This is a genomic window from Mucilaginibacter sp. (genome assembly GCF_028288225.1).
In the GTDB taxonomy this organism is placed as follows: Bacteria; Bacteroidota; Bacteroidia; order Sphingobacteriales; family Sphingobacteriaceae; genus Mucilaginibacter.
The window spans coordinates 57,672-115,342 of record NZ_JAQBOC010000049.1; the positions used below are offsets into that span (position 1 = coordinate 57,672).

Annotated in this window: 49 protein-coding genes (1 of these 49 only partly in view); 36 read left to right on the forward strand and 13 right to left on the reverse strand. The window is 36.8% G+C overall.

The genetic code is table 11. The annotated features are described in order from the left end of the window. The 32 genes from rpoC to JWQ54_RS15135 all read left to right on the forward strand — a co-directional run. Positions 1–2,984 carry the 3' portion of a DNA-directed RNA polymerase subunit beta' gene (gene rpoC / locus JWQ54_RS14980; RefSeq protein WP_299586123.1) on the forward strand. Its footprint begins 1,303 nt before the window's first position, so the window shows 2,984 of its 4,287 coding nt (coding positions 1,304–4,287); its start codon lies beyond the left edge, outside the window; the stop codon is at positions 2,982–2,984. A 113-nt stretch (positions 2,985–3,097) separates the two neighbouring features. Beyond that, positions 3,098–3,409 carry a DUF3467 domain-containing protein gene (locus tag JWQ54_RS14985; RefSeq protein WP_299586126.1) on the forward strand — a complete coding sequence of 104 codons (312 nt, stop codon included), beginning with the start codon at positions 3,098–3,100 and terminating at the stop codon, positions 3,407–3,409. Between the two features lie 128 nt (positions 3,410–3,537). Continuing rightward, entirely contained in the window at positions 3,538–4,470 is a 933-nt protein-coding gene (locus tag JWQ54_RS14990) for a GDP-L-fucose synthase (RefSeq protein ID WP_299586129.1), read from the forward strand. A gap of 232 nt (positions 4,471–4,702) precedes the next feature. After that, entirely contained in the window at positions 4,703–7,201 is a 2,499-nt protein-coding gene (locus JWQ54_RS14995) for an SLBB domain-containing protein (protein WP_299586132.1), read from the forward strand. Between the two features lie 19 nt (positions 7,202–7,220). Continuing rightward, positions 7,221–8,303, forward strand: coding sequence for a lipopolysaccharide biosynthesis protein (locus tag JWQ54_RS15000; protein ID WP_299586134.1), 1,083 nt, complete (start codon positions 7,221–7,223; stop codon positions 8,301–8,303). Between the two features lie 2 nt (positions 8,304–8,305). Next, positions 8,306–9,307 (forward strand): NAD-dependent 4,6-dehydratase LegB, encoded by a 1,002-nt coding sequence (locus JWQ54_RS15005; protein ID WP_299586137.1) that lies wholly within the window; start codon positions 8,306–8,308, stop codon positions 9,305–9,307. 1 nt (position 9,308) lies between these two features. Next, complete coding sequence (locus JWQ54_RS15010) at positions 9,309–10,460, forward strand: LegC family aminotransferase (RefSeq protein ID WP_299586138.1); 1,152 nt, start codon at positions 9,309–9,311, stop codon at positions 10,458–10,460. Next, complete coding sequence (locus tag JWQ54_RS15015) at positions 10,457–11,077, forward strand: acetyltransferase (RefSeq protein ID WP_299586141.1); 621 nt, start codon at positions 10,457–10,459, stop codon at positions 11,075–11,077. Before JWQ54_RS15010 ends, JWQ54_RS15015 begins: the two co-directional genes overlap by 4 nt. A 1-nt stretch (position 11,078) precedes the next feature. Then, positions 11,079–12,095 (forward strand): N-acetylneuraminate synthase, encoded by a 1,017-nt coding sequence (neuB, locus tag JWQ54_RS15020; protein WP_299586144.1) that lies wholly within the window; start codon positions 11,079–11,081, stop codon positions 12,093–12,095. Then, positions 12,092–13,195 (forward strand): UDP-N-acetylglucosamine 2-epimerase, encoded by a 1,104-nt coding sequence (gene neuC / locus JWQ54_RS15025; RefSeq protein WP_299586147.1) that lies wholly within the window; start codon positions 12,092–12,094, stop codon positions 13,193–13,195. The genes neuB and neuC overlap by 4 nt, the downstream gene beginning before the upstream one ends. Before the next feature lie 2 nt (positions 13,196–13,197). Next, on the forward strand, positions 13,198–14,253 hold the full coding sequence (locus JWQ54_RS15030) for a nucleotidyltransferase family protein (protein ID WP_299586150.1): 1,056 nt from the start codon (positions 13,198–13,200) through the stop codon (positions 14,251–14,253). Positions 14,254–14,258: 5 nt separating this feature from the next. Further along, a complete protein-coding gene (locus JWQ54_RS15035; protein ID WP_299586152.1) occupies positions 14,259–14,984 on the forward strand; it encodes an acylneuraminate cytidylyltransferase family protein in 726 nt (241 codons plus the stop codon). Further along, complete coding sequence (locus tag JWQ54_RS15040) at positions 14,972–15,892, forward strand: Gfo/Idh/MocA family oxidoreductase (protein ID WP_299586154.1); 921 nt, start codon at positions 14,972–14,974, stop codon at positions 15,890–15,892. The genes JWQ54_RS15035 and JWQ54_RS15040 overlap by 13 nt, the downstream gene beginning before the upstream one ends. Then, positions 15,885–16,625: an oxidoreductase gene (locus JWQ54_RS15045; protein WP_299586157.1), complete on the forward strand. Its 741-nt coding sequence runs from the start codon at positions 15,885–15,887 to the stop codon at positions 16,623–16,625. The genes JWQ54_RS15040 and JWQ54_RS15045 overlap by 8 nt, the downstream gene beginning before the upstream one ends. Positions 16,626–16,777: 152 nt before the next feature. Next, the gene (locus tag JWQ54_RS15050; protein WP_299586159.1) at positions 16,778–17,332 is read left to right on the forward strand and encodes a DapH/DapD/GlmU-related protein; all 555 of its coding nucleotides are present in this window, start codon (positions 16,778–16,780) and stop codon (positions 17,330–17,332) included. Between the two features lie 112 nt (positions 17,333–17,444). Beyond that, positions 17,445–18,980, forward strand: a complete 1,536-nt coding sequence (locus JWQ54_RS15055) for a hypothetical protein (RefSeq protein WP_299586162.1) — start codon at positions 17,445–17,447, stop codon at positions 18,978–18,980. Positions 18,981–19,053: 73 nt separating this feature from the next. Next, positions 19,054–20,850 (forward strand): hypothetical protein, encoded by a 1,797-nt coding sequence (locus JWQ54_RS15060; RefSeq protein ID WP_299586164.1) that lies wholly within the window; start codon positions 19,054–19,056, stop codon positions 20,848–20,850. 98 nt (positions 20,851–20,948) lie between these two features. After that, complete coding sequence (locus JWQ54_RS15065) at positions 20,949–21,611, forward strand: CatB-related O-acetyltransferase (protein ID WP_299586166.1); 663 nt, start codon at positions 20,949–20,951, stop codon at positions 21,609–21,611. Then, on the forward strand, positions 21,595–22,167 hold the full coding sequence (locus tag JWQ54_RS15070; protein WP_299586169.1) for an acyltransferase: 573 nt from the start codon (positions 21,595–21,597) through the stop codon (positions 22,165–22,167). Before JWQ54_RS15065 ends, JWQ54_RS15070 begins: the two co-directional genes overlap by 17 nt. 10 nt (positions 22,168–22,177) lie before the next feature. Beyond that, positions 22,178–23,311 carry an NAD-dependent epimerase/dehydratase family protein gene (locus tag JWQ54_RS15075; RefSeq protein ID WP_299586171.1) on the forward strand — a complete coding sequence of 378 codons (1,134 nt, stop codon included), beginning with the start codon at positions 22,178–22,180 and terminating at the stop codon, positions 23,309–23,311. Continuing rightward, positions 23,311–24,267 carry a glycosyltransferase gene (locus JWQ54_RS15080; RefSeq protein ID WP_299586174.1) on the forward strand — a complete coding sequence of 319 codons (957 nt, stop codon included), beginning with the start codon at positions 23,311–23,313 and terminating at the stop codon, positions 24,265–24,267. The genes JWQ54_RS15075 and JWQ54_RS15080 overlap by 1 nt, the downstream gene beginning before the upstream one ends. A 10-nt stretch (positions 24,268–24,277) precedes the next feature. Further along, complete coding sequence (locus JWQ54_RS15085; protein WP_299586176.1) at positions 24,278–25,180, forward strand: glycosyltransferase; 903 nt, start codon at positions 24,278–24,280, stop codon at positions 25,178–25,180. Then, a complete protein-coding gene (locus JWQ54_RS15090) occupies positions 25,180–26,364 on the forward strand; it encodes an O-antigen polymerase (protein ID WP_299586179.1) in 1,185 nt (394 codons plus the stop codon). The genes JWQ54_RS15085 and JWQ54_RS15090 overlap by 1 nt, the downstream gene beginning before the upstream one ends. Continuing rightward, the gene (locus JWQ54_RS15095; RefSeq protein ID WP_299586182.1) at positions 26,348–27,193 is read left to right on the forward strand and encodes a glycosyltransferase family 2 protein; all 846 of its coding nucleotides are present in this window, start codon (positions 26,348–26,350) and stop codon (positions 27,191–27,193) included. Before JWQ54_RS15090 ends, JWQ54_RS15095 begins: the two co-directional genes overlap by 17 nt. A gap of 57 nt (positions 27,194–27,250) precedes the next feature. Continuing rightward, positions 27,251–28,024 carry a glycosyltransferase family 2 protein gene (locus JWQ54_RS15100; protein WP_299586185.1) on the forward strand — a complete coding sequence of 258 codons (774 nt, stop codon included), beginning with the start codon at positions 27,251–27,253 and terminating at the stop codon, positions 28,022–28,024. 49 nt (positions 28,025–28,073) lie between these two features. After that, positions 28,074–28,970: an NAD(P)-dependent oxidoreductase gene (locus JWQ54_RS15105; RefSeq protein ID WP_299586188.1), complete on the forward strand. Its 897-nt coding sequence runs from the start codon at positions 28,074–28,076 to the stop codon at positions 28,968–28,970. Between the two features lie 173 nt (positions 28,971–29,143). Beyond that, positions 29,144–30,463, forward strand: a complete 1,320-nt coding sequence (locus JWQ54_RS15110; RefSeq protein WP_299586190.1) for a hypothetical protein — start codon at positions 29,144–29,146, stop codon at positions 30,461–30,463. Between the two features lie 186 nt (positions 30,464–30,649). Then, the gene (locus tag JWQ54_RS15115) at positions 30,650–31,621 is read left to right on the forward strand and encodes a glycosyltransferase family 4 protein (protein WP_299586192.1); all 972 of its coding nucleotides are present in this window, start codon (positions 30,650–30,652) and stop codon (positions 31,619–31,621) included. 161 nt (positions 31,622–31,782) lie between these two features. Then, entirely contained in the window at positions 31,783–33,738 is a 1,956-nt protein-coding gene (locus JWQ54_RS15120; protein ID WP_299586194.1) for a nucleoside-diphosphate sugar epimerase/dehydratase, read from the forward strand. Then, positions 33,735–34,376, forward strand: a complete 642-nt coding sequence (locus JWQ54_RS15125; RefSeq protein ID WP_299586196.1) for a hypothetical protein — start codon at positions 33,735–33,737, stop codon at positions 34,374–34,376. The genes JWQ54_RS15120 and JWQ54_RS15125 overlap by 4 nt, the downstream gene beginning before the upstream one ends. Beyond that, on the forward strand, positions 34,373–36,067 hold the full coding sequence (locus tag JWQ54_RS15130) for a capsule assembly Wzi family protein (RefSeq protein ID WP_299586197.1): 1,695 nt from the start codon (positions 34,373–34,375) through the stop codon (positions 36,065–36,067). The genes JWQ54_RS15125 and JWQ54_RS15130 overlap by 4 nt, the downstream gene beginning before the upstream one ends. Before the next feature lie 13 nt (positions 36,068–36,080). Then, complete coding sequence (locus JWQ54_RS15135; RefSeq protein ID WP_299586199.1) at positions 36,081–37,775, forward strand: capsule assembly Wzi family protein; 1,695 nt, start codon at positions 36,081–36,083, stop codon at positions 37,773–37,775. Here JWQ54_RS15135 and JWQ54_RS15140 read toward each other — a convergent pair. From JWQ54_RS15140 to JWQ54_RS15150, 3 genes are all read right to left on the reverse strand, one after another. Beyond that, a complete protein-coding gene (locus JWQ54_RS15140; protein ID WP_299586200.1) occupies positions 37,765–38,835 on the reverse strand; it encodes a hypothetical protein in 1,071 nt (356 codons plus the stop codon). The genes JWQ54_RS15135 and JWQ54_RS15140 overlap by 11 nt on opposite strands. A 2-nt stretch (positions 38,836–38,837) precedes the next feature. Continuing rightward, entirely contained in the window at positions 38,838–41,177 is a 2,340-nt protein-coding gene (locus JWQ54_RS15145) for an SLBB domain-containing protein (protein ID WP_299586202.1), read from the reverse strand. 213 nt (positions 41,178–41,390) lie between these two features. Next, the gene (locus JWQ54_RS15150) at positions 41,391–42,623 is read right to left on the reverse strand and encodes a glycosyltransferase family 4 protein (protein ID WP_299586204.1); all 1,233 of its coding nucleotides are present in this window, start codon (positions 42,621–42,623) and stop codon (positions 41,391–41,393) included. A gap of 541 nt (positions 42,624–43,164) precedes the next feature. On the opposite strand from JWQ54_RS15150, the gene JWQ54_RS15155 reads away from it, so the two are divergent. Beyond that, complete coding sequence (locus JWQ54_RS15155) at positions 43,165–44,109, forward strand: NAD(P)-dependent oxidoreductase (protein ID WP_299586206.1); 945 nt, start codon at positions 43,165–43,167, stop codon at positions 44,107–44,109. 13 nt (positions 44,110–44,122) lie between these two features. Next, entirely contained in the window at positions 44,123–45,226 is a 1,104-nt protein-coding gene (locus JWQ54_RS15160) for a glycosyltransferase family 4 protein (RefSeq protein ID WP_299586208.1), read from the forward strand. Here the strand turns inward: JWQ54_RS15160 and JWQ54_RS15165 are convergent. From JWQ54_RS15165 to JWQ54_RS15185, 5 genes are read right to left on the reverse strand one after another with little or no spacing between them, the layout of a single operon-like run. Continuing rightward, complete coding sequence (locus JWQ54_RS15165; RefSeq protein WP_299586211.1) at positions 45,223–46,350, reverse strand: glycosyltransferase family 1 protein; 1,128 nt, start codon at positions 46,348–46,350, stop codon at positions 45,223–45,225. The two genes, JWQ54_RS15160 and JWQ54_RS15165, sit on opposite strands and share 4 nt — an antisense overlap. 1 nt (position 46,351) lies before the next feature. Next, on the reverse strand, positions 46,352–47,050 hold the full coding sequence (locus tag JWQ54_RS15170) for a DapH/DapD/GlmU-related protein (RefSeq protein ID WP_299586214.1): 699 nt from the start codon (positions 47,048–47,050) through the stop codon (positions 46,352–46,354). Beyond that, the gene (locus tag JWQ54_RS15175; protein WP_299586217.1) at positions 47,040–48,392 is read right to left on the reverse strand and encodes a hypothetical protein; all 1,353 of its coding nucleotides are present in this window, start codon (positions 48,390–48,392) and stop codon (positions 47,040–47,042) included. The genes JWQ54_RS15170 and JWQ54_RS15175 overlap by 11 nt, the downstream gene beginning before the upstream one ends. 44 nt (positions 48,393–48,436) lie before the next feature. After that, on the reverse strand, positions 48,437–49,384 hold the full coding sequence (locus JWQ54_RS15180) for a glycosyltransferase family 2 protein (protein ID WP_299586219.1): 948 nt from the start codon (positions 49,382–49,384) through the stop codon (positions 48,437–48,439). Beyond that, complete coding sequence (locus JWQ54_RS15185) at positions 49,377–50,639, reverse strand: oligosaccharide flippase family protein (protein WP_299586221.1); 1,263 nt, start codon at positions 50,637–50,639, stop codon at positions 49,377–49,379. Before JWQ54_RS15185 ends, JWQ54_RS15180 begins: the two co-directional genes overlap by 8 nt. A gap of 231 nt (positions 50,640–50,870) precedes the next feature. Between JWQ54_RS15185 and rfbD the strand changes: the two genes are divergently transcribed. Both rfbD and rfbA read left to right on the forward strand, forming a co-directional pair. Beyond that, the gene (gene rfbD / locus JWQ54_RS15190) at positions 50,871–51,725 is read left to right on the forward strand and encodes a dTDP-4-dehydrorhamnose reductase (protein WP_299586224.1); all 855 of its coding nucleotides are present in this window, start codon (positions 50,871–50,873) and stop codon (positions 51,723–51,725) included. A gap of 17 nt (positions 51,726–51,742) precedes the next feature. After that, positions 51,743–52,603: a glucose-1-phosphate thymidylyltransferase RfbA gene (gene rfbA, locus JWQ54_RS15195; protein WP_299586226.1), complete on the forward strand. Its 861-nt coding sequence runs from the start codon at positions 51,743–51,745 to the stop codon at positions 52,601–52,603. A 52-nt stretch (positions 52,604–52,655) separates the two neighbouring features. Here the strand turns inward: rfbA and miaA are convergent, their stop codons facing one another. The 5 genes from miaA to JWQ54_RS15220 all read right to left on the reverse strand — a co-directional run bounded on the left by miaA (position 52,656) and on the right by JWQ54_RS15220 (position 57,594). After that, on the reverse strand, positions 52,656–53,558 hold the full coding sequence (gene miaA, locus JWQ54_RS15200; RefSeq protein WP_299586229.1) for a tRNA (adenosine(37)-N6)-dimethylallyltransferase MiaA: 903 nt from the start codon (positions 53,556–53,558) through the stop codon (positions 52,656–52,658). Between the two features lie 91 nt (positions 53,559–53,649). After that, positions 53,650–54,297 (reverse strand): hypothetical protein, encoded by a 648-nt coding sequence (locus JWQ54_RS15205; protein WP_299586232.1) that lies wholly within the window; start codon positions 54,295–54,297, stop codon positions 53,650–53,652. Between the two features lie 118 nt (positions 54,298–54,415). Further along, a complete protein-coding gene (locus tag JWQ54_RS15210; RefSeq protein ID WP_299586234.1) occupies positions 54,416–55,825 on the reverse strand; it encodes an HD domain-containing protein in 1,410 nt (469 codons plus the stop codon). An 88-nt stretch (positions 55,826–55,913) separates the two neighbouring features. Then, positions 55,914–56,480 carry an L-threonylcarbamoyladenylate synthase gene (locus JWQ54_RS15215; protein ID WP_299586236.1) on the reverse strand — a complete coding sequence of 189 codons (567 nt, stop codon included), beginning with the start codon at positions 56,478–56,480 and terminating at the stop codon, positions 55,914–55,916. 1 nt (position 56,481) lies between these two features. Continuing rightward, positions 56,482–57,594: a glycosyltransferase family 1 protein gene (locus JWQ54_RS15220; protein ID WP_299586238.1), complete on the reverse strand. Its 1,113-nt coding sequence runs from the start codon at positions 57,592–57,594 to the stop codon at positions 56,482–56,484. Between the last annotated feature and the right edge of the window lie 77 nt (positions 57,595–57,671).

Here is a 57,671-nt window from a genome sequence, read left to right on the forward strand (position 1 = left end):
TATTATTAAACCGTGCGCCTACGCTGCACCGTTTAGGGATTCAGGCTTTTCAGCCAAAATTGGTTGAAGGTAAGGCTATCCAATTACACCCGTTAACCTGTACCGCCTTTAACGCGGATTTTGACGGTGACCAGATGGCTGTGCACGTACCGCTTGGTAACGCAGCAATTTTGGAAGCCCAGGTTTTAATGCTTGCATCGCACAACATCCTTAACCCTGCTAACGGAACGCCTATTACAGTTCCATCGCAGGACATGGTGCTTGGTTTGTACTACATAACCAAGGGTCGTAAAACAGATGAAGGACGTGTTGTAAAAGGTGAAGGTTTAACATTTTACTCTTCTGAAGAAGTAATTATTGCTTATAACGAACGTAAAATTGACCTGCATGCATTTATAAAGGTTAAAGGCCTTATTAAAGAGCGTGACGGACAAATAGTAAGCAAAATTATTGACACTACCGTTGGCCGTGTGTTGTTTAATCAGCATGTTCCGGTTGAGGTGGGTTATATAAATGAGCTGCTTACCAAAAAATCATTACGTGATATTATTGGCGAGGTAGTTAAAATTACCGGTATGGCACGCGCCGCCCAGTTCCTTGATGATATTAAGGAATTAGGTTTCAGAATGGCATTCCAGGGTGGTTTATCATTTAATCTGAAGGATATTAATATCCCTGATGAGAAAGTTACACTTATAGCACAGGCTTCAAAACAAGTTGAAGAAGTGATGGGTAACTACAACATGGGCTTTATTACCAACAACGAACGTTACAACCAGATCATCGATATTTGGACCCGTATCAACAACCGCTTAACCGCGAATGTGATGGAAATTCTTTCATCTGATAACCAGGGCTTCAATTCAGTATACATGATGCTTGATTCAGGGGCCCGTGGTTCTAAAGAGCAGATCCGTCAGCTTGCAGGTATGCGTGGTTTGATGGCTAAGCCTCAAAAATCAGGTTCTGGTGGCGAGATCATTGAAAACCCGATCCTTTCAAACTTTAAAGAAGGTCTGTCGGTATTGGAGTACTTTATCTCAACTCACGGTGCACGTAAAGGTTTGGCGGATACAGCGTTAAAAACTGCTGATGCTGGTTACTTAACCCGTAGGTTGCATGATGTGGCACAGGATATGATTGTTGGTACAGTTGATTGTGGTACTTTAAGAGGGATCTATACAACCGCCCTTAAAGATAACGAGGATATTGTTGAACCATTATACGACCGTATTTTAGGCCGTACCTCTTTACATGATGTGCTTGATCCTATTACTAATAATCTATTAGTATCTGCCGGCCAGGATATCACTGAGGAGATTGCTAAAACTATTGAAAACTCTCCGTTGGAAGGTATCGAAATACGTTCGGTATTAACTTGCGAAAGCAAACGCGGTGTGTGTGCATTATGTTACGGACGTAACCTTGCAAGTGGTAAACGCGTGCAAAAAGGTGAAGCTGTGGGTGTAATTGCTGCGCAGTCAATCGGTGAGCCCGGTACACAGTTAACACTGCGTACATTCCACGTGGGTGGTACCGCATCAAACATCGCGGCTGAATCACAGATCAACGCAAGGTTTGAAGGTATCATTGAATTTGAAAACGTTCGTACAGTTGAATACAAAACCGAAGAAGGTTTGGTAGAGGTTGTATTAGGCCGTTCAGGCGAGTTCAGGATAGTTGAGGAGGGAACCAATAAAGTTATTGTTACCAACAACATTCCTTATGGTGCATACTTGTATGTGAAGGATGGCAGCAAGATAGCTAAAGGCGACCGGATCTGTTCATGGGATCCATACAATGCGGTAATTATTTCGGAATTTGCAGGTGTTGCCAAGTTTGAAGCTGTTTTGGAAGGTATAACTTTCCGCGAAGAATCAGATGAGCAAACAGGTCACCGTGAAAAGGTAATTATCGATACAAGGGATAAAACTAAAAACCCGGTTATCCAGGTTGCTGATAATAAAGGAAACATTATTAAAGGATATAACATCCCGGTAGGCGCCCACATTGCAGTTGACGAAAATGAAAAACTGCAAACAGGGCAGGTTATTGCTAAAATACCTCGTTCAACAGGTAAAACCCGTGATATAACAGGTGGTTTACCACGTGTAACCGAGTTGTTTGAAGCACGTAATCCATCAAACCCTGCTGTTGTAACTGAAATTGATGGTGTGGTAACTTTGGGTGGTGTTAAACGCGGTAACCGCGAGATCACCATTGAATCAAAAGACGGCCAGGTTAAAAAATACCTTGTTCCATTGTCAAAACACATCCTTGTACAGGATAACGACTTTGTGAAGGCTGGTATGCCTTTGTCTGATGGTTCGATATCACCTGCTGATATACTTGCAATTAAGGGCCCTGCAGCTGTGCAGGAATACCTGGTAAATGGTATACAGGAAGTTTACCGCTTACAGGGTGTGAAGATCAACGATAAGCACTTTGAAGTGATCGTTCACCAGATGATGCAGAAGGTAGCTATTGAAGATGCCGGCGATACACGTTTCCTTGAAAGAGAAGCAGTTGACAGCTGGGATTTCATGCTGGAAAATGATGACATCTTTGATAAAAAGGTTGTTACTGAACCAGGAGATTCAACTAGCTTAAAATCTGGCCAGATAGTTTCTGTAAGAAGGCTGCGCGACGAAAACTCAATTTTAAAACGTAAAGATTTGAAATTAGTTGAAGTACGTGATGCCATTGCAGCAACTTCAAGCCCTATGCTACAAGGTATAACCAGGGCTTCATTAGGTACCAAATCGTTTATCTCGGCGGCATCGTTCCAGGAAACTACAAAAGTTCTGAACGAAGCGGCAATTGCAGGTAAAAAAGATTTAATGCTTGGTTTGAAGGAGAACGTTATAGTAGGTCACCTAATCCCGTCAGGAACCGGTTTGCGCGAATACGAAAATATCCGCGTAGGTTCACAAGAGGAATTTGATCGCTTAATGGCTTCAAAAGCTGAAGAAGTAGAAGCATAAGCAAATAAATTTATAGTAGCAAAGCCTTCCCTTTAAAGGAAGGCTTTGCTATTTAACAGTATTTAATTAAAATAAAACTTATATTTAAATAAGCGCTTTATTAATTTTACAACATGGAAGAACAAAACGAAAATCAATTAAATATTGAACTTTCTGAGGAAATTGCAGAAGGTACTTACTCTAACCTGGCAATTATAACTCATTCAAGCTCAGAGTTTGTGCTTGATTTTATTCGTGTTATGCCTGGTGTACCTAAAGCCAAAGTAAAATCGCGGATAATTTTAACACCTGAACATGCCAAAAGATTATTAACAGCTTTAGAAGATAATCTTGAAAAATTTGAAACTGCAAATGGCCGTATTAAAATTCAGCAGGACCCATCCGGCTTTCCAATGAATTTTGGCGGTACAATGGGGCAGGCATAATCTGTTCATTAGTTCAATTGTTCATATAAGTTCATTGGTGAATAATGGCTGGTTTGTAAATACAAAGTGCCATTCTTACCATGCTTTTGAACTAATGAACCGGTGAACCCAATGAACTAATAATAAAAATGGAAAAATCATCTAGAATTTATATTGCTGGCCACCGTGGTATGGTTGGATCAGCAATACAACGCAAACTGGAAAAAGAAGGTTTCAGTAAATTTATAACCCGCACCTCGGATACACTCGACTTAAGGAACCAGCAACAGGTTGCTGATTTTTTTGATCAGGAAAAACCTGATTACGTTTTTTTAGCGGCAGCAAAAGTTGGCGGAATTATTGCTAATAACACATACAGGGCCGAATTTTTATATGATAATCTTCAAATCCAAAATAATGTTATCCACAACTCATACCTTAGTGGTGTAAAAAAACTGATGTTTTTAGGGTCAAGCTGCATTTACCCAAAGCTGGCCCCGCAACCGCTAAAAGAAGAGTACTTGCTTACAGGGTTACTGGAGCCTACTAATGAACCTTACGCTATAGCAAAAATTGCGGGCATTAAAATGTGTGATGCTTATCGTGCTCAATATGGTTGTAACTTTATATCCGTAATGCCTACTAACCTGTATGGTTATAATGATAATTATCATCCGCGAAATTCGCATGTGCTGCCTGCTTTGATCCGCCGGTTTCATGAGGCAAAGGTACTGGGTGTGTCCGAAGTAACTATTTGGGGAACCGGATCGCCTAAAAGAGAATTTTTATTTGCTGATGATCTTGCTGAGGCCTGTTATTACTTAATGCAGAACTATGATGAAGAGGGATTGGTTAATATAGGTACCGGCGAAGATCTGTCAATTAAAGACCTGGCCTTGTTAATAAAAGGGATTGTTGGCTACAAAGGTGTAATACAATTTGATACAACTAAACCTGACGGCACTCCAAGGAAACTAATGGACGTTAGTAAACTTCATAGCAAAGGCTGGAAACATACCGTTAATCTGGAAGACGGTATCAAGCTGGCCTACCAGGATTTTTTAACGAAACAAGCATATTGAACACTTTTAGTAGTAAAACAAACAGGTTATTTTTGAGTTTAAGGTTTAAACAAATTCTGACAAAACGTATATTAAAAGCATACTTATTTGGCTGACCTTTTAATATCCTGCTTTGTAATACTGTTCTATTTATGTCACAAAATAATTTTATTTGCTTAATATTGCATCAAATTAGTTAATAACCCTATCACAGTTAAGTACAAAACTTTATAACTGGGATTTTTATAAAATAATGAACAATTTTAAGATCTGCCTATTTTTACTCACTATCTTTTTATGCTTTTTGGTTATTAAACCGGCATCTGCTCAAACTATTCCTTCAAATTTATCAAGCATAAATATTGATGATCTTACCGATCAGCAAATAACACAATTACTACTCCAGGCTCAAAAGGCAGGACTAACTGACGATCAAATACTGCAACAGGCTCAAAGCAGGGGAATGTCAGGTATCCAGGTTCAAAAACTGCAAAGCAGGATTAAAGACATTAGAAACAAAAATAAGAGTTTCAAAAGCCCTTCATCCTCAACAGATACCAGTTCCAACAAATTTAACAGACGCAGAACAAACTACAGGGACACGCTTGGAACAGATACCTCTTCTGGTAAAACGGATATGTTTGTAAATCTGAAACCTAAAATATTTGGCGCTGATCTATTCAGAAACAGTAAAAGTAATACTTTCGAACCTAACCTGAAATTGGCAACGCCTATAAATTATATTGTTGGCCCTGAGGATCAGCTCAATATTAATGTTTATGGTAATTCAGTTGTTGATTGGAGCCTTGATGTTTCGCCTGATGGTAATATTAATATTCCGGGCGCCGGTGTGTTACATGTTGCAGGCAAAACAATAGAAGATGCTACATCTGCAATTAAAAGCAAGCTTGCAGGTAATAATTACGCTATCGGCCGGGGAACAAATGTAAAAGTTAGCTTAGGAAACATACGAAGCATCAAAGTGATTTTACAGGGGCAGGTGGTTAGGCCGGGAACTTATACATTACCTTCATTAGCAACTGTGTTTAATGCTTTATATTCTGCAGGCGGTCCTAATGATGTCGGCTCGTTCAGAAAAATTGAGGTTATACGGAATAACCGGATAGTAAGGCACCTGGATCTATATGATTTTTTGGTAAAGGGAAGCCAGAAAGATAATATCACTTTACAGGATCAGGACGTAATACGTGTACCAACTTATCAAATCCGCGTTGAATTAAAAGGAGAGGTGAAAATTCCGGCGCTATTTGAAACCTTGCCGGGTGAAACATTAAATAACTTGTTAGATTTTGCCGGCGGATTTACTGACCAGGCTTATACAGCACGTATTAAAGTTGACCAGGTTAGCGATCAGCAGCGTAAGATAACCGATGTTTTTGAAAATGATTATAAAAGTTATACTCCTTTAAGGGGAGATAAATTTACTGTTGACAAGATTATTGACAGGTATGAAAATCGTGTACAAATACAAGGGGCGGTTTTCAGGCCAGGTGAATTTGAGCTGCAAAAGGGATTAACATTATCACAGTTGATAAAAAATGCCGGAGGGTTAAAAGAAGACGCCTTTACCGGCCGTGGAAGCATAGTTAGACTTAATCCGGATAATACTACCCAGCAAATAGCCTTTAACGTAAAAGATGTATTGAACAAGCCATCGTCTGATATACCTTTACAACGTGAAGATAGTGTAAATGTAGCTTCTATTTTTGACTTGCGTGATGCATACAAGGTTACCATAAAAGGAGAGGTAAGAAAGCCGGGGGATTTTATATTTTCAGATAGTATAAAGGTTGCGGACCTTATTGTTAATGCCGGTGGTTTTACAGAAGGGGCCAGCCCTAAGCGTATTGAAGTTTCCCGCCGTGTATTTGACAATGATCCGAAGGTGTTAAACAGCAAAATTGCACAGGTATTTACCGTTGATATTAATGAAGGTTTAAAAGACGAGAGTACCAATTTTACACTCAGACCTTATGATATCGTTTCAGTATATAGTTTACCGGGTTTCGAGGTTCAAAAAACGGTTAAAGTAGAAGGCGAAGTAATTTACCCGGGTTATTATACTATTCAAAAGAAAAACGAAAAAATATCAGACATAATAACCAGGGCCGGAGGGCTAACACCATCTGCAGATATAGAGGGAAGCAGTTTGAAACGTGATAACGCTGCTGTACTTGGGGTTGATAAAACTAAGATTGATACCGCTGAACTAAACAGAGAACGTTCTCAAAACTTACAGCGGTTACAGAATGACTACGGCGTAGCTTCAAAGAATGATAGTATCCAGCTTCGGAATAACTATGTAGGGATTGACTTAAAAAAAATATTGCAGAAACCGGGAGGTAGTGAAGATCTTATATTAGAGAACGAAGATGTTTTAAGGGTACCCAAACAACAACAAACTGTTAGAGTAAATGGCGAAGTACTTTATCCAAGCGCTATTGTTTATAACCGTGGAAAATCATTCAGGGCATATGTTTTAAATGCAGGAGGCTTCTCGCCACAAGCGCTAAAGCGGGGTGCATATATTGTTTATCCTAATGGAACAGTAAAAGGAACATCTAAAATATTGTTCTTCAACAGCCATCCTAAGGTAAAACCGGGAAGCGAAATCTATGTACCTAAAAAGCCTGAACCGAAAGGCAACACTGCCCAGCAAATTCTCGGACTTACTGCAGGGCTTGCGTCAATTGGAGCAATTATACTTGGTATATTAAGTTTACATAAATAAACATTAAACTACTGTATTGATGGCCCAGGCAAACAACGAAAAAAGCAATACCGTTCAGGACGATGTAACAGTAAAAGATGTAATTCTGAAATTGTTAGAATGGTGGAGATATTTGCTATCCAAATGGAAAACCATCCTATTTGCAGGGATATTAGGCGCTGCATTAGGTGTCACTTATTCTTTAATTAAGAAGCCACTTTATATTGCCGAGCTGAGTTTTGCCTTGGATGATGATAAGGCAGGCGGGGGCGGGCTTGGTGCCGCAGCAGGCCTTGCAAGCCAGTTTGGCATTGATCTGGGTAGTAGTGGTGGAGGTGGAGCTTTTACCGGCGACAATTTATTAGAGTTGATGAAGTCGCGTTCAATGGTTGAAAAAACATTATTGGCACCTATCAATATAGACCACAAACAACAAACGCTGGCACAATTTTATATTTCTTTTACAGAATTTTATAAACACAAACCAGATTTAAAGAATATTAACTTTTTACCCAACATTGATCGTTCCAAATTTACTTTGCAACAAGATAGTGTTTTAGGTATTTTTTATAATACTATAGCTAAAAGTAATCTATCAGTAGATAAAGTAGATAAGAAGCTAAGCATTATAACCGTTAAAGTAACTTCAGAAAATGAATTGTTTTCCAAATTTTTCACCGAAATGCTGGTGAAAAATGTTTCTGATTTTTATATAGATACAAGGACTAAGAAGTCATCCCGGAATGTAAGTGTGCTTCAGCGACAAACAGATTCAGTTAGGCGCGAGTTAAATTCGGCTATTACTGGTGTGGCTTCAACATCTGATGTTAATCCTAATCCTAATCCTTCATTACAAATAATAAGAGTGCCATCTATGCGCAGGCAGGTAGATGTGCAGGCAAATACCGCTATATTAACCGAACTGGTTAAAAATCTTGAACTCTCAAAAGTGTCATTGAGAAGAGAAACTCCTTTAGTACAAGTTATTGACAGGCCAATATTACCATTAGAAAAACAACGGTTTGGAAAATTTAAAGGGATTTTATTCGGTGGTTTTATATTTGGGTTTATTACTGCATTATTTTTACTTTCAAAAAAGTTATTAAAGGATTCTTTAAAGTAGATATGAGTGATTTGATTAATAAAAGAGTGTTAATAACCGGAGCTGACGGTTTTATAGGCAGCCACTTGGTTGAAGAGTTGCTAAATGAGGGCTGCAAAGTAAAGGCTTTTGTTTATTATAATTCATTTAACAGCTGGGGCTGGCTGGATACTTTGCCCAAAAATATACTTACTCAAATTGAAATATTTGCCGGAGATGTCCGCGACCCCAATGGTGTGCGCGAAGCTGTAAAAGGCGTAGATGTGATTTTTCATTTAGCTGCGCTTATAGCTATCCCATTTAGTTATCATTCGCCCGATTCTTATATCGATACAAATGTAAAGGGTACTTTAAATATAGTTCAGGCGGCAAAAGATCTGGGAGTAGAAAGGGTACTGGTTACTTCAACTTCTGAAGTTTATGGAACCGCACAATATATACCTATTGATGAAAATCACGCAAGGCAGCCACAATCGCCTTACTCGGCATCGAAGATTGGGGCCGACTGTATCGCTGAATCTTTTTACAAAAGCTTTAATTTGCCTTTAACTATTGTAAGACCATTCAATACTTATGGCCCCCGTCAATCTGCCAGGGCTGTTATTCCAACGATTATTACTCAGTTGTTAAATGGTAGTGAAGAAATAAAACTTGGTGACATCATCCCGACAAGGGATCTTTTATTTGTTAAGGATACCGCTAAAGGATTTGTTGAAATTGCAAAATCAGATACATTAATCGGTCAGGATTGTAATATTGCTACGCAGTCAGAAATTTCGATAGGTGATCTTGCTCAGGAATTGATAAATCAAATTAATCCTAAGGCCAAAATAGTAACTGATGAGCAGCGTATGAGGCCAGAAAACTCTGAAGTCTTCAGGCTATATGGATCAAACCAAAAAATACAGGAACATACCAACTGGAAACAATCATATAGCTTATCAGAAGGGTTAGCAGAAACCATTAAATGGTTTAGAGATACTGAAAACCTTGGCAAATACAAAGCGGACATATACAATATATAGTATGCAAGGCTTGTTTAAAGATATTGCAGATTTTATAAAACTACAATTCCCTGGTCAGGAATTTATACCCTTACATGTGCCGTTATTTATAGGCAACGAGCGTAAATATGTAATGGATACGCTTGATTCTACCTTTGTTTCTTCAGTAGGCGCGTATGTTGACCGGTTTGAAGAAATGATGTGCGAAATTACCGGAGCGTCATATGCAATAGCAATTGTAAATGGCACAAACGCTTTGCATATGGCTCTTTTACTGGCTGATGTTGAAAGGGATGACGAGGTAATATCACAAAGCTTAACCTTTATTGCAACATGTAATGCCATTAGTTATATAGGTGCCCATCCGCTTTTTTTAGATGTTGATAAAGATTCTTTAGGTCTTTCGCCGCAGGCTGTAGAAACTTATTTACAGCAAAAGGCAGAACTAAGGGCAGATGGCTTTACCTATAATAAAATTACAGGCCGGAGGATAAAAGCCTGTGTGCCTATGCACACATTTGGCTTACCATGCCGCATAGATGAGATAGCCGGAATATGTGATGCATGGAATATCACACTGGTTGAAGACGCGGCCGAGTCATTAGGCAGCTATTACAAGGGCCGCCATACCGGTGTATTTGGTAAAATTGGTACATTTAGTTTTAATGGCAACAAAACAGTAACGAGCGGTGGTGGTGGGGCATTAATAACCAATGATGAGGCATTAGCTAAAAAAGCGAAACATTTAACTACACAGGCAAAAATGCCGCATCAGTGGGCCTTTGTACATGATGCTATTGGTTATAATTATAGAATGCCAAATTTAAATGCAGCTTTAGCCTGTGCACAATTGGAGCTGTTGGCCACCTTTGTTGAAAATAAACGCGAATTGGCAACTATATATCATGACAAATTTGAAACTTTAGGGGTGCAATTTTGTAATGAGCTGCCCGGGGCAAAAGCAAACTACTGGTTAAATACTATATTGCTAAATAACAAAGCTGAACGCGAAGACTTTTTGGGTTTTATGAATGCGAATGGAGTAATGAGCAGGCCTGTTTGGGAGTTAATGCACCGTTTACCAATGTTTGAAAATGCACAAAAAGGAGAATTGGCAAACAGTGAATGGATTGCTGATAGATTAGTAAATATACCCAGCAGTGTGAGATTATGAGCAATGATGCTGTTATTTTTGGTTATTCAGGTCATGCGTATGTCGTGATTGAGATACTGATGGCCAATAAATACCGGATGCTAGGTTATTATGACAGAGAGCAAAAAGAAAAAAACCCATTCAATATAAATTATTTAGGAGCCGAAGCTGACGAATTTGCTATTGAAAAAATTAAGAACTGCAATGCTTTTATTGGTATTGGAAATAATAAGATAAGAGCCGATATTTTTAAAAAGCTGATACAAAGCAACATACCCTGTCCCACAGTTGCTCATCATAACTCTATAGTGTCACCATCAGTCCAAATAGGTTCAGGAACCATTATTATGGCTGGGGCTGTTGTTAACACAATGGCCAAAATTGGCAATGCCGTTATTTGCAACACATCAAGCGTTATAGATCATGAATGTATGGTTGGCGATTATGTACACATAGCCCCCGGTGCGGTTTTAGCAGGGAATGTTACTATAGGTAATAATACTTTTATAGGTGGAAATTCAGTAATTAAACAAGGTATAACAATTGGCGCTGATGTTATTATTGGTGCAGGATCAGTAGTGTTAAAAGATGTAGCAAATGGTTTAACTATATACGGAAATCCGGCTAAAGAAAGGTAGCATGAACAAGACTATAATTATTGCGGAGGCGGGTGTAAATCATAACGGCGATATTAATACCGCAAAAGAACTAATTGATGCCGCTGCGGATGCCGGAGCTGATTATGTAAAATTCCAGACATTTAAAGCTTCAAGGCTGGTAAGTAAAAGCGCCCAAAAAGCAGACTATCAGAATACCAACACAGGTAATTCAAAAGAAAGTCAGCTGGAGATGCTTCAGAAATTAGAATTGTCCGAAGCCGACCATTATTTACTGCTTGATTACTGTAAACAAAAAAATATTAAATTCTTTTCAACAGCGTTTGATTTAGAAAGTCTGGATTTTTTGAAAAAACTGGGTTTAAAACTCTTTAAGGTTCCTTCAGGCGAAATCACTAACTTGCCTTACCTGGAAAAGCTGGCAAGCATTGCGGGAGAAATTATTATTTCGACAGGAATGAGTACAATGGACGAAATAGGGGAGGCAATTGCTGCGTTAAAAAAAAAATCGACTGCTAAAATAACTGTGCTTCATTGTAACACGGAATACCCAACACCTTTTGGTGATGTAAATTTACTGGCAATGGATACTATTAAACATAAGTTTAACGTAGCAGTTGGTTATTCTGACCATACGCTTGGTATTGAAGTGCCAATAGCTGCTGTTACTTTAGGTGCTACGGTTATAGAGAAGCATTTTACTTTAGATAAAACACTACCTGGTCCTGATCATGCAGCATCATTAGAGCCAGCAGAATTAAAAGCCATGATAGCCAGTATTCGCCATATAGAAAAAGCGTTGGGAAGTGCTGTTAAGGAGCCCAGTAATTCTGAGGCCAAAAACATTGTAATTGCCCGGAAAAGCATTCACTTAAAAACGGATAAAAACAAAGGCGATGTTATAATGGAAGATGATATGGAAATGTTAAGGCCCGGCGATGGTATTTCACCAATGCAATTCAGGGCTTTAATAGGTAAAACAATAGTTCATGACCTTCCCTGCGGGCATAAATTGTCATTTAACGATTTTGTAGGATGAGGATAGGTATTTTAACAAGTTCGAGGGCAGACTTTGGAATATATCTTCCCTTATTAACAAGGCTTAAGACGGATACCAATTTTGAGCTTAGTATCATTGCTTTTGGCACACATTTGTCGCCATATCATGGCCATACCATTGACCAGATAGAAGCTGCGGGTTTTAATGTGCAGTATAAAGTTGAAAGCATGCTGCTTACCGATTCATCATCGGCCATTGCCACAGCGATGGGGTTAACAACTATAAAATTTGCGGACTTTTGGAGAGAACATGCAAAAGATTTCGATCTTGTTTTTTGTTTAGGCGACAGATATGAGATGTTTTCAGCAGTAATGGCAGGTATACCTTTCCAGGTTCCGTTCGCACATTTGCATGGCGGTGAAACAACACTTGGAGCAATAGATAACATTTTCAGGCATGGAATTACCCTTGCATCAAGCTACCATTTTGTATCAACGCCTGATGCCGCCCTTAGGGTTAAGCAAATTACAGATAGCGATAAACATATTTACTATGTTGGTGCTTTAAGCCTGGATAATCTGTCAGATCTGGAGCTACTAACAGTTGATGAGTTTAAACAGCGATGGTCTGTTGATCTATCGCAAAAAACAATACTTATAACCTTTCATCCCGAAACAGTGGATTATGAGAGCAACCAACTTTACGCTGATGAATTGGTTAAAACTATTAAAAGCCTTACTGGTTACCAGGTATTAATAACAATGCCCAATGCAGATACGGCGGGAAGCATTATAAGGAAGTCGCTGATAGATAGTTTTTCAGGTTCTGACAGGATGTTTTTAGTGGAGAACCTGGGTTCAAAAGGATACTTTACTGCAATGAAATACTGTACGTTTCTTTTAGGAAACACCTCAAGCGGCATCATTGAGGCCGCATCATTCGGTAAATATGTAATTAATCTTGGCAACAGGCAAAAGGGCAGGAGCGCTGGCGATAACGTGATCCATACACATATTGATGCCAATAGCATCCTTAAAGCAGTAAATCAAGTTGAAAATTCAGAGAGCTTAGGCAATCAAAATATATATTTTAATAATGGGGCAGCAGCTCAGATCATTAAAATTTTAAAGCAAGTGTAATAATGTTGAACTATCTGGAACATATACTTTTACAGGATGAAGATGCAAGAACAGCGCTCAGGCTGCTGGATAGACTATCAAGTAATATAAGCAGAACGATTTTTATTATAGATAATGATAATAAAATAGTTGGTTCTTTAACAGATGGTGATATCAGGAGAGGATTATTGAATGGTCTTGAGATATCTCAACCAATAAAATATTTCATGAATAAGGGGTTCAAATTTATTCATGAAAATGAGAGTAATCTTGAAATAATCAAAACACTCCGGAAGAAAGGATTTGATTTGGTACCCGTGCTGAATGCTGAGGGTAGCATAAAGCAGATCATAGATCTTTCCAAAACACGCACCATGCTGCCTGCTGCAGCCCTTATAATGGCCGGGGGTAAAGGCGAGCGCTTAAAGCCATTTACAGATACTATTCCCAAACCCATGTTAATAGTTGGCGATAAACCCATTATTGAACATAACATAGACCGTTTAATTTCTTTTGGCATTACAGAAATATTCATCAGTGTAAAGTATCTGAAAGAACAAATAATGGATTATTTTGGCGATGGCTCAACAAAAGGGGTTTCCATTAAGTATATAATTGAAGATATGCCTTTAGGCACAATAGGAGCTTTATCATTAATTGAAAATATAAAGCATGAGGATATATTGGTAATGAACTCAGACCTTTTAACTAATGTAGATCTGGAGGACTTTTTTGAATATTACCAAAGTCATAGTGCTGAAATGGCTGTTGCCAGTATTCCTTATGTTGTAAATGTTCCGTATGCTGTGCTCGAAACTAATCATCACGAAGTAAAATCATTTATTGAAAAACCCTCCTATACATACTACTCAAACGGAGGGATATATTTCCTAAAGTTTTCATTAAAAAGTGCGCTAAAAAACAATGAATTTTTTGATGCAACGGATTTGATGAATTTTGTGATCGCAAAAAATCAGAATGCTTTGGTTCATTATCCTTTATTATGTTATTGGCTTGATATTGGTAAACACCAGGATTACATAAAAGCCCAGGATGATATTAAACATCTAAATTTTTAACCGGGATGAGAATATTAGTAACAATTTGTGCCCGGGGAGGATCAAAAGGCATCCCCGGAAAAAACATAAAGCCACTTAATGACGTCCCTTTGATAGCCTATACCATACGGGTAGCACAGGAGTTTGCAAAGTTGTATAATGCCGATATTGCTATATCAACTGATGATGCTCAAATAAAAAATGTAGCCTGCGAATATGGCATTCTTACTGAATATGTCAGACCCGAACAGCTTGCTACAGACAGCGCCGGAAAAATAGATACTATACTTGACCTTTTATTATACCAGGAAAGCAATGTAGGGCAAACCTATGATTATCTGCTTGACCTGGATGTAACATCACCATTAAGAACCCTTGAGGATATTGTTACAGCATTTGAATTGCTTAAGGCTGATGAAGAGGCATTAAACCTTTTTTCAGTTAATAACGCAGCCCGGAATCCATACTTTAACATGGTAGAGCAGAAGGAAAATGGGTATTACGACCTGGTAAAACGGGAAGGAGCAATTTTAACCCGTCAATCTGCTCCAAAAGTTTATGATTTAAATGCATCTTTTTATTTTTATAAAAGGAAGTTTTTTAGCCAGGGATTAAAAACAGTATTTACGCAGCACTCCTTAATATATTTAATGCCTCATTTGTGCTTCGACCTTGATCATGTAATTGATTTTGAGTTTTTAGACTTCCTGTTATCTAATAACAAGTTAGACTTTTCAATATGGAAGTACTGATAATTGGTCTGGGTTCAATAGCTGCCAAACATATCATCGCTTTAAAAGCCATTGATAAGGATGTTAAGATCTATGCACTAAGATCAGGGAAGGGCAACGATACAGAAGGAATAATTAATATATATGATTTAAGTGAGCTGATTAGTAAACCCCGGTTTGTAATCATTTCAAATCCAACCCAGCTTCATCAGCAAAGCATATTGTTTGTAATAAAGTTGGGAGTTCCATTATTCATTGAAAAACCGCCTCTTCATACACTTAGCGGTGCTCAGGAGATCGTTGAACAAATTAATCAACATAATATTTTTACTTATGTTGCCTGTAACCTGCGCTTTCATCCCTGCATTCAGTTTTTAAAAGATCATCTTAAAAACAATAACAGGCATATTAATGAAGTAAATGTTTACTGTGGCTCATATTTACCCGACTGGCGACCAGGGAAGGATTACAAAACGGCATATAGCGCTAATAAGGATCTGGGGGGGGGCGTTCACCTTGACCTGTTTCATGAAACGGATTATACCTGCTGGTTGTTTGGTTATCCCGGGACATCGCGGGGCTTTATAAGCAACAAATCATCGCTTAAAATTGATGCGGCCGACTATGCCAACTATTTATTGGAGTATCCGGGTTTTAATGCTTCAATAATATTAAATTACTACAGAAAATCACCAAAAAGAACTATCGATATTTTATTTGATACTGAAAGCTGGACAGTAGATTTAATCAGTAATACCATCGTTGCCGATAGCAACAAATTGATCTTTCAATCGCCTGATTTTAAAATAATCGATACTTATATAAATCAGATGCGCTATTTTGTTGATTACCAGGAAGCCAAAAAAATCCCAATGAACACTTTTGAAGAAGCTATAGAAACTTTAAAAATTAGTCTAAAAAATGAATAGATTAAAAGATAAGATAATTGTTGTTACTGGTGGTAATGGTTTATTAGGTAGAGATATTATTGCAAAAACATTTGCTGAAGGTGCTGTATGTATAAATGTCGACATTAATCACGAAACAAATGATGATTTAACACAGCTGAAATGCGATATTACTGATAACGATTCTGTAACAAATGCTATTGATACAGTAATCAAAAAATATGGGCGGATTGACGGCCTCGTTAATAATGCGTATCCACGCACTACAGATTGGGGTAATAAATTTGAAAATATCAATTACGATTCCTGGCAAAAGAATGTAGACTGGCAATTAAATACTTATTTTTATTTTTCACAAACGGTTGCCAAATATATGGTTGAGCGTAAAACAGGCTCGATAATAAATATGGCATCGATATATGGTGTGGTTGGGCCTGATTTTACGGTTTACGACGGAACCAGTTTGACCATGCCGGCAGCATATGCTGCAATTAAGGGGGGTATTATAAATTTTACAAGGTATTTGGCAGCCTACCTCGGCCCTCAGAATGTTAGGGTAAACGCTGTTTCTCCCGGCGGTATCTTTGATAACCAGGATACTGTTTTTGTAGACAATTATGTTAAAAAAGTGCCTATGAGACGCATGGGCCTGCCTGATGATATCTCTCCATCGGTAGTGTTTTTACTTTCAGAAGATGCAAAGTATATCACTGGCCAAAATATTATAGTTGATGGCGGCTGGACAAGTATATAACCGGGTAAAAAGTGGTTTAAAAATTATATATGTATCTTCGGAACTTTAAATAAACCTTTTGAAGGTTAAAAAAGCAACTTGTTACATCAATTTAATAATATAATGATATTTATAGGAAAATTGATTCAAGTGAGCAGCATTAATAGTTTGATATGTTATTGATTGAGATATTTAAGAAAATTAAATACAACAATAAAGCAGATAGAATTGGCCCCGACATGCCATTTACACATTGGCGGCTGCATTACAAAAAAAAGATGCTCGCTTTATGTAAAAGTAAATTTAAAAAATTTGCTAATGATGCTGAGTTTAGGGCAGGGGCTTATGCCATTGGGTGTTCACAAATTGAAATTGGGAAAAGGGTGGTTATAAGACCTCAAAGTATGCTATTTGCCGTTACAGAAAATAAGGACACCACCTCAATTATTATTGAAGATGATGTTATGTTAGGTAGCGGTGTACACATTTATGTTTCAAACCACAGATTTGATAACACGGCAATCCCATTTATTGATCAGGGGCACTATCCTTCGCAACATGTAAAAATAGAAAGAGGTAGTTGGTTAGGGGCTAATGTAATTGTTTTACCTGGAGTAACAATTGGCAGCAATTCTGTAATTGGAGCCGGTTCTGTTGTTACAAATTCAATCCCTTCGAATTCATTAGCGGTTGGTTGCCCTGCCAGGGTTATAAAAAATATTCAATAAATTTCTCATCTCATTATTTAATAAAGAATGTCAGGTCGAAAAGCGTATAGCGAAACTTTAAATTATAAATCTACTTTTAAACACGCTATCTTAATCGTGAGACCTTACTAAAATGATAAACATCATAAAAATTTACTTTTGGCAAATAGTTTCGCTCCTGTTTAATTTCGCGTCGATATTTGTTGTAACTCCTTACTTAGCATCAAACCCTATATTATATGGCATTTATACTTTAGTAAGTTCGGCTAATATTTTTTTGGCATATGCTGATTTCGGTTTTTTAGGTGCCGGAATGAAGTTTGCTGCAGAGTGCTATGCACAAAAAGATTTAAAGCAGGAGATCAGGATTATAGGCTTTACCGGATTTATTTTTTTATTGTTTGTGTGTTTATATGCCCTGGGCGTTTTATATATTGCCTTTAAGCCCGAGCTGTTAATTAAGACCTTATATAACGATGAGCAAAGACAGATCTCCAAAAACTTATTATTGATTTTGGCGGGCTCTGCCCCGGTGTTTATGTTACAAAGAGTGCTGCAAATTATATTTGCAGTGCGTTTACAAGATTACGTTTTTCAAAAAATCCTTATTTGTGCAAACGCAGTTAAAATTTTATCCGCATTTATATTTTTCAGTCATAACAATTACCCCATAGTTGCTTACTTTCTGTTTTCTCAGGTTTGTAGCTTAATAGCCGTAGTAATTGGCTTTTGGATTGTAAAAAGCAAATTAGGATATGATCTTCGGTTGTTTGTAAAGTCACTAAGGTTTAATAAGGAGTTATACAAAAAAACCAAGAGCCTGGCTTTTGTATCTATATTTTTAACAATTTGCTGGATCCTATATTATGAGCTGGATCCATTTGTAATTTCCAAATTATTAGGATCAAAATATTTGGCCGTATATGCCATAGGTTTTACCCTAATGGAATATTTTAGGTCAATATTTGGGATAATATTTGGACCGTTTACAGCTAAATTTAACCATTACATTGGCCTCCGGGATTTTGAGGGCTTAAAGGTATTTTTCATAAAGGTTTTGGCCACAACGTTACCATTGATCGTATTCCCTGTACTTAGTGTAGCCATAACTATTAAAAGTTTTATTTTTACCTGGGTGGGTCCGCAATACTCAGCTTCTGTCCCTATTGCACAGGTGTTGGTGCTGGGGTATATTTTTAGCTTTATCACCTCTCCAACGGGTATATTAGTAATGGCCTATGAGCGGGCAAGGTTATTGTACATTACAAATTCATTGCTCCCCATAATTTATTGGCTCGGTGTAATTTTTTCATTCCAATATTTAGGCTTACAGTCTTTCGCTGACTTCAAACTTCTTTCGTTTTTTATTGTTGCAGTTACTTATGTAGTAATAATATCTAAACTAATGGAACTTAAATTCTGGTCGTTTATATGGAAGCTATTGTCACCGGCAATTTTACCTGTGGGCTTTATATTAATAACAATATATTTAACCAAGGCGTATTTACCGATGCAAAAAGATAAAATAAATCTTCTTATTTACTTTATGTTCAATGGATTAATTGTTGGTGTTTCTTTAGTGATTTATTATTTTTCTTCATCCGTTTTTAAAGAAAACATGAATAAAGTTGCTATTCCTATTATTTCAAAAATAAGCTGGGGTAAGTAAGGGGAAATAATAACGTTAAAGTTTAGCTATTTTCTCTAAGTTGAATTTTATGATTTAAAAAAGATGATTGTAAATGATTAGTTTAAATAATGACGAAATAAGTAAACACATTTATTCAAACGTTTTTATTGTTGAAAATAGAAATCTATGGAATTTTAATGTCATTAATTGCAATAAAGATACTGACCTGGTTTTGTGCCTTGATTTCGCATTAAAAAGGGAGTTACAGAATTCAGGATACCATGTTGAGTTTTTAGATCACCTTACAAATAATGAAATACTTGAGAAGCTGAATTTTGAAATGCATGGGTTTTTAAATAGTTGGTTTAAAGATCAATATGGTAAAGATCTTTTGCATTACAATGGTTTGGATCTTGGCGATTCACACCTGTTATTAATTATAAACGAGGTAGATTATTTTTGTCATTTTTTCTTCAATATTATTGCACTAAAACAGCTGAAATATCAAAACTTATTTGTTGCAACCAATAATGAACACATAATAAAGTGTATAAACAAAATGGATCTGCAATATGAAATTATTGAGCAGCCCAAGCAAGAACCTAAGCCCGTTTATATATTTCCGATTTTGGAATGGGTATCTGAAAAAACTCAAAAACCTTCATTTTCATATATCTTAAAAAATACTTTAGCTAACTTTTTCGACTTTATTTTTAAAATAACGGACCCTTTAACTAATAAGGGAAAAAAATATATATATGTCCACCGGTATCATCCTACATTGGCATTGGTGAAGGAGTTACAAAAGGCTAAGGGCATTCAATTGGTATATAATAATTATTCCGGGTTAAAAGATATCAGGAAAGAAAGGCGGATTCATTATAAACCCCAAAAAGACAATTCAGGAAAAGTAACAGCTTTACTGGCAAACTTTACTCAAAACAGGTACCATACCTGGTATTACGAAGGATATAAAATAAGTGATTACCTGTACGAGATAATTTATAAAGTACTCAGTGATAAATTGAACTTAACCATTAATGCCGCAGATAGCATTAATGACTGGTTTAAAAAAAACAGGATAGACCTGATGATTCCGATCACAAACCTGTGGATCGAAAACAGGTTAATAATGAAATACTGCCAGGCCAATGACATACCGGTTTTTATGATAATAAACGGATTGTTAACTTTTTCGTTTTATAATGATGCAAAAGATAGTGATTATGTAAATTGTTACAGCGAGTCAATAAAAGCAGAATATTTTAATAGTGCACCTAATGCTATTCCACTTGGTGACCCAAGAATGGATAATTACGCTAATATTAGTCATAAAAATATCAATTACATTAACCCCACCATTGTTATCGGAACGGCGGGCTATAACCCTGTTGATTTAAATTCATACCTGGCTGTTGAGTTTGATTTTTTATATGATATATTGCTTAACATACAAGAACTAATAAGTGAAGGAAAGAAGATTAAAGTTATTTTAAAAATACGCGGCAATGGTTATGTTCATCTTTATACTTCATTTGTAAATGAATATTTTAACGGACTAGATATTGAGTTTGCTCAGGATCAAAGCTTTAATGATGTAATTAAAAAAGCTGATCTGTACATAACGATTTACTCGCAAACACTTTTTGAAGCTTCATGTATGGGTATACCTGTTATTTATTATAAAAAGGATACCCAATTTGTTCATAAACCATTTGATGGCCGTAGTGAATTGGTTACTGCCAGTGATGCCGGTGAATTGCTGCAGGCGCTTCAATCGTTTTTTGAGCTGGATAAGCGATTTGACCTTTTTAAACGAAAGGATATTATGGAGAAATATATTGGATATTTAGACGGGCATAACACAAAACGTAACGCCGATTATATTCTTAATTTAGTTAATAGCTAATTAGCAAAATAATAAATTAGAGAACGATAAAAGATTTTTCTATACCTTGATAATTATATAACCAAAAACAGATGTTTATTCTGAAGATATTTGTAATAATGTTTGAACACCTGAAGTATTACATTTCAAGGATTAAACAGCTTGCTAAAAACCAAATTCAATATCCTGATTGTAAGTTTTACAACGGTTCCATTCTAATAAATAGCCAACTTGGTCACTATAATATTTTGTTTCAAAACGCTCAGGTTATTAACTCAATAATTGGGTCACACAGTTATATACAGAAGCGGTCAACTGTTGTTAATGCAAATATTGGAAAATTCTGCTCAATGGCTTCTGATGTTAGCATAGGGCCGGGTATCCATAAGTTAAACGGTATAAGTACGCATCCATCATTTTTCTTAAAAAACACGCCCCTTATAAAAAAATATAGTCAGGAGGATGCATTCATCAGTTCCAAAGAAACAGTTATAGGGCATGATGTATGGATTGGTGAAAAAGCGATTATTTTAGATGGTGTTTCAATAGGAACCGGAGCGGTTATAGCAGCAGGCGCAATAGTTACAAAAGATGTGGCCCCATATGCCATAGTAGGGGGTGTGCCTGCAAAAGTGTTAAGAATGCGTTTTAATTCTATTGAAATTGATGGGATTTTGAAATCAAAATGGTGGGATAAAGACGAAGAGTGGCTGCAACAGAATTATAAAAGCTTTAATAATGTTTTAGATTTTACAAAAATGATAAATGAGAAACTATCTTAACCGGATCTGGTTTATACTTTTTTATATTTTAAATGCACGACTATTTAAGAAGCTGGCCTTTAAAGCTGTGCTTTATCCATCGGTTAGGGTACAGGGGAAAAAGTATATAAGTATAGCTGACCGTTCGGTAGTTCAAAGAGGAGGTTGGCTGCTTGCATTGAAAATTGGCGAGACAGATCCTTTATTAAACATTGGCAAAAATTGTGCGATTGGCGATTTTTCACATATAACAGTCGTAGGAGAAGTTATTATTGAAGATAACGTACTGATAGCCAATAAGGTATATATTTCAGATAATATTCATACTTTTGAGGACGTAAACCGGCCCATAATTAATCAAAAAGTACAGTTTAAAAAAATAGTCCGGATTAAAGAAGGCGCGTGGTTAGGTGAAAACGTTTGTGTGATTGGGGCAAGTATTGGGAAAAATACAGTTATAGGAGCTAATTCAGTAGTAACTAAGGATATACCTGATTTCAGCGTAGCTGTTGGTAGTCCTGCAAAAGTTATAAAAAAATATGATTTTGAAACTCAAAAATGGGTTTCTGTTGGTTAGGTATATATAAATGGAAAATATTTTAATTACTGGTGGGGCCGGGTTTATTGGTACTAACGTTGCCAGAGAGTTAATTAAACAGGGTTATAACATAACAATACTTGATAATTTTAATCCCCAGATACATGGAGAACGCCAGGAGCTTCCTGAAGACCTAAAAGATGCTGTACAGCTGACAATAGGTGATGTTAGCGATAAAGATACTTTTTATAGTGCTTTGAAAGGCAAAGATGCTGTTATCCATTACGCCGCTGAAACAGGCACCGGCCAATCAATGTATGATATTTCAAGATATACATTTGTAAACATCCAGGCTACTGCCACTTTGTGTGATTATATTGTTAATGAAGATCATAATATAAAAACGGTAATTGTTGCTTCATCCAGGTCAATATATGGTGAAGGAAAATATCATTCTGAAACCTATGGGGATGTTTATCCTGCTGCCCGAACCTATAATTCAGTAAAGGAAACTTTTGAAGTTGTTTGTCCGGTGAGCGGTAATAACAACCTTACAGTTAAAGCTACTGACGAAAATTCAAAGATCCACCCATCGTCTTTTTATGGTATAACAAAGCAGGTACAGGAGCAGATGATTATCCTGGCCACCAGGCTTAAAAATATTAACGGCTTCGCATTAAGATATCAAAATGTTTACGGGCCAGGTCAGTCATTAAAAAATCCTTATACAGGGATCTTGTCAATATTTTCAAGATTAGCTTTAAGGGATGAAAAAATAAACGTTTTTGAAGATGGATTGGAAAGCAGGGATTTTGTTTATATTGATGATGTAGTAAATGCCACGGTAAATTGCCTTAATGAAAAATTGAAGGGACAGCATATATTAAATGTAGGAAGTGGTGTTGCTACAACAGTTTTGGAAGTTGCTAATGAAATTGTTTCGTATTTAAACAGCAAATCAGAAATCATGGTATCCGGTATTTTTCGTGAAGGGGATATCCGGCATAATTTTGCCGATTTAAAGCTGGTTGAAAAAACATTGGGCTTTAAACCGGAATGGCAATTTAAAGAAGGTCTTCATAAATTTATCGACTGGGCATTACAACAAAACGATATGCCTCAAAATGTCGATGATTATAAAACTTCATTAACAGAGCTTAAGAACAGGGGATTGTTAAAATAATGAGTAGTAGTAATTTGCCGCTTGTAAGCATAGTATTTACCAGCTATAACCACCAAGAATACCTAAAACAAGCTTTAGATAGTTTAATTGATCAAACGTACAAAAATTTTGAAATAATAGTAGTTGACGATAATTCAACCGATGGCAGTCAAAAGATCCTGGAGAAGTACAAAGATCATACTAATATATCCCTGCATCTTCTTGAAAAGAATACGGGGAGTTATGTAAAGGCAAGTAACTACGGCGCTGGTTTTGCCAAAGGTGAATACCTTATGTTTGCCCAATGTGACGACTTTTCGGAGCCACAACAGGTAGAAAAGATAATGCAGGCATTTTTTGAGCATGATAATGTTGGCGTAGTATACTCAAAAAGTAATTTGGTAGACGAATCCGGGCATGCCTACTCAAATGATTATACAGGACGGGAAAAGGCCTTTAAAATAAAGTGCGCAACTGACGCAGTGATCAGCGGGAACGAAATGCGCAGCTTTCTTTCATTTGCATGCGTTATACCTAATTTAAGCGCTGCCATATTAAAGAAAGAATTATTTGATAAAGCCGGCAAACTATCTACCGATTATTTAGTAGCTGCCGATTGGGCCTTTTGGTTAGATCTGGCAGAACGGACAGACTTTTATTACATAACGGAGGCATTAAATAATTTCAGGCAACATTCAACTACTATCAGGAGTAAGATGAAAATAGCAAGGCAGATTGAGGAAATCTACGCTATATTTTATAAGCACATTAATACATATAACCTGGAACGCAATGACAGGCAGAAACTTAAAACAGGGGCAGGTGCGGTTTGGTTTTGGTACTTTTTAGAAAATAAAGGCCTGTGGCTGTCAAGTTTTCCCGGCTTATTGAAGAAGACATTTACTTTTGAAAAACTTAATTTTTATTATTTGGGTGCGGGCTTCTTTAAACATCTGAAAGAACATTTTAACAAATAGAAATGTAACTATGATTAACGGTTCCACTGTTAACACTTTTACTGTAATTATTCCAACTTTTAACAGGGCTGAAAATTTAAACCGGTGCTTAAATTCCCTGGAAATGCAAACCTATAAACAGTTTGAGGTTATAGTGTGCGATGATGGGTCAACTGATAATACTAAAGAGATTGTAAGCCGGTATCAAAATAAATTAAACCTTAAATATTTTTATTCGGAAAATTGGGGTGGCCCGGCACGACCAAGGAATCTTGGAATTGAAAATGCATCCTCAAACTGGATATTTTTTGTTGATTCGGATGATTGCTTTATCGAAACCAAAATAGCATACTTTTCTAAGATGGATCTTGATAATTACGACTTGATTTATCACGATCTGTATATAATTAAGAATGATAAAATTATAAATACAATTAAATCGCGACAATTAAAGCAAGACGTTTATCACGATTTATTGTTCAATCTTAATGCAATTCCAACTTCTTCTGTTTTGGTAAGGACAGATTTGTTAAAGAAAGCCAATGGCTTTAGTGAAGATAAAGCATTAATCGCGGTTGAGGATTTTGATCTGTGGCTTAGGTTGTGTGAAAATAATAATATCAGAACCAAATATGTTCCAAAAGCTTTAGGGCGTTATTATCTGGGCGATGATAATATTACAACAATTGATCATAAACAAATAGACAGGTTCAAGGTGCTTTATAAACCATATATTGATAGGGCAAATAACAAGAACACATTAAATAAGATAAAGGGTGCTTTAAATTACCAGGTCGGTAGGATCCATGCTTTAAATTCAGACATTAGCAATGCAAAGGCCTATTTACTAAAGGCATTAAGAGGAGGAAGTAACATAATAAAATTGAAAGCTATTTACCAATTAATAAGCTTATTAAAAAACAAGCATAAATAGTGAAAAAAGCATTCATAGTAGTAATTTCATTCTATTTGGGTTTTCATTTTATAATACCCGAACTGTATTCCTATTTTGTTGATAATGTACATGTTTATTCTGACCTTGTAGATAAAGCTGCAAGCAATAAAGCATTTTGGATCAATATTATCCCCGTGGGCTTAGTTGGTTTGACTATATATTTTCTTCCTAATAAGGATTATTTTATACCACCTGCAATTCAAAATGGTGCCGCTACTGAGCTTTTTTATATTGCAATGGCCTATAAGGCGTTTTTTATAATCATGGTTGGTGGTTTTTCAGGATTAATTTCGGGTGAAATGTCGGGTGCATTTTTGAATTATATCAACCTTTTTTTAAGCCCGATAAAATTATTAATGTGCGCTTTGTTTTTACAGAAGAAGAAGTCATCTGCGTTAATAATGATATTAACCTTTATTGTTGTATCCACGCTTGCAGGCAGCCGGAGCGCAATTTTAAGTGTATTCACTACTTTTTTAATAGGGATAGCTTTTGAGAATTTTAATTACTACAAAAGGAAAATATTTTTATTTCTAAAATATGCATTTATCATTTCGCCGATCCTTTTTATTTATGCCACTCAATTAAGATACGGCGCTGATTATATAGATTATAAAACAATAGGTAACTTAATTATGGGACGGGTTTCTTTTATTGAGCTCGGGATGATCCCTATTCATTATTATGATGGCGGCGGCTTAGACCTATCTCTATTTTATGAAAAATACGGATTTATTCACCAAACAAAACTGATTATTGATTCATTAATACCCGGAGATATATTTGGTTTTGATGTTATGCCAAATAATTATTTCAGGTCAATTTTCATGGGCTATACTGAAGAATTTGTAACGCAAAATTACATGTCAATGAACATTACTTTGCCGGTATACTTTTATATGCTTTTTGGATATTTAGGTGTGTTTTTTACATATATATATTTAATGTGCTATTTTTTTGTTTGCTACATGCTTAGAAAATTCCCCTTTGTAGTATTGCTTTTATTAGCAACATTATATGAAACATTATTATATTTTGATTGGGTAATGGTTTTTACCCAATTTTTCACAGGTGTGTTAACAATATTGGTTTTAAAGGGATATATAGTAGTACGCGAATCATTTAAACGGGAAGTAAAAAAGGTGCATGAACAAACAAATTAGTTTGATAATACCTACTTATGGCAGGTATGAAGAAGTAGGAAAATTGCTGGAAACTTTAAAGAACCAGGACTGTAATAAAGATGATTTTGAAGTAATAATTGTTGATCAGAATGATAAAATTGATTTAACTCCAATAACCAACCTGTATCTCAATGAATTGAATTTGATACATTATAAAACACCGGTTAAGGGAATAGCAAATGCTAAAAACAAGGGCATTGAATTATCATCAGCACCAAATATAACTTTTCCTGATGATGATTGTACCTATTATCCAAATACGATAACAATTGCATTGAATTTTCTGAAATCGCGCCCTGATGCTGATGTTGTATACGGGCGATTATATGATAGAGATGCCAGGAAAAACATTATGAGGAGCTGGCCGGTGTTTGAAAAACAAGTAACCATTTTTAACTTTCACTATACTTACTCGGCCATTACTGCATTTATACGAAAAAACGCCATTAGGTTTGATACAAATTTTGGAGTCGGATCATCATACGGAGTGGGGGAGGAATTAGATTACTTGCTTCAAACATTTAAATTAAAATTAAATAGCATTTATACACCTTTAATTGATATTTGGCACCCGCAGATAAATCCGGATGTAATGACCCCCGAAAAGGTATATTACTATGCAAAAGGCTACGGGGCTATTTGTAAAAAACATTTAAGCTTTATTATGTTTTTTACGTTTCTAACGTCCAATCTTTTTCAAATTCTGCAAATTGTAAAGTCATTATTATTATTTAACAACAAATTTGCGTACAAAAGGTGGCTTGCCCTTAAAGGGCGTATTGTGGGCTTTAATAGTTTTAAATCGTAAATTTTACATCCCCGGCATTACACCTGTTTATAGAATATAGAATAAATTATATTTTCAATGAAATACCAATTGACAGCGACAATTGTTCTATACAAAAATGAGCGCGATATATTAGATGAGGCAATTAATAGCTTTTTAAATACCGGTTTAAATGTGAAGCTATTTTTAGTTGATAACTCCCCTACAGATCAGCTTAAAGACATAAATGGCGATATTAGAACTGAATATATTTTTAATCCATCTAATCCTGGTTTTGGCGCTGCTCACAACCTTATTATGAAGGATGTTTGGGAAATTTCAGAATACCATATTGTTTTAAACCCGGATGTATACTTTGAACCGGGGACGCTCGAAAAGCTATATAACTTTATGGAGGCTAACAAAAACGTTGGCCATGTGATGCCCAAAGTTTTATATGCCAATGGAGAAATACAATATTTATGCAAAAATAATCCTAAACCGTTTGATCTTTTTGTAAGAAGATTTTTACCGGGACCATTAAAGAAATATTTTAAAGTAAGGATGGAGAAGTATGAGTATAGAGATAGGGACTATAATGAAATGATTTTGAACGTGCCTTATTTATCCGGTTGCTTTATGTTTTTAAGAACGGAGACACTAAAAAAAGTAGGCTTATTTGATGACAGAATATTTATGTACATAGAGGATGCTGACTTAACAAGGCGATTTCTTAAAGTATCAAATACAGCATATTTTCCACAAGCTGCTATTTTTCATCATTTTGCAAAAGGTTCACATAAAAGTTGGAGGCTAACCTGGTATTCAATACATGGCGCAATAATATATTTCAATAAATGGGGGTGGTTATAGACGTATTTAATTATATTTTAAATACAAGTAATAGCTTATAAACTACAAAATGGGTAATATTTTAATGACAGGTTCCACAGGTTTTTTGGGGAAGCACATTCTTAATAAAAACAGAAATGAGGTCACAACTTTGGGGCGTAAAAACTGTGATATTTTAAGTGATTTTGTAAATGATCCTTATTTAACGATTAAGGACAGCTATGAAACAATAATCCATGCAGCCGGGAAAGCACACTCAATACCGGTTACTGATGAGCAAAAGAAAGAATTTTACGATATAAATGTTCAGGGGACTAAAAATTTATTAAATGGCATAGAACGCGCCCCTTCACTACCAAAAGCTTTTGTTTTTATTAGTAGTGTAGCAGTTTACGGTAAGGAAACCGGGCACCTTATTAATGAAGATACACCTTTATTAGCAGCTGATCCTTATGGAGATAGTAAAGTTGAGGCTGAGAAGCTCATTTTGAACTGGTGCACTAAAAATAATATCACTTGTACAATATTAAGACTCCCCCTGTTAGCCGGCCCAAATCCTCCAGGTAATTTGGAATCTATAATTAAAGGAATTAAAGCAGGTTATTATTTTAATATTGATGGTGGAAAGGCTAAAAAAAGTATAGTTTTAGCTACTGATGTAGCCAGTATAATCACGGTAGTTTCAAAAATAGGAGGAATATATAATTTGACTGATCGTTACCATCCTGATTTTTCAGAACTATCTCAATCCATTGCCAAACAAATGGGAAAATCTAAACCTTTAAACATTCCTGGGTGGTTCGCAAAAATACTGGCAAGGTCAGGAGATCTGATAGGCTCCAAATTCCCAATAGACTCTAAAAGGCTACAAAAGATCACCTCAGACCTTACTTTTGATGATTCAAGAGCTGTTTCAAAATTTAATTGGAACCCTGAGCGTGTTTTGGACGGGTTTAAAATTATTTAATTAAACCAATTGAAAAAAAAAACGTCTGAAAAAAGAAAAATCAAATTGCGGAAACCATAATCAATAAGAATTGTTACCGAATTGTTACTTAGTTATACGTGTATAAATCCAATCAATAAATGTAAATTTTACATTTATTAAGAATATTTTAGAAGTTTAATCAATCTATTTAAATGAAATACAAATTTATAGTACCCCTCATTGTATTTATATTATTTTGCCAGGCAGGATATTCACAATGGTATAATGAAAAATTTCAAATCGGTAGCTTCGCAGACCCCCGGGTTTCGCGGGATAATAACCGGACAAAAGATTCCATATCATTTAATTTGTTTAAAGCTGCACGCTTTAATTTGTTAACAGGCCCTCAATATTATAATGGTGCGCAAGATTTTAGTTTAATGGATAAAACACTTGATCTGGCTGCAAAGTATAATCTTCACTTGATGGTAATAGATAGCAAGTTGAGTGTTACTAATGATAATTTTTCCAATGACGATGCTCAAAAGATCGTTTCACATTTTAAAACTATTGATGCAAAAAAAAGAAACGCAATTGGAGGTTATAGCTTCGGCGGCGAGTTTCCTTTGGCCAAAGCTGCTCAGGTAAAAAAATGGACTAATTATTTTAAAAACAATGACCCTGACAAGCCTGCTTTTGTTTATTTGTTGCCAAATTATGGGTTTAATAGCCGAAGTGCCTATGAACAATACCTCGACGGATATTTGAACGATCAGGATGCCGGTAACAGGCCTCAAATTGTTGCATATGATTACTACCCATTCCTCTCCCCGGCAATAATGTCATCGTATTTTTATAATTTAGGAATTATTAAGAAAAAAGCTGCAGGCAGGCCGGTTTGGTATTATATTCAATCAACTACAAAAAAAACGTTACCTGATATTACAGACTATCAACTTAAGTTTATGGCGTATTGTCCGCTAGCTTATGGGTCAAAGGGCGCAATATATTATACCTATGAGAGCATTCCTGATCATTATGGATTAAACTATTATGCCGCACTGATAAACACGTATGGGAATCCTACAAAAAAATATTACACAGCAAAAATTATTAACTATTATCTTTCCTCAATAGCCGGGCCAATTATCATGGAAAATAGGTGCGTTGGAACTTACCATGTATCAAATGATCCGACTAATGAAAATATTCCTGACAATTATATATTGACAGGTAGAAACAAGTACGTAAGAAGCGTAAGTGACAAAAACATATTGATTGGTGTATTTAAAGATCAACAATCCAGTAAATATTATCTTATGCTAATCAATAAATCCTCAAATGACTTATCTGATATTAAAATTTCTGTTCCCGGCAATAAATCTGTTACTGCTTTCCCGGGATCAGATAATTATCGTGGTGGCATGACTAAAACCCAGCTATCTACTACTAACGACAGAAAAAAAACCACAACTAATTTTAATTTAGAAAAAATTCCAGGAGGAGAAATGGCTATAGTAGAGGTAGATTAACTCTGTAATAATTTGCATCACCCATTTTGCATTTTCCTTTAAGTGTAATTTTCAGTTATAACCAAATTTAAATTTCACCATTTGGCTTAAGAGGAATTCTCTCCAAATTTCAGATTGATTATAAATTACGGCTAATTCATTTAATTAGCCGTAATTTGCGGTGCTAATTATTTTTTTAAACCTTGCATGAATATATTTTTGCTTTTACTTTTTTTTCTGGTACTATTCGGCGTTGAACTAATTTATTTCCAAATAGCCGACAGGTACAATATTATCGATCATCCAAACCATCGTAGTTCACACACTAAAGTAACAATAAGAGGGGGAGGTATAATTTTTAGTATTGCATTATTGTTAGGTCCTTTATATTTTGGCTGGGAATACAAGTACTTTCTTGCCGGGCTTTGTTTAATTAGTTTAATTAGTTTTATTGACGACGTTAGACCAATAAGAAAAAGAATCAGGATAGTTTTCCATTTAATTGCAGTTGCTTTATTATTTCAGCAGCTGCATGTTTATGATCTGGCATTTTATTGGATAATTTTGGGTTTCATATTGTTTATCGGGACAATAAATGCCGTTAATTTTATGGATGGAATTAATGGTATTACCGGTGGTTACAGCCTGGTAACATTGCTTACTTTGTGGTACATTAATGAGAACATAATTTTATTTACAGATGAAAAGCTTCTTGTAATAAGCATTATTGCAGTGTTGGTTTTTAATTTTTTTAATTTCAGAATTAAAGCTAAGTGTTTTGCAGGTGATGTAGGAAGTGTGAGCATTGCATTTATTATGCTTTTTTTTCTTTTACAATTAATTATTAAAACAAATGACCTTAATTATTTGCTATTATTATTAATTTATGGCTTGGATTCAACTACAACAATTGTATTCAGGATTTTAAGAAAAGAAAATATTACGGAAGCACACAGAAGTCATTTGTATCAATTTTTGGTTAATGAAAAAAAGGCTTCACATTTAATGGTTGCTGCATTGTATATGGTTGTGCAGGCAATTATAAATGTTTTATTAATATGTTTTTTACCAAAATCTCCTGTAAACTTTGTTTTAGCAATGGTATCTGCAACATTGATATTTGTTTTAATTCGTTTAAAACTCGAAGGAAAACGACGGCTTTTTAATATTGAAAAGTAGTTTATTTCAATTAATATATAAATACAGTGTTTAGTTGATTACTTTTGTTAAGAAAGCGATTTGTTATTATTAATCAATTACCTTGATATAATGACTGATTTGATGATTGAATTAGCCTATTGATAACTTATTTAAGTAATTTGTAGTTTTATATTTTTACCATGAATTCTTCTACCCTGTTCAGGCAAATAAATATAGTACCCCGCTGGATTATTTTTACACTCGACTTATTAATCAGCTTTTTTTCATTAGGAATTGCTTATTCGATAAAATACAATTTAAATATCTCCCATATAAATTATGTAGAGTTTAGCAGGAATACCTTAATTGCACTGGTATTAAGTACAATCGTTTTTTTTACTGTAAAAACTTATGCGGGCATAATAAGATATACCAGTGCACAGGATTCTTTTAGGATCTTAATGGCAGTGATAATAAGCAATGGCGCTTTTTTTTTAATGAACATTGTTTCAGCCGCATTTGCCAAACCTTTTTTTATTTCTAACTCCATTCTTATTGTTAATAGTTTAACCAGCTTTTTATTGATGGTTATTTACAGAGTAGTGATAAAATATTTTTTTGTATATATTAAAAATCTGAAGTTAGACAAGAAAAGAATTATCATTTATGGTGCGGGTGAGGCAGGGGTAGCTACAAAAAGAACTTTTGATCATGATTATAAAGTCAATAAAAACATTGTTGCTTTTGTTGACGATGATCAGAGAAAGGTTGGGAAAACAATTGATGGGATTAAAATATTAGACGCAAAGGATTTGTTAACACTGGTTGAAGAACATGAACTGGACGAGATTATTTTTGCTTCATATACCATACCACCTGAGGTTAAAAACAATATTATAGATATTTGCCTCGAAAATGACATTAAAGTATTGAGCATTCCTCCTCATGATGTATGGCCGAGCGGAAAATTACAGCCAACCCAAATTCAAAAAATTAATATTGAAGAACTTTTAAATAGAAAATCAATTGAGATTGATATAACAGGTATTCAAAAAGAACTAAAAAGCAAAAGAATATTAATAACCGGCGCCGCCGGCTCAATCGGCAGCGAAATTGTCAGGCAGCTATTGAAATTAGATACCGGTTTGATAATTATGTGCGATCAGTCTGAAACTGCTCTTCACCATTTATACCTTGAAATTGAGGAAACACATACTGATTCAAATTTTCATGCGTTTATCGGTGATGTCAGGGATGAAAAAAGAATGCAACACCTGTTTGAAACGTACAAGCCCCATTATGTGTACCATGCAGCAGCTTATAAGCATGTTCCAATGATGGAAGATAACCCTGCTGAGGCTGTAAAAACCAACGTTTTAGGTACAAAAACAATTGCAGACCTTTCTGTAAAATACGCTGTGCAAAAATTTGTGATGATATCTACAGATAAGGCGGTAAACCCAACAAATGTAATGGGCGCTTCAAAAAGGATTGCTGAAATTTACGTCCAATCTTTAAATAAGTCGTTAAATAATAAAGATTTTAGCTTTAGTAATGGTTTAAGCCATTTAAATAATAACAGATCACCCACCCGGTTTATTACAACACGTTTCGGTAATGTATTGGGCTCAAACGGTTCAGTTATCCCGAGATTTAAACAGCAAATAGAAAAAGGAGGCCCTGTTACAGTCACTCACCCTGAGATAACCAGGTATTTTATGACCATCCCCGAAGCGTGCCGTTTAGTTTTAGAGGCTGGTTGTATGGGTAAGGGAGGTGAGATATATATATTTGACATGGGTAAATCTGTAAAAATTATTGAATTAGCCAAAACAATGATTCGTTTAGCGGGCCTGGTACCTAACCACGATATAAAGATTGAGTATACCGGATTAAGACCGGGCGAAAAGCTATTTGAAGAACTGCTGAACGATAATGAAAATACTATGCCTACTCATCATGAAAAAATCATGATAGGGAAAGTGCGCGAATACTTATTTAACGAAATTGAAAGACAGATATATGATTTAATTCACCATGCAAAAAATAATGACGATCAACAGGTTGTAATATCGATGAAACAAATTGTTCACGAATTTAAAAGTAAGAATTCAGTTTTTGAGGAGTTAGACCTTATACCTAAAGCTATTTTATGATTAAAAAATTCCTCTTCATCATCCCTCTTTTTTTTATCACCGCTTGTAATAAGAACGTTAGTAACGAGGTAGTCGTTTATCATAATGATTTTGAAACAAATGACCTGTCCAATATTACTAACGGTGTAATAAGTACATACAATAATTCTTCAGTATTGGGACAATATAATGATGGCAATTTTATTTTAACACTTAACAATTTGCCTAAGCATGATATTATTACCATAACGTTTGATTTATACATTCATGATAGCTGGGATGGTAATAAAAAGGCACCTGATGGGCCAGACATTTGGGAGATGTTTATAAACGGAGATCCTTTTATATATACCACGTTTTCAAATGCCGCGTGTGCTCCGGGAAATTTTTGTTCACCTCAGTCGTATCCTGCTGATTATCCAAGCAATTATAATAACCCGCGGACTGGCGCGTACCGAATTGATTTACCGGGTGTTTGCAGTTGGAAAGATGATCCTAAAGGCACAACGTTGTATAAAATATCAAAAACCTTCAAAAATTCAGACAATAAATTGGTGTTACAGTGTGTAGATAAATTGGTTCAAACGAATACTGATGATCCGAAATGCGATGAGAGCTGGTCTGTGGATAATATCAATGTAAAAGCAGTTACCTTATGAAGATGCTAAAGCTTTCATTTATATGTGCATTAGTTGCGTTTGTACAATTTGGTGCAACAGCGCAAACATTACCTGTAGGCACGCCGGCATTGGAAGACTATTACAGAAGGGCCCAGCTGCTGGGCGCTACCGATTCAAGCGTATCCTTTACTGTACGGCCACTTTTTCCAAACTATATTAACAAAAAAGCCAATCCATTTTACCCTGATACTACTGAACATCAGTATAATATGCTGAATGCCAAGCGGACATGGAAGTTAACTAACACTAATATAAAAGGTGTTTTTTTGCCTTTGAGTGTACAAACGCAATTTAATTCTGATCATCCTTATGGATGGAACGATGGTAGCATGATCCCTGCCAAGGGGCTGCAAACACTCTTTAGTGTTGGCATCTTTGCACAATACGGGCCATTAACAATTCAGTTGAAACCTGAGTTTTTAATAGCCGCAAATTCAGATTTCGAAAATTTTAATAAAAATAGTTATGATGTAATATTTGCACGCTATTACGACATTTACAATAATATTGATTTACCTGTACAATTTGGAAAAGGTGAATACGATAAAGCGTATTGGGGACAAAGCAGTATTCGTTTAAATTATAAATCCCTGTCGTTTGGTTTATCAACTGAAAATTTATGGTGGGGGCCTGGCATAAGGAACTCGCTGTTAATGAGTAATACAGCCCCGGGATTTCTACATGTAACTTTAAATACTTTACGCCCTTTACAGACCCCTATAGGATCATTTGAAGGACAATTAATTGGCGGTAAATTGAGCAATTCCGGATATGCGCCACTTACGCCTGACCACAGCTATTTTGGTACTGATCTGTATATACCTAAGCCCAATGATTGGAGATATTTGGCCGGAATAATACTAACATGGCAACCGAAATGGATCCCCGGCTTATTTTTAGGATTTGATCAGAGCTCTCAAACTTATGGTAAAGATTTAAATGGCATAAGAGATTATTTACCTCTTTTTGCCCCCGTAAAAAAGGTAGGTGCTCCTGACGAGGCAATTAACAAACAAGATCAAAGGAGCTCGCTATTTATGCGCTGGCTATGGACGCAGGAACATGCTGAGATTTATTTTGAGTTTGGCCACAATAACTATACAGGTGATTTGACACAAGCATTATTATCTCCGGAAAACTCACGGGCTTATATTTTTGGTATCAGAAAACTTTTACCATTTAACACGGCGCGAAATGAAAACATAATGGTAAGCGTTGAAGTTACCCAACTCCAGGAAAATAATATTAGTAAAATTAAGGATGGTGATGAATGGTATACAAGCAAAGGCATAAGGCAAGGTTATACCAATTTGGGTGAGGTTTTAGGTGCAGGTATTGGCCCCGGAGCAAATTTACAATCAGTGGACATAAGCTGGGTTAAAGGATTAAAGAAAATAGGCCTGCAATTTGAACGCTATATACATAACAATGATTTTTACTATTACGCATACTACGATAGTTATGATTTTAGAAGGCATTGGGTAGATTTAAGTATTGCTGCTAATTATGAATGGAATTTTAAAAATTTAATAGTCAACGCTAAACTCCAAGGCATAAAGTCTTTAAATTATCAATGGTACCTGAGGCAAAATCCCGGCGATCCATATTTTGTAAATGGGGCCAATGCGTTTAACTTACAGGTCCAGGCAGGTGTTACATACAGGTTTTAACAGCTACAGCTAAATGAAAAAAATATTTTTTATATTAAGTATAGTATTGATTTTTACTGGCTTTAAAAGCATAGTAAATGCACAGTCTCTTCCTGTGGGTACACCTGTACTTGATGATTATTATAGAAGACAACAGCTGCTGGGAAAAGTTGATTCAAACATCTCTTTTACTGTTCGCCCCCTTTTTTCAGGGCCGTCGTTAAAAACGCATGATGCATATGACCCTGATAGTACATTAAAAAGCGATCATTGGATATCAACCGGCCCTGTTTCTTTTGCCAGAGGCCTTGGCACTTTTCAAATATTACCGGTGAGCTGGCAGCAGCAATTTAATTCTGATCATCCGTATGGTTGGAATGATGGAGCAATGATACCTGCTAAAGGGTATCAAACAATGCTTAGTGGTGGCTTTTTTGTTAAATTTGGGCCTTTAAGTATTCAATTACGACCAGAATTTGTTTATGCCGCAAACCCATCATTTAATGGATTTGCCACCGGACATTCTGATCAGGACCTGATCAAATACTATGGTTATCATGATTATATTGATTGGCCTGAACGATATGGCAACGGATCATACAGTAAAGCATTTTGGGGACAAAGCAGTATAAGACTAACTTTTGGACCGGCGTCAATAGGAATATCAAATGAAAACATATGGTGGGGGCCAGGCATTCGTAATTCATTAATATTAAGTAATAATGCACCCGGATTTAAGCACATCACTCTAAATACTGTGCGCCCTATAAATACCTACATCGGGTCATTTGAGGGGCAGATAATTGCTGGGCATCTGGATGCTTCCGGGTTTAATCCACTTGAAACAACTACCTTATCTAACGGAAAAAGCCTGCTCATTTCAAAAAGAAAAGATTGGCGTTATTTTACCGGGTTTAACCTTAACTATCACCCTAAATGGGTTGAAGGGTTAACATTGGGGCTAACCAGGACATTTGATGCCTATCATAATGATGTTAAAACTTTTAGTGAGTATGTGCCTTTCTTTTTCCCTTATCAAAAGCAAAATACTGCTGATGGCGATCCTATACCGCGTGATCAATATACTTCACTGTATGCCAGGTGGCTATTTACTAAAGCGCAGGCAGAGGTTTATTTTGAATATGGGCTAAATGATAATTCATATAACTCCAGAGACTTTATAGGCTCGCCTGACCATTCACGTGCATATATTTTTGGTGTGCGTAAAATGCTCCCAATAAACGGACATGCCGACCAGCATATTTTATTTGGTGCGGAAGTTACCCAACTTTCACAAACTCCTGACCGTATTGTAAGAGAAGCAGGGGGATGGTATGTACATGGAGGAGTAAAAGATGGCCATACTAATGAAGGACAGGTTCTTGGAGCTGGTACCGGTTCAGGGGGTAATCTTCAATCAATGGAAGTTAGTTGGGTAACAGGGCTAAAGAAATTAGGGGTTAGGTTTGAACGGTACGAGCACAATGTTGACTTTCAGGAGAAGTATTTCCCAGATATAAACGGCAACAGCCGTAAATGGGTTGACTTTGCTTTTGCTTTGCAAGGTGAATGGAATTACAAAAATTTAATATTTAACGCAACGCTTGAAGAAGTAAAATCATTTAATTACGAATGGGTATTAAAAGATTACAACCCTGGCGACTATTACATCCCGCATAATGATGTTTATAACCTTCATGCGGTATTGGGTGTAACTTTTAGATTTTAGCCTGCTTTTTGCGCGTTAATAATATATAAAAACTGAATAACAACCCGGCAATAATAAGTCCGCCTAATATTGCTATTGAGTATTTAAGCCTGTTTTTCTTTAAAGGCAACTCAGGCTCATCAACTACTTGCACGGTTGGGGTTTCCTGTGCCAGCATAGTTTTGCTTGATTCGAGGTTTTTAACTGTTTCAGAAAAAATAGTGCTCAGCACAATTTTGTCACGCTCTTTTATATCCACACTAGCGTTTGCCTTTGTATAAGCAGGGTTGACATCTAACAGACTTTGGTTTGCCGCCGATAGATCATATGTTTTATGATTAAGGATGGCTCCTATACTATCTGCACGCTGTTGTAAACGTTCTACATTGCTTCTTAACCTTTTTGTTTTTGTGCTGATAAAAAAGTCAGTTGATTGTTTGATCATCCTGTTGCAAAAAAGCATGGCCAGCTTTTCATCCTTCATGGTTGCATTTACCTCAAAAAAGCCAAGTTTTTTATCGGTTTTTGAGATCCCAAACTCACCGGAGAGGATTAATGTGGTCATCTCATGCAGCAAGCTATCCTGTAACCGTGTATTTTTTACTCCATTTAACGGGAAGCGAACTATTTGGCCATTGGAACTATATTTTAGCCATTTTTTATCCAGTTTGTTTACCGCAGCATAACGGTCGGCAAGCGTTTGCGTACTATCATAGGCAGTTAGCAAGGTTGTTTTTATCAATTTATGACTTTTAATTAATTCCTCAACATTGTCGCCGGCTAATACGCCGCTGGCCCCTCCTAAACCATCAAGGTTAAACCCCAACTGGCCCGCTAAAGCTGATAATCCGCCTGCGCCTCCTGTCGATTTTGAATCATCCACAACAAAAGTTAGCCTGGCGGTATAAGTAGGTGTCCATAGCCAGGCTGTTAGTGCGCCCAATAAAGCACCAATAATTAAAACCAGCGCCAAAGCCTTTTTGAATTGAAAAATGTAAGCTACATCGCCTGCACGATCATTAAGCAGTTTTTTAAAAGAGAACTCCGGCTCGTATGGATATGGAGGATTTTCCTGGTTCATTATTATTTATGTAAAATGGCAATAATACTAACTATTGCAGTTAACGCTGCGGCTATTCCACTTATATCTCCAATGCCTATTTTAATTCTTGAGTCAGCCGTTTTTTCAGGTACCACAATTTTGCTCCCGGGTTTCACTGCTGGATAGTTGCGGAAAAATAAAAAGTGTCTTACCGGCTGATTTAGACCATCGGGATATTTGATGTAGGCACCTTTTAACCGCGCATTTTCTGTAGTACCAGCTGCGGCATTAATGTAATATTTAAAACTACGTCCATTATAGCTTATGTATTGCGGGTTGTTTACCGCCCCGGATACTTCAACATATGAAATAACGCGGGGAACATATACACTGTCCCCAGGCAGCAGTATCATATTGCTATTTTCTTTTTTACTGTGATCTTTTGTTGTAAGATCAACATTAACCCGGATTCCTTTTCTGTAAACCTGTGCATTTTCAAGAGAACCATAAGGGGTAACCCCACCGGCGCGGTTTAAAAAATCAATGGCTGTTTCATCTCTTTTCTGGACAGCATAATCACCCGGAAACACAATCTCGCCCTTAACACTCACATTACCTAGTGAACGGTAGTTAACCAACCGCGGAACATAGATAAAATCCATAGGCTGCAATTCAACATCCTGGTTGGCACCGGTTTTATCATCCATATCTACAACAAATGTATTAACCAGTTGGTTAGCTACGCTATCAGATTCGTTTTTAATGATCCTGGATATTTCAACATGATGATCAGCAGCTTCTTCATCAAAACCGCCTGACATTGCAATAACATCTGCCAGTTTTAGTCCTTTACGATAAGTTATAATAGATGGCTTTCTAACAAAACCATCGACAGTTATTTTTTGATCCGGGGTAAAAACATCACGGTTAAGTATCACAACAGAATCTTCACGTAGTAATGGTATATCATTTTTTCCGCTAACAACATCCCCCGGTTTGAATGAAACAAGTTCCCTGGCCAGGTTAGGCAGGGTTCTTTTAATATAACCCCGTTCCATATACGCTTCAGGTTTTAAGCCCTGTGCGTTTTTCAATAGCTGGGCTAATGTAAAACCCGCAGTAAGCTCATATGTGCCGGGGCGATAAACTGCACCTTCCAGTGTAATCCTGTTAGTATATCGGTCAGTAATAGCTCCTATTTGAACCATGTCGCCATTATGCGGAATATAATTTGCAAAAAGATTTGCAGGAACGTCTTTTACCTCGCGTTCAAGCGCATTGATCTGATCAACCTTAGCAATGCCTTTATAAGCTATATCGGTGTATCCACCGGCGTATTTTATCAGATCTTCAAGATTTTCATTTTCTCTTAATTCATAAATGGCCGGGTTTTTTATTTCACCATTAATGCTTACCCGTTTTTTGTAAACCGGGATCCTGATCACATCCTGATCTTCGAGACGGACATTTCCATCCAGTAATCCTTGCTGCAGAAAGCTGTAAAAATCAACGGTTTTATAAAGTTTGTTGTTTCTTATTAGCTGTATGTTTCTTAATGATCCGTTTTGGTTAGGGCCACCGGAATTATATAGCACATTAAAAAGGGTGGACAGGGAAGACAGCGTATATGATCCCGGAGTTTTTACTTCACCAACTATGGTTATCTTAATGCTGCGGGTATTACCCAGGTTAATTGCCAGTTGTGTTTGTCCCGAACTTAAAGCGGGGTAAACCTTGGTCATTTTGCTTTTAATTAAGTTGGTAGCCTGCTCAATGGTAAACCCATTTACATAAACAATGCCTGCATAAGGAATTTGTAAATTACCTTCAGGACTAACCTTGCTCCGCACACTGCTTTCATTTAACCCGGTTAACAGTACAATTATTTCATCGCCAGGTCCTAATACGTAGCCTTTCGGGGTTGCTACCGAAAAATTAGGCTCAAATTTTATAGCTGTTTGATTAAAAAACTCGGAGCCATATACACTCAATGTTTTTGCTGCGGGGACCGGTTCAGGCTTAGCTGTTTTTGGGGTTAATACCGTATCATTAGCATCTCTTGAGTAATCTATTTTTTTCTTTTCGGATGATTGATTGGTCTTTGTGCCGGTTTTTTTATTCAGGCCCAGTAAAGTTACCCTGTCTTTAAACGCTGCTACCTCGCCGGGAGGCATCCCTTTTTGAATCATCAGCTTATAAGCATCCTGTTCGGGTATTCCCGAGTCCTGTAGTTTTTTCCAGGCCTGGGTTATTTGTTCATCACTTAATGTACCTACTTTAACGTTTTGAATATTGCTCAGGGAAATCTCCTGGGCCATTGCCTGTTTTGTAAAAACAATTAAAGTAAAAAATAAGATATATAATAGGTATTTAATCCGCATGTAAAAATTGAGGTTAAGCTAACGGTGCAAATATAAAATATTATATCGGTCTAATGCCATAAATAGCGTGCTGCTAAGTTAGCTTAGGCATTAATATAATACGTGCGTTTGCTAAACAATACCTTATACAATTAGTTTGTTTATCACAGATAAAAATGTTTAGCGCTAAAGAATAATTTATATATGAGAACAATAGATTTTATCAATAGTACCTTATAATAATGGGATGAGCTTTTGCAGACTTTTAAAATGAGTTTCGTTATTAATAAGTATATTAATATGCTCATGAGCGTTTTTACCCATTTGCGTCACAGAATCATTGTTTTTATATAACCATTTAATTTTTTCGGCTAATTGCTCAACATTCCCTGGTTCAAACAGGAGCCCTGTATAATTATCAATAACCATTTCGGGGATACCACCAATGGCTGCACCAATAACAGGCTTACCTAAAGCCATAGCTTCAACTACAGTAAAGCCCAAAACCTCGTAGCATTCTGACGGGCAAATTAAAAACCCAGCGCCATTAATAATTTCAAGCGTTTCTTGTTTGCTTTTTTTGCCTAAAAAAGTAACGTTATTTAATTGATTGGTGTTTTTAAACGCTTTTAATTCTTCTTCCTGTGTGCCGTCGCCTATTATTTTGAGCGAAATTTCAGTGCAGGTTTGCATGGCTTTTAATAAGGTGTGCGCTCCCTTAATTTTTTCGAGCCGGCCTACAAAAACTATGTATTTTTCATCGCTTTGAATCGGAGTTAGTCTTGCTTTTTCAATTCCTGCGTAATCATACCCATGGTAAACCTGCACCAGCTTTTCATTGAAAAAATTGAATTGTTTATATTTTTCATACTGGAAAACGGAGGGGCAAACGTAGTGATCTACATAGGCATAATAGTTAAGGTATTTATGGACGTAGTTTTCCAAAGCGGCAACAGTACTTGCCAGGTACGATCCTTTTTTACATGAGTGCGTAATGCAATTATAAAATGCGCCGCCAAAGCACCGTTCACAAATTTGACCATGACTTACAAATATGCTATCCGGGCAAATAGGGGTGTATTCATGCAATGTCCATATAATGGGTATATTTCTTTTTTTTAAAATCTTTAAAATAGTTGGCGTAATATAATGATGAATAACATTAATATGGGCAAAATCTATTTTAACATCATTTAAAAGCCTTTCAAGATTGTCCTGGGCCTCAAACGAGTAAATGCTTTTCATTACTACTTTTACGCCGGCAGACAGGCTTCGCTTATTAACTTTTTTATAGTCAATGTTTTCTATAAAATAATCTGAATAGGGAGACGGAAAATTCCTGTCATCTTTCATAGAAAATGGAATAACATGATGCCCCTTTTGCTGATAAATGTTTACCACGTTTTCAACGTATGTCCAATCCCCGCCGCTTGGATACCATGACCAGTTTACAACAAGAATATTCATTTCAGATAGTTATTGGATTCAGAATAAAAGTCGTTACTTTTTCAATTTTTTTAACAAAACAAAACAAAATTCAAAGATGGCTGTATTAAATCATATTAATATGATAAAAATAAAAGTTTAAAAATTTGGCGAATTATTTTACACTAAACCCTGATCACATCTCCTCGGGCTATAAACAAAAGTTATATCTTGAAATGTTAATCCTTTTTAGTATTTCTGAATTAATATCCATTTGTGGTGTAGCGGTATGGTGTAAGTTTTCCGTAATATATAGACTTTAGTGATTTTGTTTTAGCAAATTGCAGGATAACCGCAGCTTTTACTTCCAATGAATAAATTGGCGTTTTGGTTGCTAAAATTTTATCTAACAATGCTAAAAATCAAAGTATTTGAATTATATTATCAAATTATTAAGAGTTTTAAAAAATTATTCTGGTTAGTAAAGCAAAAAAAGTTAATTTTGGGAAGTGACGACTATCTATATAAATCCTGTCACTACTGAATCAACTACCAGATTCGTCCTTATGGTTTTAACATTTATATGAAGAAAAAGATTTACATTGCCGGTGCAGGTGGAATGCTTGGGGAAGCTTTTTATCGCATATTTAAAAACGATTACGAAGTTAAGTGCACAGATAAGGATGTAAATGAAAAATGGCTTAGCTTTTTAGATTTTCGTAATTTTGAAAAATATAAAAAAGAAGTAGAAGATTTTAAACCCGATTACCTGTTTCATTTAGGCGCATACACTGATCTTGAGTTTTGTGAGCTTAATTTAGACGACACCTACCTAACCAACACTACAGCTGTTGAAAATGCTGTCTTCATTGCAAATAATTTAGATATACCATTGTTATATATTAGTACTGCGGGTATATTTGACGGAACTAAAGATTTTTATGATGATTGGGATGAGCCTAACCCCTTAGGCCACTACGCCAGGTCAAAATATATGGGCGAACGGTATGTACGCGAAAATGCCAAAAGATACATAATTTGCCGTGCTGGCTGGATGATGGGCGGCGGCCCCCACAAAGACAAAAAATTTATAAATAAGATAATTAAGCAATTGGCAAGCGGAAAGCGCGATCTGCATATTGTAAACGATAAAGACGGAACACCAACTTTTACTGTTGATTTTGCCAAGAATGTAAAATTATTGATCGAAAAAGAATACTGGGGTTTATATAACCTGGTTTGTAATGGTGAAACCAGCAGGCGTGAGGTAGCTGAAGAATTGGTTAGAATATTGGATCTTGAAAATGATGTTACTTTTCATGAAGTTTCATCAACTTATTTTAAAGATACTTATTTTGCACCAAGACCACCTTCTGAGCGTTTGATAAATAAAAAGCTGGAACTGAGAAACATGAATATTATGCGCGATTGGAAGATCGCCTTAAAAGAATACATTAACGATTACTACACAGATTATTTAAAAGAAAAGAATATTTATTCTGTAAAGGAAGATATATTTACTTTATAAATATTACTTAAGAATGCGTATTGCTGCTTTTGGCTTTCGGTCAGTTCCTCCCTCAAAAGGTGCTGCCGGGGCTGATAAATTTGCTCTTGAGCTATTTCCGCGACTTGTTAACCGGGGGCACAGTGTTGTTGCTTACAACAGGAGGTACCCTGATGTGTTTGTTGATATCAGCGAATATAAAGGCGTACAGATAAAAACCTTTAAAACAACCTCAAAAAAAGGGTTCGATACCCTGTTACACTCCTTTAAATGCACCTGGGATATTATTTTTAATAACACAGCCGATATTGTACATATACAAAACGGCGGTAATAGCATTTGGGCATTACCGCTGCGTATGTTTGGTAAAAAAGTATTTATAAGCCAGGATGGAGTAGATTGGAAAAGGGATAAATGGCCCTGGTACGGGAAGCTTTATTTAAAATTATCGGCATTTATTACTGCCCATGTACCCAATGAGGTAATATTTGATAATGTAATAGCAAAGAAGCTTTTTGAAGAAAGATTTAATAAACAATTTAAGTTTATACCTTTTGGAAGTGAAGTAGAGGCCGGGACTGGTGATACCGGTATTTTGCTGAAGCATGGGCTTAAAAAGGGTGAATACTATTTGTTTGTAGGGCGGTTTATTCCTGACAAAGGCCTGCATTATTTAATACCTGCGTTTAAAAAATCAATCTCCAATAAAAAGCTGGTATTGATAGGAGGTTCACCCAATCCTTCGCGTTATGAAAAACAACTGCTGGATATGGCAAGTGACAGGATTGTTTTCCCTGGGTATGTATATGGCAATGATGTTAACACGCTAATGTCAAACGCTTACTGTTATATTCAGCCTTCAGATGTTGAGGGGCTGTCGCCGGTTGTATTAACGGTAATGGGTTTAAATGTGCCAATGATCGTTAGTGATATTGAAGAAAACCAATATGCAGTTTTAGGCACGGCACGTATGTTTAAAAAAGGCAGCATTGAATCATTAACGGAAGAAATTAATTTTTGCGAGGAGAATTATTCTGAAATGTTAGCCCTGGCTCAAAAAGCACAGACCCGTGCTTTAAGTGTATTTAACTGGGAGAAGGTTGCCGATGAGCATGTAAAAGTATTTGAAAATAGCTAAACGGCTTTTTTAAATACCTCAATCAGCTTAACAGCTGTGTTCTCCCACGAAAAAAGTTTTAAGCGTTCCTGCCCTTTGTTGATCATGTCTTTCCGCAAATCTGCATTGTCTAATACGGTTTTTATCTTTTCAGCAATATCAGCTATATCAAACGGGTCAAATTGTAAAACAGCATTTCCGCCAACTTCTGGCAGGCAGGTATTATTGGAAACCAGTACTGGTAAGTTATTTTTAAAAGCTTCTAATACGGGAATGCCAAAACCTTCATTTACAGATGGAAAAACATATATTAAGGCATTTTGATAAAGCTCACCCAATTGCTGGTCAGATAAATATCCGGTTATTACTACTTCATCAGTTAGCTCATAGGTTTCAATGGCATCCAATATCATTTTAAAATCACTATCAAAGTGGTTTGCCGGAGTTGGTCCTGCAAGCACTAATTTTAATTGTGGGTAGCCTGAACTTTTTACTTTGGCAAAGGATTCAACAAGGGCAGGTATATTTTTCCTTTTAAACATTGATCCAACGTGCAAAATATAATTCTCAGCATTAATTGAAAATGAGCTTAGCAACTGTTCAGCTTTGATTTGTCCGTTATGGTTTAGTGTTTTTGGGCCTTCATATACCACTATTAATTTATCACCAGGGATCTGGGTAAAGTGACCTATCTGTTTTTTTGACCAGGCGGTTGGTGCAATAACAAATGGCGATCTTTTTGCTGCCGGTATAGCTGTCTTCATATAGAGCCACAACCATAGCTTACCATAATTTTCGGGCGACTCAAAGCAAAAAGCATCATGAAAAACGGGGATAGTTTTATATCCTAAATGCAATAAGGGGACACAGTTATCGGCACAAAAAACAATGTTACAGCTTTTAAAAAATGCTTTAAGCGGCAATACCAGTTGTTTCCATAGCTGATATCTAAAGTGTTCAATATACTTAAGTAGTTTTTTACTGCCGGTGTAAACAGGTATGCTGGTGTCTAAAAAATAGAAGCGGACCTCATCACTTTCCATTTTTTTAAACTCTTTGCAAAGCTCTTCCAGGTAAGTACGGGTTCCGGTTTTAGCTATCCGCAAATCACGCACATCTACTGCTATGGTTAATGGTTTTGGCATCTTATACGTCTTCCCTGTTTTTAACCAATTTAGCCGGCACGCCCGCAATTACTGAATTTGGAGGGAACGATTTTGTAACTACACTGCCTGCAGCAACCACACATCCATCGCCAATAGTTACTCCCGCCAACACAGTTGTGCCGCCGCCTAACCAGCAGTTGTTGCCAATGGCTACAGCTTGCTTGGTAACGCCTTGTTCTTTTATAGTTAAATCAAGATCCGAAAAAGCATGGTTCTCTGAAAAGATCTGAACGTTTGGGCCCATAATTACATCATTACCTATGCTTATGCCCCCTTGCCCTGCAAGATAGGCCCTGGCGCTGATGCCTGTTCTGTCGCCAATTGTAATGCCCTTTCCCCTGTATGCAATTACACCTGTGCAAAACAATATGGAATCGCGCGCAATTGAAACATTGTCGCCTAAACTGATGCCGTCTTCAGACAGGGCATTTATACTCACATTATCCTCCAATATTAGATTTTTTCCTGCAGTTATTTTGTAGCTGTGCTTTACTTTAACCCTGCGGCCAATAAATAATAATCCCGCCGACCTTTTTAAAAATGGCTTTAAAAAGATCCCCCTGATGAGTTGCATCGCCCTAACCCAGCTAATACTAGCCAGATCACGGGAGGAGTGAGGGCTTTCCCATTTATAATGGGGGTCTTTTTTTAATGTTTTTATTAGCTTCTCAATGATCATGTGCCTGCTGTATTTGAGCTATTTTAAATTGCATGATAATACTGATAAGCAAACCGGATAAAAACCAGTTTACATAGGAGATATATGATGATGACTCCACTTCGGATGTTAATAAGGGGATAAAAAAACCAATTTTAATAAGCAAAACAGCCATACATACCTGTCGTTCTTTTCCCCGTAACTTAGGAAGCCATTTTAAGCTTGTTTTTATCAGCATAATATAAACCGACAGGTATAAAAATAAGGCAATTATACCGGCCTGTACACCAATTATAATATATTGGTTTTCGCCGCCCACGTTTTCGCCAAGACTGCCCGCAACCCTGCCTGATGTACCCAAACCAAGCCCGAAAGGCTTTTCGATCATAGCAAGAATTCCTTCGGCCCATTCCAAAAGGTGCCCAACACTTGATGGATTACTAAAGTCGATTGTATTCATCACAACTTCAGTAATGCCACTGTTATTATCTCCAAACTTAGTAAATAAATAAATCAGATATATACCAGCCAAACCGAAAGCAGCGTGTACGGTATGAGTAATGTATTTTTTTTTGGTGATTAACGCATATACATAAATGATCAAAAAATAGCTTACAAATGGCGCACGTGATAACGCAAAAACAATGGAAAGAAAAGACGCACCCAGGGCCAGCATTCCCATACTATTGGGCTTAAACCTATTATCATCGCGGGTAAACAAAGCTATTATTACTGATAGGGCCAGCAGAGTGGCAGAAGCATGCTCAAGCGGATTGGCAAAGAAACTGGCAAAACGTTTATAGCCTCCTTCAGATTCAAACGTCCAGCTTAACCCGAAGTTACCGCTGGGTTCAAAATTAAAAAAGTAGTAAACATAGTCGGCAAAGCCGGTTATGGTTTGCAGGTGCTGGTTAAATATCACTTCAAGCAGCAATACCACACCCGCGGCTATGGTTAATAAAACAATATAGTTAAAGTATTTACTAATATAAATGGTGCGGATATCCATTAAACGGCCCGCAAAGTAAACCACCACAAAAAACGAAGTACTTTTAAATGCAAGTAACCGATTAAAAAAGCTTTCTTCGCCAATAGGTAATATGGCATAAATAAAGGTATACAGCAAAAAGCCAAGTACTGCATAATCAATTAAATGCAGCCTGGGCAGGTACTTTAAAGTTACTATATTTAAAATAAACAAGCTGATTATCAATACCTCTTTAAAATATTGAAAAACGGGGATAAACCCCTTAAGGCCCAGTAAAAAAGCAACAGACATAGCTGTGGTATACATTGACAGGCCAAAAATTAGAAATACCAATACACCCTGCCGGTTGCCTTTTATGACCTCACGTAATGCCACAAAAAAAGAAGTGAGATAAATAAGTGGGAAAATGAACAACATCCTTAGCGGGTACTTATATTATTATTTTGAGGCCAAATTAGGTTTTTTGAAGTGAAAATTCCTTCTTTCAATCCTTTAATTAAAAACCGGGCTTTTTCATTCCGGCGGCGCAGTATAAAATATGCCAGCAAAGCAAGGTAATAAAAACCGTTATAAACCAGGTTAACAGGGTAGTACAAAGGGGTTCCGTAGCGGCGTAAAAACCAGATATGATTTCTGCTTATGTAGTAATGAATAATAGGACTTAGTACACCTTCTTTTTTTGGCGCTGATACTTTTGCAGATACTCCTGCTTCATGATACATTTTACTGGATGGCAGATAGTGAACTTCAAAGCCGACACCGCGCAGCCTGAAAGAAAGCTCAACATCTTCATAATATAAAAAAAAGCGTTTGTTAAATAGCCCGCTTTTTGTTAATGCCGAATTCCTGAGCAGCATGCAGCAGCCTGTTACCCATTCGGCAACTTTATAAGAGTTTAAAGCAGCACTGTCAGGCGTTGTGGTATCAGAAATAGTTTTTCCTGTTAAGCGGTTAAAGCCACCTTCGCCATTCCAGATCTTACATTTATCATGCATCCAATAAATAGCAGGCTGCACGGCCGCTGCTTCGGGGTGGCTATCCATATGTGCAATAAGTCCTGATACCAGGTCCTCATCGACTATCGTATCCGTATTTATTACGAATGAATAAGTGTAGCCCTTTTCAATACTGTAAGCCAGGCCCCTGTTATTTCCTTCGGCAAAGCCAAGGTTCTCCTTATTTTCAATATAGATAAGGTTAGGAAACAGGGCTTTTAGTGCGGCAAGCGAATTATCTGTCGAGCCATTATCTGCAACAATTATATCAAACAAGGCCTCATTGCAATATTGCTTTAGCGATGAAATACAATTAGCCGTATGTACAGGCGTATTCCAATTGAGCAGTATCAATGCAACAGGCTTAGGCATTTTGTAATAGGGTTTTATTTACAGTGAACTCATACATCAGCAATGCAATGGCTTCAACAATAAGGGTAAAGCTTCCTACTAAAGGGTAATTGCTAAAGTTTAATAGTATAAACGCCGTTAATAATGATACGATGAACAAAACTATCGCGATCCGGAATATATAAACGGTATTGTTTTTTAAAAGCTGATCAAGCACGTTCAACACATTAAGGGCCGATACTGTTGGTACAAATGCCATTATTTTTAAAAACAGAACAGCCGTTGCATTGTGTTCTTTTGAAAGTGTAAACACAATAAAATCGGCCAGGAAAAATATAAGCAGCGAACCTGCAAAAAACACGCCTGCTAACAGATATTTCGTTTTTCTGCGGTACACGTTCCACAAACTTAAGTTTTGCTTATACACATGTGCTGCATTTGGATAAAAAGCATTTGAAATGGTGATGAGTAAATTCCGGCATTGCCCTATAATCCTGTCACATAATGAGTAAGGGCCTAACAAAGCTTCAAGCCCCCACATTGGCAAAGCAAATATGATAATTGACTGCTGCAGGTTAACGGAAAGATTATTTACAGTGAGATAAAAATTATCCTTCCCTATTTTTAAAAGCCCGGTTTTTGACGGCAGGTAAAACGGTATTTGAAGCCTTTTAATTAAATGGATCAATAAACCCAAATAAGCTATAACGCTGCACATGCCCAAAATTAAATTAACCCAACCGGCATCATTTGGACTTTTAATGAAAATTAATATTCCCAAAACAGAAGCAATGTTTGATGCCAGGTTTATTACGTTAAAGATCTTTAACCTCTCGGCGCCTATAAAAAAACAAAGGGGATTAAAAACTTCTGCAAAAACAATGGGTATTGATAGCAGGAGGTATGAATAATAACGTATGGGAAACCATTTTAGGGCAAACATTATCACCAAAAAAAGAAAAAAAATTATAACTCTTATGCATAATGTATTATAGAATACATTACTTAACTTTTTGGTGTCGTTTATGTTAAATGCTACGTCCCGAACGCCTGACTGGCCGGTTCCGTAATTGATAATTGCGCCCGCAAACTGTGAAAACCGGGTGGCAAACATTATTACACCAAATTCAACAATACCTACAGCCCGGGTTATAATTGGTATAATAAGGATCAGCAATAAAATATTGGAAATTTGGATACTGCTTAAATTGAAGAAGTTAGAAATGATATTGGTTTCTTTTAGCTTATTATAAGAGCCAATTATGCGTTGTTTCAAATTCTACAGGTTATTGATAAAGCAAATTTAGCTTAATTTAATTATAATTTGATACCAGGAGGGCAAGGGGTAACTAATAGTAAATGTAATTTTGAAAGTAAATATTTGATAACTTATAGCCATTATTTAAAATATAGTAAACATATTTGCTACACTAAACTATTAGTTACTTTAATGATTTTTAATGCAACTATTGTAACTCCGGGTTTTTAAGAACAAATGCATATTGAAATGAAAAACATATTGGTTTTCGGCGCTTCGGGCCAATTAGGACAGTGTATAAAAAATGTAGCAGCGTTAAAGGAAATTACCTCAATCCATTTCCCCCCTGAGTCAGAAGCGAATATTTTAAACCCTGATGGGCTTGAAAAATTATTTGAACAATATAAACCTGGCTGGGTAATTAATTGTGCTGCCTACACCGCAGTTGATAAAGCCGAAGATGAATTTGAGCTGGCCGAAAAAATTAACAAAACAGGAGCGGAGAACCTGGCTACATCGTGTAAATCCTGGGGAGCAGTGTTAATCCATGTATCAACCGATTTTGTTTTCAGGGGCGATGTTGCGCGGCCGCTTAAAGAGGATGATGAAGCAAACCCGATAAGTGTGTACGGGCAAACCAAGCTGGATGGGGAAAAAGCTGTGGCCGCATTATTAAAAGAACATTTCGTTATCCGTACCGGCTGGCTGTATTCTGAGTATGCAAATAACTTTGTGAAAACCATGTTAAAGCTGGGCAGCGAAAGAGATGAGCTTAAAATTATTGCCGACCAGGTTGGCACACCAACTTATGCCATTGATCTTGCAACATTTATTTTGCTGATCATTACTAATCAAAGTAAAGCATATGGCACCTATCATTACAGTAACGAAGGCGTAACCTCCTGGTTTGATTTTGCCCGTGCCATATTTGATATATCGGCTACCAAAGTAAAAGCTATACCGGTACGAACTGATGAATATATAACAAAAGCGGTACGGCCAGGATACTCAGTAATGGATAAAAGCAAAGCAAAACAAACATTTAATATAGAAATACCGTACTGGAGAGATAGCCTGGTAAAATGTATCGGCAAACTTCAGTAATAACCTAAAATAAATACATGAAAGGAATAATTTTAGCAGGCGGATCAGGCACCAGGCTTTATCCAATAACCAGGGCAATAAGTAAACAATTAATGCCTATTTATGATAAGCCGATGATCTATTACCCTTTATCGGTTTTAATGCAGGCGGACATACGGGAGATTTTGATAATTACCACCCCGGAGGATAATGAAAGTTTTAAACGGCTGCTTGGTAATGGTGAAGAGCTGGGCTGCAGCTTTAATTATGCTATACAGGAAAAACCAAACGGTCTTGCACAAGCATTTGTTATCGGCGCGAAATTTATTGGGAATGATAAAGCTGCACTTATTTTAGGTGATAATATCTTTTACGGAACGGGTTTTACTGAATTGATCCGCAGTTTTAATGATGTTGAAGGCGCTGCTATTTTTGCTTACCCGGTTGCCGACCCAGAAAGATACGGTGTTGTAGAGTTTGATAAGGATTTTAAAGCATTATCAATAGAAGAGAAACCTGACAAGCCAAAATCAAACTATGCTGTTCCGGGGCTTTATTTTTATGATAACAATGTAGTGGAAATCGCTAAAAACCTGGAGCCATCTCCACGCGGCGAATATGAAATTACTGATGTAAATAAGTTTTACCTTGAGCAGGGCGATCTGCACGTTGGTGTAATGGATAGGGGTACAGCATGGCTGGATACCGGAACATTTGATTCATTAAGTGATGCATCAGAATATGTGCGGGTTATTGAAAAACGCCAGGCAACAAAAATTGGTTGTATTGAAGAAGTAGCCTATCGGCAGGGATTCATTAATAACGAACAATTAAAAGTGTTGATTGCGAAATACCTTAAAAGCGGCTACGGTGCTTATTTGGAAACTTTGCTGGACTAATTGATTGCGAAAGTCGGAGTGCCGATTGCGGAATGAAAAATCGCTTCTGAAATCAAACTAAAGCAATTATTTTATCCACAAGGTTTTCATCATTTGCCTCAAGCCAGTTTATCTCTTTATCTTTTCTAAACCAGGTAATTTGCCTTTTTGCGAAACGGCGGGTATTTTGTTTAATGAGCTCAATAGCTGTATCCAGGTCGGTTTTTCCATCAAAATAATCAAACAACTCACTATAGCCAACTGTATTTAAGGCGTTTAAATACCTGTATGGTAAAAGGGATTTTACCTCATCAATCAAGCCTTGTTTAACCATTTCATCAACACGCTGATTGATGCGATCGTATAAAACCGGGCGGGGTAAGCTTAAACCAAATTTTACAATATGAAAAGGCCGTTTATTTAAAGCCGATTTACGATAAGATGAATAAGGTTTTCCCGAACTTTCAAATACTTCCAGCGCCCTTATAACGCGTTGTGGGTTATTAATATCTGCCTGGTTATAATATTCAGGATCCGCAGCTTTTAATTTTTCCTGTAAATAAGCAATTCCATTGTTTTCAAGCTCATTATTAAGCCTTTCCCTAACGTCAGGGTCATTATCCGGAAATACATCAAAACCTTCGCAAACGGCTTTTATAAACAAGCCCGAGCCACCCGCCAATACAACAACATCGTGAATTTTGAAAAGGCCTGCCAAAAGTTCAAGGCATTGTTTTTCATAATCGCCGGCCGTATAAGTTTCTGATATTGAAAGTGAATTGATAAAGTAATGCTTTACGGCATTCAGTTCTTCAGCAGTAGGTTTTGCCGTGCCAATAGACATTTCACGATAAAACTGTCTTGAATCTGCCGAAACAACCACTGTATCATACCGTCGCGCAAGCTCAATTGCCGCCGCCGTTTTGCCAGATGCAGTAGGGCCTGCAATTACTATGAGGGTTTTTGAAAAGTCCATAGTCGATGGACCATAGTCCATAGTAGAATTTGTTGAATATTTATTTTATCGTTGATAAACCATGGACTATCGACTATGGTCCATAGACCAACTAATAATCGTCTCCGTGCGGCAGTTTGCTATCATCTTCAAAGTTTTCATCGTCAGAAAATTCGCTGCCAAATTCGTCTTCTTCCTCGTCATCAACTTTTGCCACCGCATCGTCTTCTTCAACTGTTTCTGAGATCTCAGAAAAATCTTCGGCATCTTCTTCTCCAATGGCCATTTCATTCAGAAAATCAAAATCATCACCTTCGGGCGCGGCAATTGGTACATTAAGCACATTGCCAAACTGCTTAGGAGCTTCACCGGTAGATTTTATAACGGCCGGATACGTAACACCCGGTGTTTCATCTAAAATTATCTTCATCAATTCAACATGAAAGTCGAACGGACGATCAAAATTAAAAGTATAGTAAAATTTTTGATGGGGATCGTCAATATAACTAAGCAGCTTTACTTTGTTCATAAGGGCAACACCACGATCAATTCTTTTTTGATTTGGCAAATAGGTAATTTCTTCACCCTTTGTCCACTGATCGTTGCTGATATAGAAGGATGAAGGATACTCTGAATTGTATCCTGTTGATTGATGGATAGCCCGGTGAAGGTCTTCAAATGTTTGATTGGATTTCACGTCGATCTCCCTTACTACATCATCATAATCTTCAAAAGTAACCCTGAACCTGTATAAAGCCATTTTTTAGTATCGTATAATTTTTACAAAAATAGTAATGTTTTACTTTTATTTCGGATGTCGGATGTTCGATTTCGGATTTTTTTAAAAATCGAAGCTTGCGTACCTAAAACCGTAATTATTATTCCTTAACCACAACTTTTAAGCCAATTTCCGCACCCTTTGCAATTGTATACTTAATTGCCTCCTCGCGCGAGTTTGGGATCTCGCCTTCAAGTATGGCTTCGCGAATCTGATTTTTAATTATTCCTACTTCTCTGCCTTCTTTTATGCCAAAAAGCTCCATAATATCAATCCCGGTTACGGGGGGTTGCCAGTTTCGCATATTGTCCCGCTCTTCAACATCTTTTAGTTTTTGCTGAACCAGCTCGAAATTATTACGGTATTTTTTTACTTTATATTCATTTTTTGTGGTGATGTCTGCTTTACACAACAACATCAGGCTTTCAATGTCTTCGCCTGCCTCAAATAATAAACGCCGCACCGCCGAGTCTGTAACTATTGATTGTGCCAAAACAATGGGCCTTAAATGCAGCTGCACCATTTTTTGCACAAATTTCATTTTTTCATTTAGCGGCAGCTTAAGCTGGGTAAATATTTTAGGAACCATCCGGGCACCCCGGTCTTCATGCCCGTGAAACGTCCAGCCGTGCCCCGGTTCAAAACGCTTGGTGGCCGGTTTTGCAATATCATGCAATATGGCCGCCCATCGGAGCCATAGATCGTCTGTTGTTTCACAAATGTTATCAAGCACCTGCAGGGTGTGATAAAAATTATCTTTATGCCCTTTGCCATCAATGTACTCAACGCCGTAAAGCGCCGTCATTTGCGGGAATATTTTATGCAGCAGGCCGGTATCAAACAAATAATTAAAGCCGATGGATGGCTTAGCCGACAGGATGATCTTATTCATCTCTTCTGTTATCCGCTCCTGTGATATGATGCTGATCCTTTCTACATTGCTCTTTATTGCCTCAACAGCTGTTTCATCAATCTTAAAATGCAGCTGCGAGGCAAAGCGGATAGCCCTCATCATCCTTAAAGGGTCATCAGAAAAAGTTTCAACAGGGTTAAGCGGTGTTCGGATCAGTTTTTGCTCCAGGTCGCCTATCCCGTTAAACGGATCTAAAAGCTCACCAAATGACTCCGGACGCAGCGATAAGGCTAACGCATTGATAGTAAAATCCCGACGTTTTTGGTCATCATCCAGTGTGCCGTTCTCAATAATAGGTTTCCGCGAATCAAGGCGGTAAGACTCCTTACGGGCTCCCACAAACTCAACTTCCAAATCTTGATATTTGAGCGAGGCTGTGCCGAAGTTTTTAAACACAGATAGCTTTACCTTTAGTTTTTGTGCAACACTTTCTGCAAATTGAATTCCATTGCCAATTATTACAATATCAATATCCTTTGACGGGCGGTCTAAAAAAATATCGCGCACAAAACCACCTATGGCATAAGCCTGCACATTATGTTCAGCAGCAAGCTTTGATATAGTTGAAAATACAGGATGTTGCAGGTGTTGTTTCATTAGTTTTTTGTCTGAATCAGAATTTGCAGAATTTTAGAATTTTCAGAATGCGGTATGTTGTATTAGTAATTTAATCCAACCCAATCAACTATCTCCGAATAAACTCAAACTTACCGTCAGGTGCTAAACGCATTATGGTTGATGGTGTTTTTATTTCCATATCATGCTGGTCAATATCAACCACATAATCAACCCCGTTGATTATTTCGTCTTCAATTTGTGAAAAATATTGGGGTGATGGACTTCCGCTGAGGTTTGCAGATGTAGATACCAGCGGTTTACGTAAACGCTGGATCAGTTGCTGACAAAAAGGATGTTTAGAAATGCGGATCCCTACGCTGCCATCACCTGCAATAAGCGCCGGTGAAATGTTTTTTGCGCCCGGCATCACCAGTGTTAAGGGACTTTCGGCATATTCTATCAAATCATAAGCCAGTGGATTTACATCGCTGATATAACTTTCCAGCTTATTTTCGGTATCCAATAAAATGATCATGCTTTTTGCCTCGTCACGCTGTTTTAGTTTATAAATTTTATTTACAGCATCGGTATTGGTGGCATCGCATCCTATTCCCCAAATGGTATCGGTAGGGTACAGGATGATCCCGCCGTCCTGTATAATTTTTAAAGCTTTGGCAACTTCGTCTTTTAGCATCCTAAATGTTATTATATAATTGCGTCAGTTGTGCAGTAAGCTTGATGTTTTCAAACCTTGCCGCATGCTGCTTTCCCCCGGCTATCATTGTTTGCCTGAGGTTTTCATCTGCAAATATACGATTGATCTTTTGTGCCAGGTCATTTTCATCATCCGGATCAACGTATAAACTATCCGGGCCGCCTGCTTCTTCAAGGCACGAGCCTGTTGCAGCTATTACTGGGGTACCGCTACTTATTGCTTCAAGCACCGGTAAACCGAAGCCTTCATAACGCGATGGGTAAATAAAAATGGATGCCAGCTGGTAAAATGCAGTCAGCTCATTAAATGTTACATCATGCAGAAAAATTACTCTTCCTGTTAATTTTCTATCGGTTAAAAACTGCTTAACCTCATTCAAATACTTTGTGGGCCTGCCTATTACAACTAAAGGAGTATTATCAATATGAGTTAACGCTTTGGCTATCAGTAGCAGGTTTTTGCGTGTTTCAATAGTACCTACGCTTAGCAGAAATTTTTCAGGCAGGTTATATTTGGCTATTACTGCTTCTTTTTGGGCGGCACTTTGCAGGCTGTTAAATATGGGGTCAATTCCCTGGTAAATAACTTCAATTTTACCTGCATCAACATTTAAAAGCTCAACCAGGTCATCCTTAGTTTTTTGACTGATAGCAATAATTTTATCAGCTATTTTACAGGCATAATTAACTTTAGCTGTATAGATACGCCTGTTTATCCACCCAAAACTGTCGGGGAGGCGAATAAATATCAGATCGTGCACTGTTACTACTGTTTTTATACCGCTTTGCTTTATGCCCGCCGGTAGTTCATGACTTAAGCCATGGTAAATATTGATCCCGTCGCGCAGCAGATCATTAACCACACCTTTGCTGCGCCACCACGATGTAAATAGCTTACTTTTAGGAGTAACAGTTTTTATATTGCTGTAATTATTCAGAAAGCTGAGCCTGTTATTTGCTTTTGCTTTTGGCGTATATAAAAAATACTCATTACCCGGATAATTCTGCGCCACGTTTTTAACCAGCCACCTGCTGTAATTACCCAACCCGGTGTTGTTTAAAAACAAACGCTTTGCATCATATCCTATTTTCATGGGTAGGTTAGTTGAGTGGGTTGATTGAGTTGGATTAGGTTGATTAAGTTAGATTGAGTTGATTAAGTTGGATTAGG

Bases quoted from the DNA above. Each gene is read 5' to 3' on its own strand.
- JWQ54_RS15085 (WP_299586176.1), top strand. From the start codon at position 24,278: ATGATTAACGGTTCCACTGTTAACACTTTTACTGTAATTATTCCAACT.
- JWQ54_RS15005 (WP_299586137.1), top strand. From the start codon at position 8,306: ATGAGTGATTTGATTAATAAAAGAGTGTTAATAACCGGAGCTGACGGT.
- JWQ54_RS15080 (WP_299586174.1), top strand. From the start codon at position 23,311: ATGAGTAGTAGTAATTTGCCGCTTGTAAGCATAGTATTTACCAGCTAT.
- JWQ54_RS15050 (WP_299586159.1), top strand. From the start codon at position 16,778: ATGTTATTGATTGAGATATTTAAGAAAATTAAATACAACAATAAAGCA.
- JWQ54_RS15205 (WP_299586232.1), bottom strand. From the start codon at position 54,297: ATGGCTTTATACAGGTTCAGGGTTACTTTTGAAGATTATGATGATGTA.
- JWQ54_RS15075 (WP_299586171.1), top strand. From the start codon at position 22,178: ATGGAAAATATTTTAATTACTGGTGGGGCCGGGTTTATTGGTACTAAC.
- rfbA (WP_299586226.1), top strand. From the start codon at position 51,743: ATGAAAGGAATAATTTTAGCAGGCGGATCAGGCACCAGGCTTTATCCA.
- JWQ54_RS15040 (WP_299586154.1), top strand. From the start codon at position 14,972: ATGGAAGTACTGATAATTGGTCTGGGTTCAATAGCTGCCAAACATATC.
- JWQ54_RS15030 (WP_299586150.1), top strand. From the start codon at position 13,198: ATGTTGAACTATCTGGAACATATACTTTTACAGGATGAAGATGCAAGA.
- JWQ54_RS15045 (WP_299586157.1), top strand. From the start codon at position 15,885: ATGAATAGATTAAAAGATAAGATAATTGTTGTTACTGGTGGTAATGGT.
- JWQ54_RS15010 (WP_299586138.1), top strand. From the start codon at position 9,309: ATGCAAGGCTTGTTTAAAGATATTGCAGATTTTATAAAACTACAATTC.
- JWQ54_RS14990 (WP_299586129.1), top strand. From the start codon at position 3,538: ATGGAAAAATCATCTAGAATTTATATTGCTGGCCACCGTGGTATGGTT.
- JWQ54_RS15135 (WP_299586199.1), top strand. From the start codon at position 36,081: ATGAAAAAAATATTTTTTATATTAAGTATAGTATTGATTTTTACTGGC.
- JWQ54_RS15130 (WP_299586197.1), top strand. From the start codon at position 34,373: ATGAAGATGCTAAAGCTTTCATTTATATGTGCATTAGTTGCGTTTGTA.
- JWQ54_RS15210 (WP_299586234.1), bottom strand. From the start codon at position 55,825: ATGAAACAACACCTGCAACATCCTGTATTTTCAACTATATCAAAGCTT.
- JWQ54_RS15060 (WP_299586164.1), top strand. From the start codon at position 19,054: ATGATTAGTTTAAATAATGACGAAATAAGTAAACACATTTATTCAAAC.
- JWQ54_RS15115 (WP_299586192.1), top strand. From the start codon at position 30,650: ATGAATATATTTTTGCTTTTACTTTTTTTTCTGGTACTATTCGGCGTT.
- JWQ54_RS15180 (WP_299586219.1), bottom strand. From the start codon at position 49,384: ATGCCTAAGCCTGTTGCATTGATACTGCTCAATTGGAATACGCCTGTA.
- neuC (WP_299586147.1), top strand. From the start codon at position 12,092: ATGAGGATAGGTATTTTAACAAGTTCGAGGGCAGACTTTGGAATATAT.
- JWQ54_RS15015 (WP_299586141.1), top strand. From the start codon at position 10,457: ATGAGCAATGATGCTGTTATTTTTGGTTATTCAGGTCATGCGTATGTC.
- JWQ54_RS15065 (WP_299586166.1), top strand. From the start codon at position 20,949: ATGTTTGAACACCTGAAGTATTACATTTCAAGGATTAAACAGCTTGCT.
- JWQ54_RS15070 (WP_299586169.1), top strand. From the start codon at position 21,595: ATGAGAAACTATCTTAACCGGATCTGGTTTATACTTTTTTATATTTTA.
- JWQ54_RS14985 (WP_299586126.1), top strand. From the start codon at position 3,098: ATGGAAGAACAAAACGAAAATCAATTAAATATTGAACTTTCTGAGGAA.
- JWQ54_RS15035 (WP_299586152.1), top strand. From the start codon at position 14,259: ATGAGAATATTAGTAACAATTTGTGCCCGGGGAGGATCAAAAGGCATC.
- JWQ54_RS15055 (WP_299586162.1), top strand. From the start codon at position 17,445: ATGATAAACATCATAAAAATTTACTTTTGGCAAATAGTTTCGCTCCTG.
- JWQ54_RS15160 (WP_299586208.1), top strand. From the start codon at position 44,123: ATGCGTATTGCTGCTTTTGGCTTTCGGTCAGTTCCTCCCTCAAAAGGT.
- JWQ54_RS15095 (WP_299586182.1), top strand. From the start codon at position 26,348: ATGAACAAACAAATTAGTTTGATAATACCTACTTATGGCAGGTATGAA.
- JWQ54_RS15145 (WP_299586202.1), bottom strand. From the start codon at position 41,177: ATGCGGATTAAATACCTATTATATATCTTATTTTTTACTTTAATTGTT.
- JWQ54_RS15155 (WP_299586206.1), top strand. From the start codon at position 43,165: ATGAAGAAAAAGATTTACATTGCCGGTGCAGGTGGAATGCTTGGGGAA.
- JWQ54_RS15100 (WP_299586185.1), top strand. From the start codon at position 27,251: ATGAAATACCAATTGACAGCGACAATTGTTCTATACAAAAATGAGCGC.
- miaA (WP_299586229.1), bottom strand. From the start codon at position 53,558: ATGGACTTTTCAAAAACCCTCATAGTAATTGCAGGCCCTACTGCATCT.
- rfbD (WP_299586224.1), top strand. From the start codon at position 50,871: ATGAAAAACATATTGGTTTTCGGCGCTTCGGGCCAATTAGGACAGTGT.
- JWQ54_RS15140 (WP_299586200.1), bottom strand. From the start codon at position 38,835: ATGAACCAGGAAAATCCTCCATATCCATACGAGCCGGAGTTCTCTTTT.
- JWQ54_RS15150 (WP_299586204.1), bottom strand. From the start codon at position 42,623: ATGAATATTCTTGTTGTAAACTGGTCATGGTATCCAAGCGGCGGGGAT.
- JWQ54_RS15125 (WP_299586196.1), top strand. From the start codon at position 33,735: ATGATTAAAAAATTCCTCTTCATCATCCCTCTTTTTTTTATCACCGCT.
- JWQ54_RS15000 (WP_299586134.1), top strand. From the start codon at position 7,221: ATGGCCCAGGCAAACAACGAAAAAAGCAATACCGTTCAGGACGATGTA.
- JWQ54_RS15105 (WP_299586188.1), top strand. From the start codon at position 28,074: ATGGGTAATATTTTAATGACAGGTTCCACAGGTTTTTTGGGGAAGCAC.
- JWQ54_RS15120 (WP_299586194.1), top strand. From the start codon at position 31,783: ATGAATTCTTCTACCCTGTTCAGGCAAATAAATATAGTACCCCGCTGG.
- JWQ54_RS15110 (WP_299586190.1), top strand. From the start codon at position 29,144: ATGAAATACAAATTTATAGTACCCCTCATTGTATTTATATTATTTTGC.
- JWQ54_RS15165 (WP_299586211.1), bottom strand. From the start codon at position 46,350: ATGCCAAAACCATTAACCATAGCAGTAGATGTGCGTGATTTGCGGATA.
- JWQ54_RS15170 (WP_299586214.1), bottom strand. From the start codon at position 47,050: ATGATCATTGAGAAGCTAATAAAAACATTAAAAAAAGACCCCCATTAT.
- JWQ54_RS15220 (WP_299586238.1), bottom strand. From the start codon at position 57,594: ATGAAAATAGGATATGATGCAAAGCGTTTGTTTTTAAACAACACCGGG.
- neuB (WP_299586144.1), top strand. From the start codon at position 11,079: ATGAACAAGACTATAATTATTGCGGAGGCGGGTGTAAATCATAACGGC.
- JWQ54_RS14995 (WP_299586132.1), top strand. From the start codon at position 4,703: ATGAACAATTTTAAGATCTGCCTATTTTTACTCACTATCTTTTTATGC.
- JWQ54_RS15215 (WP_299586236.1), bottom strand. From the start codon at position 56,480: ATGCTAAAAGACGAAGTTGCCAAAGCTTTAAAAATTATACAGGACGGC.